The sequence below is a fragment of the Kiloniellales bacterium genome, from assembly GCA_030066685.1.
Classification (GTDB): domain Bacteria; phylum Pseudomonadota; class Alphaproteobacteria; order Kiloniellales; family JAKSBE01; genus JAKSBE01.
In genome coordinates this window covers 1-55643 of sequence record JASJBF010000023.1, presented here as the reverse complement: position 1 = coordinate 55643, position 55643 = coordinate 1, and the positions used below count along the sequence as shown (strand labels likewise).

Genomic DNA, 55643 nt, shown 5'->3' with positions numbered 1-55643 from the left:
CCCGCTCCCGCAGGTCCAAGGAATAGCTCTTGCCCATGATCCACCTCCAACTAGGGTGAATCACACTTCGCCCCAAAAGGAAATCCCTCAACGATTCCCAATTAAGGCGTGGCGCTCTAGATCTCCTGGATCAGAAGTCATAAGGATGCAGCGCTTTATTATCTCCGGATTCGTCTGGACAACATAGATCGGAGAAGAGGCACCACCTAAACTGTCCCACCAGTTGGAAGTCCGCTTGATAGAAGGATTTGGAGAGTATCTAATGAACCGAACATCTCTCTTCAATGGAAACAAAAGGTCCGCTCGGCTAAGGCGATCCATACCAGATGGCCCTTCTCCATCTGAAATAACAGTATGCTTCCAGCATTGTCCATCTTGAATCGGAAATACCCTATTCTGAAACCGAAAGTCGTGAGATTGATTTCTTCTATATCCACCACTCTTAAGTGGGTTTAGCGCAAAAAAAAAGCGCGCGCCCGGATGGCGCTCTTGGAGAAGGGCATAGTTCAAGTGGTAGGATTCACCTTCGCGATTTCCAAGGTCGGAGATTCGGATACGTTCACCGGAGCTGAGCTCAACGAGAGGAAAATCATCGAAGATTTCTTCATCTTCTCTTACGTGAAAAAGGGGTCAGAACTTGAGAAGTCCCGTATCCTTCGGCTGTCTTCCATACCAGAGGATGAAATCATTTACTGAATCAACTGTCCCGCTGATTTGGCTACCTTTTTTCTTCACTACAATCTCAGTGATGAAATTCTCATCGCCAAATACCTCATCCATAACAGCACGCACGCGGTGGACATTCTCATCTCCAATTTGGACAAATACCGATCCACTATCAGTCAATAGATCACGACAGACCGCCAGCCGATCGCGCAGATAGGTGAGGTAGGAGTGAATGCCATCACGCCAGGTGTCGCGGAAGGCTTTCACCTGTTCTGGCTCGCGGGTGATGTGGTCGGCCTTGCCGTCCTTGACGTCGCGGCTGGTTGTGGACCACTGGAAGTTGGAGTTGAACTTGATGCCGTAGGGCGGGTCCAGGTAGATGCACTGGAACTGGCCGCGCAGGCCTTCGCGCTCGGCCAGGGAGGCCATGACCTGCAGGCTGTCGCCGAGGATTATGCGGTTCGACCAGTTGGCGGCGTGCTGGTAGAACTCGGTCGCGGCCTCGGCGTCTGGCAGGCCGTTGAAGTCGGCGAAGAGGTCGGGCATCTCGGGCTCCGCCTGCTCCGCCCGTTCCTTGCTCTGCTTGAGCAGGTCGTCGATCAGGACCTTCGGGTGGAGCTTCTCCTGGATGTAGAGCGGCGGCGCCTGGACCACGAGGTCGGACCAGTCCTGCTCATCCTTGCCGCGCCAGACCAGCTGCGGGTCGAGGTCGCGGTTGCGCCGCTCGTAGGCGATGCGGATCGGGTTCTTCTCCTCCTCCGCCATCACCGACTGGAACTCCGCCGTCGGAATGTTCCACCGCTTCGCCTTTTCGTGACGCAGCGTCTCGACCTCGACCGGCTTCTTCGGTTTTCTCGCCATCCAAGACCTTCGCTATGTGTTGATCGACGAAACCAAGAGCTTCACACGATGCAGCTTGGCGAGGTTCTTGAGATCGCCATCGAGTTCCAGCTCAGTGATCATCAGACAGTCGACACTTGGATCGCGCCGTGCGTCTTGGGCCCTTAGAACCTCTCGATACTTTACGCACTGATAGATTCCACGCCGCAGATCGAACCAGTTCGAGTCTATTGACTTCACCTCAATCGCAAGGGTCATGGAAGGCGTGTAGTAGACAACATCGACCCGGTCCCCAGACAGGAGTTCGACCTCGGTTTCGGCCCGGATCGGCAGAAGCGAGGGCATAACCAGCTCCGGGTTCTCCTTGGTCCAAAGCCGCAAGGCTCGGTGGTTGGGGCCCTCTCCGTGGCGCCCGCGTTTCAGGCCATCTTTCTCTTTGCCATCCTTCCCGAGTCGCCGCTTTATGGAGGCCGGGTCAGGCTGATAGTCCTCCTGATAGATGCGCTCAAAAACGCCTTTCCAGTCTGGATAGGCGTAGACTTCATCTGCCGCTTGCTCAAAGGTCTGTTTCCACAAGTCGGGATACTTCTTTCGGGCGCCTTTTTCCAGAAGCTGCGGCTGATCAAAACGCTCGGCCAGAAAAATGCCTGCACCATCACCAGGCAATCGGTCGCCCTGCTGAACGAGCAACACACTCAGAAGCGGCGCATCGGGCTCGGCCTGACGAATGTTGTCCATGGCAGCACCGGCGGGGTGCCCCATCATGGGCGAGAATATCGTGTCGAAACCATACTCATCCTCTAGCCGGCGCTTTGCTTCACCGTAGGTGATTGTCATCCGCTCCTCTGCTGCCGCAATCAGCCATCGTGTCAGCGGTCTGGCTCCATGCTGGCCTAGGTTCTCGACAGTCGGCTTCATAGGCCTGTTTGGCATAGCTCTTCCATCACGCCAGTTCTGGAGAAAGAACAGACTCGATGAGCTTTCCGAATTCACTCTCGATTTCATAAACCTCCGTGAACTCGGCAAAGGCCCAGCGGCCGAACTTGCCCAGGTTGTTCACGCCGGGCACCCAGTAGGCGCGCATGGTGTTCGCCTTTTCCTTGGCGTCCTCGCCGCGGAAGCCCTTGATCTCGACGATCAAGTTCAGGGGATCGGCTTGCCCATCGTCGACCTGCACAATGAAGTCGGGAAGGTATTTCCTGGGTTTGGCGGCCATGAGGTAAGGCACCTCGAGTCCCAGGTTCTGGTTCTTCACGTAAGCCCGGACGCGGTGATGCGCCTCGGCCACGCGGCAGAACTCCGCCTCCCAATCGCTATCGCAAACGACCCAGTTGACGTGGCACCTGCGCGGGTCCGTTTGCCAGCGGGTTTCCTTCGAGGTGGTGAAGTTGACGAAGCGGGTCGAGCCAATGGGGTTGTAGGCGTCGAGGATCGCCTTCACGGGGCGGTCGCCGGCCAGCGTCTCGGTGATCGCGGTCTTGATGCGCTCGCAGGCCATGTCGGCGATCTCCTGGTAGAGGAGCTGGGCCGGATAGGTGCCGCCCGTGCAGCGCAGGTAGCCGCCGTCGAGCCATTGCCGCGCGATCCGCTTGAGCTGGCCGAAGAGGTGCAGCTTCGGCTCCTCGCCCGGATCGCGGTACTTGGTGTAGAGCAGGTGCTTGGCCAGGTGGAACAGGATCGTCGAGCGGCGCATGTCCTCCAGGTGCTTCACGGTCAGGTCGACGCCCTCTCCGATGATTCCCTGATTCTTGGTGACCGAAGGACCGACCAGATCCGGTGTCAGCTGGAGCAGCGAGTCGGGGCTGAAGTTGGCCGTGAGCTTCTCGTTCTGCAACTCGACGCGGTAACCCTCGACGCGGGGGAAGGTGATCTCCAGAGCGTCCCGATCGGGTATGACCGCGTGGACGCGAATAGTCTCGCGCGGCTTGGCGGGCGGGGCCACGACCGGCTTGGCCGCGAAGTCGAAGGGAATGCCGAGCACGTCGGCATACTCGACGTTGAAGAGGCCTTCCTCGTTCAGGTCGTAGGACTGACGGCGCAGGCCGCGCCCCACTACTTGCTCGCAGAGTAACTGGGTGCCGAAAGCGCGGACTCCAAGGATGTGGGTGACGGTGTTGGCGTCCCAGCCTTCGGTCAGCATAGAGACCGAGACGACGCAGCGGATGGATTCGCCGAGCCGCCCCGCTTTGCCGACCGTATTCATGACCTCGCGCAGCAGCTCTTGATCCGTGATGTTTGCGGCCGCGATTGGGTCATTCAAGCGCGCGGCTCTCTCTCGGCGGAAACGCTCGATCTCGTCCGCCGCCATATCGCGGAAGTTCTTGTCGAGCGCGTCGCCTGACTCCAGCTGCTCGCTGTCGATCAGAAGCGTGCGAGGCTTAGCTAGACGATTCCCGTATTCGTCGTGATTCTGGAACAGTTCCAGACGACCATAGACAAGCGAAGACTTGCCATCCTCGGTCTCACGCTCGAAACCCGAGATAAAGTCGTGGACCAGCTTCGAGGTCGAGGTGTTGTTACAGACCACGATGAAGACCGGGGGAACGCCGATCCCCTCTTCCTGCCAAAGCTCGAACGTCTTCCTGTAGTGGCCGTAGAGCGCTTCCAGGGCGGTCTGAAGTTCGGCAGGAAGGCTGAGCGGGTCGAGTACTTTCCCGGACTTGCCGCGTCCCTTCTTCGGCATCTTCTTGCCGATGTGGTCCCAGAGGTTGCGGAACTTCGGCATCTCGCCGCCGGGGATGTTGTCGGCCACCGGCACCCGCGGCAGCTTGACGATGCCGCATTCGATGGCATCCATCAGCGAGAAGTCGCTGACCGTCCAGGGGAAGAGCGTGCCCTCGGCGTAGCCGGAGCCGCGCAGGAAGAACGGAGTCGCCGAAAGGTCGAAGACCGTGCGGGCGCCGAGCTTGCGCTTCACCGTCTCGATGCCGTTGATCCAGAGCCGCGCGGCCTCGTTGTTCTTCTTCGCCTCGTCCTTCTCGTCGCCCTTCAGCTCGTCGATCTCATGGCTCTGCGGCTTCTCGCGATAGCAGTGGTGGGCCTCGTCGTTCAGAACCAGGACGTTCTTCATACCCATGATCTCGGGCATGACCCGCTGCAGCATCTGGCCTTCCGTCTCCAGCGTGTTGAGCTCGGGACCGCGGCCCTTGAGCAGGGCTCGACCGGTCTTGGAGACCTCCATCCGCTCCCGAAGCTTGAAGGCGTGGTAGTTGGTGATGACGATCTTGGCCCGTTCGAGGTCGCCCAGCATGTCGTTGGGCAGGATCTCGCGGCTTCGGTAGTAGCTGTCCGGATCGTTGGGCTGCAGTACCCGCAGCCGGTCCTTGATCGTGATGCCGGGCACCACCACCAAGAAACCGCGGGTGAAGAGCTTGCTGCCGGGATGGCGGACGGCGTTCACTGTCTGCCAAGCGATCAGCATGGCCATGACCGTGGTCTTGCCCGCGCCGGTCGCCAGCTTCAGGGCGATGCGCAGCAGCGCGGGATTGGCCTGTTCGTTGGCCCCCTTGAGGTGCTCCCAGAACTTATTACCTCGCCGGCCGAGCTTGGGCGCGACCTCCGTCAGCCAGATCGCGGTCTCCACGGCCTCGACCTGGCAGAAGAAGGGGCGAATGTCCTGGAACCGATGATGTCGCCAATGCTGCAAGAGCCGGGCGGTCTCGGGCGTTACTTGCCAGTCGTTCCGGTTCGGCAGCTTGCGCCAGGAGTCGACGTGGCTGCGGATCTCATTGATGATCGGCGTAGGATTGTATTCTTGCTCTTCGGAAGAGAGATCCTCGATCCCCAGCCCCAACTCTTTCTGACCCTTCGCGCGGCGGCGCTTCCTGGGCTTTGGGACCGGTGTAATCAGCTCCGAGCGCCGCCGAACCTCAAGGATCCTGTTCGTCGGCTGGCCGTCCTCATCAAGCTCCCAGTGCCGGGCCGGATACTCGTAGGGCGAGTTGAGGATCGGCCGCTCAAAAAACTGTTCGGTCATTCAGGAGTCTCGGCGTTGGCATTCGGGGTCGACGCGCAGGACAATGCTGTCGTTGCCCTTCGCCATCGCCTTCCCCCGTTGATTCGCGGCGCTACCATACCGAGCAGGATCTATGGCTAGCAATAGCGGGACGTGGCGATACTGCCCATTGTTCGGCTAATTCTGGCATGTCATGTCGGCTTGTTGGGTATACTTTCTTAGTCTCACGGAACGGAAAGAAACGCCGACGTCGAAGTTGGGTAGCATGGTTTGTCGTTGAAACTTCCCAGGGCGTAGCAATTCGCGCCAGGCTCAGTCACCAAAAGGCTTTCGGAGTTCATACCAAGCGATTTGCTCTCGCTTTCGCAGGGTTTCAGTCAGCCCGGTAAGACTTTGCCTAGCAGTGACCGCCCCTTTCACCCGCCCGCCTTCGATGAAACGGTCTCGATAGCTCGAGAGCTCCCGTCTCCGACCGCAGCCTGTCATCTCTGCGGGCAGACGCCGATCATCCTCACGAAGCTGGCCAAGTCCAAGCGTGAAGCTGGCGGACAGGGGATAAACCCGGCGGCCGGTGGGTGTATAATCCTCTCCGGATTCGACCCGATTCGTCGGCGCCGAGCGGCGTGTTGTCACAGCCAGACAAGAAAGGAGCTTAAGGCGGTGTCCTTGATAGATTTGGCCCGGGATCACTCGCCTTTTCCTCATTGGGAGAGATGCATGCCGCCGATGTTTGTCCCGGATGGCTACTGGTGGCTCCCTGAGGCCGTAGAGGACGCTGGAAAGGTACTCTATTCCGAGGACTGGCTTGGTCTGGAACCTACCGCTCGACCTTTGCCCCCATTGCCCGCGAATGAGGACGACGCCCAGCTGCTCTTGGAGCGGGCGGGTCGAGTTGAGCGGCAAGCCCCGCCAACTGGGGTCAATAGCGATTCGGGGATCATTCTGCACGCGATTCCGCGAGATCGCTACGAGCGCGAATCGGCAGCCTTCTTCCGCTTTTGGGACGCATCGGATTGGTTAAGCCAACGCCTCTTCGCACAAGACGTGTCCGCTGATGTGCTGGACGGACGACTATGGCCGATTCCGGCATGGATCTGGAGCGAGGAGCAGTTTTGGACCTCAGCCCTGCGCCCCAGGACCGCTACCGCAAAGGTCCGCATAGGAGCCGCGTTGGAAGGGACCCCAATGTATCGGAACGGGCCGATCCTGGTGAAGGCGAGCGAGATCCAAGAGGCCGCCGCGGGTTACGCGAAGAAGCGGCGTCAAAACACGCCTGAGCAAAGCGCTCCTTCCGCAAACCAAGGTGCCGAAGACTTACCGAAAGGTCACAGCTCTGGGCGTCCCAGGAAATACGACTGGGATGCCTTCTATCGGGAAGTCATCCGCATTGCCAACCTTCCGGACGGGCTGCCAGCTACCCAAGCCGAGCTTGACCGCACTATGGCTGAATGGTTCCAGCGGACCTACGGACAGGAACCTTCGGAGAGCGTTTTGAAGGAGCGGGTCCGCAACATCTATCGGCACTTGAAGGAGGGCGGAAATTAAGGAACAGGCGGTTTCCGCCCCTTTTTCGCTCCATTCCGTCCGACAGAAGGATCCTGTTCGGGTCTGATGCCTCCAGTTGACGGCTTTCGTCCAGACAACCATGGAGGCCCAAATGCGCGACACTACCCTCGCCGCTGATTCAGTCGAAACACCGAGCCGAGAGCCCTTCGTTACCGAACGGCAGGCGGCGGCATTTCTCAAGATCTCCGTCCGGACCCTTCAGCGCTGGCGCGTTGAGCCGCCACCGGGCGGTGCACCGCGGTTCTACAAGCTCGGCGCCAAGCGTGTGGCCTATCGCCTCTCTGATCCGTCGCGCTGGGCCGAGACGCGGGCCTTCTCCTCCACCTCGGAATGGAATCCATCGGCGCCCAGAGGCACTGGGCTCTGAATTGCGGATCTCCGGGATTTTGGGTGTCAACCAATGCCTGCGCACTGGAAGCCCGATGCTACCGGCCGAAGCTCGGGAAAAAGGTCGGGGCGCCGCGGAAAAGCCAATCGCCCGCCCAAGGGAGAACCCTGGGTCTGGCATACCCGTGAATTGTTATCGAGCCCCGCCTGGAGAGCGAGATCTATCAACTGCGCACGCTTGCTGGACTTCCTGGAGATCGAGCACATGAACCACGCAGGAACGGAGAACGGCAATCTGAAGGCCACACATGAACAGCTACGGGCCTACGGCCTCGGATCGAACGGCATTCGCGAGGCGATCGAAGAAGCCGAATTCCTCGGCTTGCTGCGGTTCCAGCGTGGAGGGCGATGGGCCGGAACCAATCAACCCTCAAGGTTTCGGCTGACCTATCTGCCCGACCGTGACCACACCCCGCCCACGAACCAGTGGAAGCGACGGACGGAAGACCAAGTCCAGCAATGGAAGGCCGAGAGAAAGGCGCTGCGTGCAGGGCGTAGGAAACGAAAAGCTACCCAGAAATCTCAGAGTACCGTACTCTCGTTTTGCAGAGTATGACGGTCCCAGCGGCGCCCGCTCTTGACCCTGTAGAAGTGAAATCTCAAGGCGATATTTGAGGTCATCCGTGCTCGCACATTGCGGAGACCTTCTATATCTTGGTGGGAGTACTGCTGTGTGATGCAGACCTCACGAGACCGTGGCCTCTACATAAAGAGCATTTGAAAAAGTAATGGCGTCGACGCGGAAACGGAATGGCTCCACGGCACCCGGCAAGCCGGTTCCCACCGATGGCGCACACTTGAAGCCTCTGACCGGGACGGAAAGCGGCGATTTCTCATTTGCCCTGCTCAACCAAGTCCTCGGCACGCTCTGGTACGGCAGCGAATGCCCTGTGGACCTAAAAGGGCGGCTCGTCCAATTCGGGCTTGGCGCCTTGAGAGAGATTGGACCTCGGGACGGTGTCGAGGGCCTGCTGGCGGCGCAAATGGTCGCGGTGCACTCCGCTGCTCAGGAGTGCTTTTGCCGCGCGGCTATTCCCGAGCAGACCTTCGTCGGCCGCGACATGGCCTTGCGCCATGGAACCCGCCTCGCCCGCCTCTATGTCGACCAAATGGCGGCGCTTCGAAAGTATCGCGGAAAGGGCCAGCAGAAGGTGACCGTCAAGCACGTGCACGTCCATGACGGCGGTCAGGCTATCGTCGGCCAGGTGACCCGGGGGGACAGGGAAGCGTCAAAACCAGAGGAACAACCCCATGCAAAGCCTCTTGCCCATGCACCAGAGCCCACGCTGCGGTGTCCGGACGAGGAAGAAGCGTCCGTGCCGCTCACCAGCGATGTCAAACGGTAGATGCCGGATGCACGGCGGAAAATCGCCCGGGGCGCCCAAGGGCAACCGAAACGCCTGGAAGCACGGATACTGGAGCGCTGCGGCCATTGAGGAGCGAAGAGCCATGAGCACCCTGTTCAGGGTAGCGCGGGAGCAGCTTGATAGCCTTCGCGAAGAAATCTGAACTCGTTGACCGTTAAGAAGCCGGGTTCGGGTTGGGAATTGGTGTGAGCAAGCGAAGGATCGGGGCCAGGATTCTGGACAACAAAGCCCTCAGCCATCTGAGGACCAGGCGAAGGTTGTGGCCGACGGCGGTGAGGACGGCGTTGGCCTGGTCGCCATGGCGGCCTTTGAGGTAGTTGCGTCCGAGATGGCCGTTGGTCTTGAGGTGGCCGATCACCGCCTCGATGGAGGAGCGGCGCCGGAGTTCCTTCTTGATCACGCCGTGGAGGCCACGCTTCTGGCCGGAGCGGTAGACCCGGAAGGGTTTGGGCGCATTGTGGCCACGATAGCCTTTATCGACGTAGACCCGTTCGATCTCGCCGCCGGTCAGTGCCTGGGTCTGCTTGAGGACATCTGCCAGGGTGTGGCCGTCATAGGGGTTGCCGGGCAGGGCCTTGGCGTGGACCACGAACTGACCGCCCGGCGCGCGGGCGTTGGTGGTGGCGATCGAGACCTTGACGCCGAACTCGTAGGGTCGGTGCGCCTTTCCCTTGCCGATGCACTCGACCTCCGGGGCGTGCAGCGAATAGAGCTTCCAGCCGCGCTGGCGCTGCCGCTGGTGGCGCACCTGATCGGCCCGTGACAGCGGGATGGCGAAGAGCTCCTTCAAGGTCTCGTCGCCATGGATCTTGCGGCGGATGTCGCGGATCAGCCGGCCGAGGCGGGTGCGCAGGAAGCGCAGCTCGCGGTGGTGGCGCTTGAACTGCTTGGCGTGGGCATAGCGCCCGGCCATGATCGCGGCCCGCTTGGCGACCCGGACGTAGGACTGGCGCAGCCGCACCCCGTGCTGCCTGGCCAGCCGGCCGAGCATGACCACCGCCTTGTGCATCAGCTTGGCGTCGGTCGGGTGGGTGATGTTCTTCGGCTGCACCGTGGTGTCGACGCTGATCCGGGTGAGGTGCCGGGGCTTCAGCGCGCCGGTCTTGTGCGCCACCCGCAGGCTCTCCTGGAGCAGGATCTCCAGCTTGTCGCCGAGGCGCCGGCGCCAGTGGCTCAGCCCCGAGCGCTCGTGCGGGAAGCGGTGCTGGAAGAACGCCTCGCCGGTGAAGTACTGGAAATACGGGTCGGCGCATACGCGCGGGGCTACGCCCCCCAGCGCTCGCACACCGCCTCGTCGGACAGGTGGTAGATGTGCTTGAGCAGCAGCAGGCCGACCATGAAGCGGGTCTCGGTCCCCGGCCGCCCGGTGTCGCTGAAGCGCCCGGCGACCTGCTCGTCAATCCAGTCCCAGTCGATCGTGCCGGCCAGCCGCACCAGCTCGTGGCCCATGTCGATGATCTGCTCGAGCCGGGCCCGGAACAGATCGCCGGTCTCCTGTGTCTCAGGCTGATTGGGTCGCATCGATGCCCTCCTCGATGCGAACAGGGAATCACGGATCGGCCCGCCAAGGAATCCCCAAACCGCGGGAAAAATCGCAAGGTTCCAGAGGGCAAACACCCAAAATCCTGCAAAACCGACTACTTCGAAATGCCAGAAACTCCAGCCGTATCAATCCACTGCGCTTTGTTCACAGGGAACTAATTCCCTGTTGCTATGGCAATTCGAAGGCCCGAAAGAACCGCTTAGTACTCTGAATTGGCTTCGCTTTCAGCGGCAATTAAAGCCCCAACCTATTGATTACGTCTTTGGTGGTCGTCTCACAGGCATCGCATATGCGAAAGACCCTGGACACTATTGCTTAGTCTTCGGCGCGCTGGTTCAAACGGTGCAGGTTCGGCAGGTTTTTGGCGAGTCCGGCAAAGACTTCCGCGATATGGGGATCTTTGCGCATACCGAACCTGCCATGCTGGTAAATGTCGGCAAGACACTCGAAGGCTGCGGGATCGCGGTTGGAGGCGGCCCACTTTACCCAATGGAGGCCTCCTTCGACATTCTCCTCACCACCGCGTTCGAGCAGGCGTTTCCCGAGCTTCGAGGCCGCGACGGGGCTGCCAGCCTTCGCCGCCTTCAAGAGGCAGAGATCTGCTTGCTCCCTGTCGGCAGTGGTCCCGACCCCGAGGTCGTACATTTTAGAAAGGTCCAGCAGGGCGGGAACGAAGAGGCGGTCGGCCGCCGATTTCATCCACTTGAAAGCGAGCCCAGGCTCGGGCACGGTTGGCGGCCGCCCCTGCCAGTAGCGTCTGGCAAGCGCTTGCTCTGCCGCGGGATACTCGGCGTTTGCGGCTTCGGTCAGCCAGTACACGCCTTGATCAGGATCGCTTTCCTCCAGAAGGCAGGCAAGGGCGAATTGCCCTTGAGCGAACCCCTGCTCGGCGGCCCTCCGGTACCAGCCCTCGGCAAGCTTTGGACCTTTTTGCATTCCAAAGCCATTTTCAGCAAGGTAGCCGGCGAGCACCTGCGCATAGGGATCTCCCCAATCCGCGACGTGGAGCAAGCTGTCGATATCCATGCCTTCCATCTTCTACAATAGCTCTTTGTCGGGGTCAGTCTGCCAACTGCTCCGATTTAACCCGAAACACTCGTTGGGATGAGTCGATCAGCTGACTTGACGAGGCCTCAAATCTCGCCCTCAACGCAATTCCTCTTCACCATCACAGAGCGAAAGGAGAAAAATACTAAGATCGGAATCACGGGAGAGTCCATGGCTTCCCTTATTGTATGCCGTTGCCAACTCCAACAGTGAATAAAATACACCATTCGAAGCAGCAAACTTCAACAGCCTGAGCGCTTCCTTCGGATTCTTATCTTTGTCCTGGTAGATCAGGATCCCAGCCAAGGTATGGCTTGCATCCGCACTACCAAGCTCAGCTGCCTGCCTCAGGTATTCCTTGGCGAGATTAAGATCGGCGGTCGTCCCTTCTCCATCCAGAAGCATCAACGCAATCAGCCGAAGGGAAGGGACATAGCCTTGGTCCGCTGATGCTTTGACCCATTTGTAGGCCGCGCGCAGGTTCCGTGGCCCGCCACGACCCAGAAGGTAAATCGTTGCCAGAGCCGTTTGAGCCAAAGGATACCCACTTTCTGCCGATCGCATAACGGCCTCTCTAGCTGCTTGTTCCCTGCGCTCGAGCTGCATTTCCAACAGGCAGTAGTTCGCGAAATCGCAGCCGCGTCCAGCAGACCGTCCATACCACTCTCCTGCAAGTCGGAGGTCCTTTGCGGTCCCTCCTCCAATCTCATGTAGAAACCCCAGCGCAGCTTCCGCCCAAGGATCTGCGGCATTGCCCATATTCTCAAGCAACTCGATGTCAAGACTCAAGAGCGTCATGCCTCACATACCGAATTCCGGTGGTATCGTCAGTGGCTGCACGTAATACCTTGGCTCAGGACAGCGAACATCATTGTGGAGCATTATGTCACGATTCAGCTCTCTGATCTCGACGGCCAGCATGAACAGCTTTTGGGTTCCGAATGCAGCCGGATTCTCTGCTTGACTGATGAGCTTTGCCGCGGCCGAAAGCTTTCGGCCAACGAGTACGCGGGTTTGTAGCTCGCAGATGTCTTGTTCACAATTCCGCCTTTCGTCGCTCGCATTGGATTGGGTCCCTGCGCCGGTCGTGGGCTTAGCTCTAGATGGAGGTGGGAAGGGCAAGATCTTCCCGCCCTCGTTGCCATCACCATTGTTGCTCGTGGTCGCCTGCTCGACAAGCCGCTCCCCTTGGACGACAGCTAGCACCGCCACGCCTGCCGTTACTGCAACCTCCACGAACACCTTCGCCGCCGCGACGAAAGCCGCCGCCGCTTGCGGAGCGAAAGGCAGCGCAAAGGGCAACCTTCCGCTCGGATCCACACGGTTGATGGGATTGTTTCCGACGTAGCGGAAGAAATTTGCGTCGCCTGTGGCAAGGCCCAAGGGGTCCTTGCTCAGGAATCGGCCGCTCGTTGGGTCATAGTATCGGGCGCGATAGAAATAGAGCCCGGTCTCAACGTCCCGCTCACGGCCGGTGAAGGTAAAGCTGTTCGCAACACCTTCGATCGCCGACTCGACGTTTCCGTAGGAGTCGTAGCTATATGAGTTGACCACGAACCCCGACCCATCCGTGATCCTGCGTACCGAACCTCTATGGTCTGCATGAAAGAAGAAGCTCTGAGTACCCCGTGTCTGCACCAGCGGGCGGTCGCGGCCCGGCCCATAGTCATAGCGTGCCGACAGAACACCAGCATCATCGAATTCAAGAAGAATATTCTCGCCATCGTAGATAAAGGATGTAGTCAGACCATCGACTGTCTTTGTGATCCGACGGCCAATTGCGTCATACTTGTATTCAGCGACCCCTCCTCCAGGCAGATCTACGCGCACTAGCTGGTTTCGTGCATTGTAAGTATAGGTCGTCGTTACCGCACCACTCGTCTTCCTCGTCTTGCTTTCGAGATTCCCGTCAGTGTCATACGTGTAGGTGAAATCTTCGTCCTCCAACAAGCGATTGATGCCGTCGTGCGTATGTGAAATGGATAGGTGTGATGTCGTTCTGTTGCCGAGAAGGTCGTAGGAATAGCTTTCCGTTAGCCCATCCGAACCTCCAGCCGTCAGTCTTTGGAGCGCGTCATATTGAAATGCACGGAACTGAGTTCCCTCATCAATAGAGGTGATATTGCTGATCGCATCGTAGGCATAAGTGAAGGTCGCGAACGGCGTCGACCCTCGCTTGTAGTCAAGCTGCGTCAACCGGCCACGAGTGTCGTAGCCAAACGCCGATACGGTCGTGTTCGGATAGGCAACCTCCTCCAAGCGCCCCGCTGGGTCGTAGGTGAGGTCGATGGCTTGACTCAGGGCGGTGATGAGCCGTGTAAGCCGACCGGCCGCGTCGAAGGCGAACTGTGTCGCGCCCCCTTCGGTATCGGAAAGCGCGACCCTGTTGCCGACCTCATCATACGTATTGGTCAAGGTAACCAGCGGCTGGACGCCCCCCGCTGCCGTGGCCTCGGTGAGGACACGGCCCACTCCATCATAGGTGAAGATCAGGGCACTGTCGTTGTCAGACAGCGTCAGAACGTTCCCTCTGGCGTCATACGACAGATCGATAACGTCGTCCGGCGCCGTAACACGTGTGATTCGGGACAATTCGTCGTAGTCAATTACGAAGCTGTCACCGCTCGGCTCTGTAGTCCTTGTAAGATTGTCGCGGGGATCGTATTCGAAGCTTAGCTGATTGCCGAGATGATCCACCTCTGATTCGAGCCGGTCGAAAAGATCATAGGAGAAAATGGTCTCTTGAAGCAAGCTATTGGTAATCTTGGTCAAATTGCCGTTGGGATCGTAATCGAGCTCCTCGATGCCACCGATTGCGTCCACTGACTTGAAGAGCTGCCCCACAACGTCGTACTCGAACGTGGTCAATCCGCCGCGCGCATCGACCGATTCGATTAGGTTGCCATTGAAGTCGTAGACGAACTCAGTGGCGCCTTCGATCGGGTCGTCAATCTCGATGACCCGTTCCAGCTCATCGTAGGCCCTCCTCAGAACCTCACCGGTCGCAGATATTCTCTCGACCAAATTGCCCGCCGCATCGTATTCGAAAGCCGTTGTTGCGCCCTCTCCATTCGTCGCGGAAAGAACTCGGTTCATCGAATCATAGCTTGCAGTCGCGTCACGCTCTGCGATGCTACCTGCCCCCTCTACAATCCGAACGACATTGCCCGCCGGATCTTTCTCAAAGACTGTCGTGCTGCCTTCGGGGTCGACTACGCTCTCCAGATTGCCGAGGCTATCGTAGGTGAGCGTAAGAACCTTCCCTCGTTCGTCCGTCGTCGACAGAAGCAAGCCCTTGCTGTCATATTCAAAGGTTCTTTCGCCGCCTTTCTGGTCAATCGTCTTCTTGATGTTCCCAGAGGCATCGTATTCGAACCTTTCTTCGTTCCCAGCGAAGTCCACGCGACGGACCAGCCGATTGAATTGGTCTTCGTGCTCAAATCGTCTCTCACGTTGAAGAGAAGTGCCGACCGCATTGCGCTCCAAAATCACGTTGCCACGGTCGTCATATTGGAACTCATCGACACGTCCGTTGCGCGTTGTGATCACTACTGCATTGTTGTTCTGATCTCGCTCAACTTGGGTAGTCCGGCCAAGGGCATCTGAGGTTTCTGTCGTTGATCCGAAGACGTTCACCGAGAATTCCACGGGGTTACCCAGAGCATCCGAGAAGGTTCCAACCGCAGTTTCGGGTCTGACATTCGGTGCAGGATTGGTCTCCGTGCCTTGTCCTAGCGAAGGATCCACCAAGCCAAGTGTGTTTGCAGGGCTCACTGCCACGACAGCGCCATCAGGCAGGCTACTAGAGGTGTTCTGCCCGGCGAAGTTGTAACCGTAGTCGCTTGCAAAGCCGCGCTTGGAGATCTGTGATGTGAGCAGATTGCGCTCGTCGTAGTCGAATCGCCTTGAGGAGCCATCCGGATCTGTGATCCGGATCAGGTTTCCGGCCGAATCCTGCGTGAAGCTCGTTACTCGGTTGGCAGGATCGGTGATACTCGACAGAAGCCCAGCCGCGTAGGTGAATGACGTTGCGAGACCGACGGGGTCGGTTATAGAAAGGAGGCGCCCATCTCCATCATGTGTGTACAAAGTCGTGTTGCCGTTGGGATCGACGATGGAACTCTGCAGGCCTTCAGGGTCGTAGTTGATCTCTGTCCCGTTCCTTAGCCGACGCGTGAAGCTACTGTCTGGATTTCTAACAAGAGCCGAAAAATCTCCGGCCGGTGCTGCGAACTCGAGTGGCGTTGCCGCGGCCCCATTGAGGTGGATGGAAAAAGCCGAGTCTGGATCCGCCGCGCTTGCGCGCGTCGTGAAGAGGTCGACAAGTCCATCGTCATCGACGTCACCAAGCACCCTGGGCTGCCCACCGGCCAAGGCCGTTATCCCGATGCCGGCGGAGAAATCCCCGAGACTGTTGCCAAGATGTACAACTGAGGTCGGTCCACCGACGAAGATGTCGTTCGACCGGTCGCCGTCGAGATCTGCGACATCAACGACGTTCCCGCTGCCCGTGGTGTTCAAAATAGACCTTGGCGCGAAGCCACCCAGGCCATCGCCCAGAAGGATCGAGACGGTCTGTTCGGGGAAACCGTTCCGCAACACGATGTCGATGTTGCTGTCGCCGTTGACGTCACCCGCAGCGATGAGGCGGATGGTGCTGGGCGACTGCGACGACGTGACCGCGCCGACGTCGTTGATTGTCGTCTGGGAGAAATTGGACTGCCCTTCGACATTGAGCGCCACAACAAGCCGGTCCGAATCATGCAACGCGCGAGCGATGTCTGGGAGACCGTCCTTGTTGAAGTCCGCGATCGCCGCCCCGCGGCCTCTGAACCCGATGAGCGCGGTATCGATCGAGAAGGTCTCGGTGACGCTTCCCTTGATCACGTTCATGTCCCAGAGGATGTCATCGATGCCGTCGAGATCGAAATCTGCGGAGGTGACATAGGGAATGGTCGCCGAACTCGTAACGGCGAGGATGCCGTCCGCGAAGAAGCCCGATCCCAGACCCTTGAAATAGTAGAGCTCGTTCTGGAAGGTCGCGGCGGCGATATCCTTGATGCCGTCGCCGTTGAAATCGCCGACGGCCATCTCGCCGGTGACCTGATTGCCCGGCAGCGCTTGCCGGAACGCGAACCTTCCTCGTCCGTCATTGATGTAGACTTCGATGACGTTCTCGACGAGCTTCTCGACCAGAACATCAACCTTGCCGTCACCGTCAATGTCGCCGACGAAGGGAGAGGTGATGAAGTCGCTGTTCGGATCCTCTCCGAAATCCTTGCGGTTCGAAAAGTCCAGCTCCCCCGTGGGAAAGAAACGCAGGATGGCGCCGTTGCCCTCGGTCAGAACCAGGCGGGCACCGTCGGCATGAATGCGGCTGAGGCCTTCCAAGGTCCAGCCGGCGCCGAAAGCGCTGTTCTTCTGGTTATTGATGAGCAAGTCGCCCGTGATTCGAGAGGACAGGCGGGAGCGGGTGTAGTTGCTCGTGACGAAGAGCTGGTAGGGATAAACGCCCGTGGCCACCTGGCTGGCATCGAATTGAACCGCTTGACGGACCGTCTCATCTTGAACGCTCGACAGCCCGGCGGTCGTCGTGAAGACCTCCACGTCCTGGCTTTGGCCCGCGACGCGCAGGCGTGTCGAGAGCAGGGAGGGGAAGGCAGCGAACTTCGAGATTGTCGCATCGGTGAAAAGGATCGGGCGCGGGTCTGCAAGCTTGCTGTTGTATATCAGCCGCAAATCTCGTGCTTGGCTTAAAGACCGGTAACTGACGAGATCGTGGGAGATCGACAGGTTGCCATCGGCCGGGCTGGTCGTGGAGCCCGAGTTGCAGTCAGGACAGTTGTCAGGGTCTTCATTTTTCCCGTTGTTTCCGCTGCTATCCCCCGCCAGAGCGGGCGGAATGGAAAGATGCCAATCGGCCCGCCTTATGCCACCGACGACGGGATCGAGCGTCGCCGAATCGCCGCTGACCTCATTGACCCCGACGATGACGAATTGCCCAATCTCGGGATCCAGGGACCAAACGTCGAAGAGCTCTCCGGGGCTTCCCTGATCGATGTTGGGAAAGGTGATCGGTGCCGGCGGATCAAAGATCACGCCCACGGGCTGGATCGTGATCAGCAGGCCGGGCTCCAGCTCCTCCGGCAGGGCGGCCGGCGCGAGGGCAAGAGGCACCTCCGAGATCGAGACCTGCCCGGTGAAGTCCGTGCCGTCGGTGTTCTTGGCGGAGCCGGGCGGGATCTCCAGGCGGATTCCGAGTCTGGTGTTCTCGACCACGGTCGTGACGGCCGGATCGACCGTCGTCAGGCTGGCGGTCTCGACGCGCGGCAGGAAGAAGGGACGCTCGACGACGTTGGTCACGTTCGGGATCAGCTGCAAGGCCTCGCGGAAGCCCGCGTAGGGCGAGCCGTCCGGCGCGAGGTTCGCGGTCGAGACATCGATATCGAAGACCTGACTGCCGCCAGAAATGCCGGTCAAAGTGAAGTTGCCGTTCGCGTCGCTGGTGGCCGTGACCCCGCTGCCCAGGATCGAGACCGTCGCGCCGACCACCGGCGTCTCGATGCTGTTCACGAAGTCGTTCGTGTCCAGGAGTCGGCCCGCGAGCGCCGTCTGACCGCCGGGCGGCGCAGCCTGGACCGTGATCGTGATCGCCTCGGAGTCGCTCAGGACCCCGTCGGTGACGATGAAGGTGATCTGCAGGTCGCCGACCTGCGTCTCGTCGGGCGCGAAGGTGAACGCGCCGGTGGCGCTGTTGAGGCTGGCGCCGGCGGGCAGCGGAAGCGGCGATGCCGTGAAGGCGAGATCGTCGCCGTCGGGATCGCTCGCCGTCAGGCTCAGCGACAAGGTCGAGCCCAAGGCGACCGTCTGGTTGCCGATCGGGTCGAGGACTGGCGGGTTGTTGGTCGAAGCCACGACGGCGCGAACGGCCACCGTGTCGAGCGAATCGAAGGCGCCGTCCGAGACGGTCAGCTCGGCGACGTAGATGCCGGCCACATCGGCGGTGAAGCTGGGCGTCGCCGTGTCGGCGCCGGCGAGGGTGGCGGTGCTGCCGCCGGGCAGGGTGGTGAAGCGCCAGGAGAGGCTGATCGCCTGGCCGTCCGGATCGAAGGACCCGGAGCCGTCGAGGTTGACCAGCGCGCCGGGCTGGACGCTCTGGTCCGGGCCGGCATCGGCGATCGGCGCCTGGTCGGTCGCTGTGATCGTGACACTGTCGGGCGCCGAGGCGGCGAGGCCGTCGCTGACGACCAGCTCGATCACGTAGTCGCCGGCCAGGTCGGGCGCCAACTGCGGATCGATGGTGTCGGCGCCGACCAGCTCGGCAGTCGAGTTCAGGGGCTTGGTCACCAAGGTCCAACTGAAGCTCAGCGCGTCGCCGTCCGGATCGCTCGAGCCCGAACCGTCGAGCTGAACCAAGATGTTGGTCCGCACGACCCGATCCGGCCCGGCATCGGCGACCGGCGCGGTGTTCGCGACCGTGACCAGGACCGTCACCGGGTCGCTCTCCAGCTGCTCGCCCGCCGCTTCCGCGACGATCAGCTGGGCGACATAGCTGCCGACCAGGTCCGCGGTGAAGGTCGGCCGCGCGACGCCGGGATCGCTGAGTGCCGCCGCGCTGCCCTCCGGCACCTGCAGGAGGGCCCAGCTGAAGGTGACGGCATCGCCGTCGGGGTCGCTCGATCCGCTGCCGTCGAGCGTGACGAGGTCGCCACCGCCAACCGTCTGGTCGTTGCCGGCCTTGGCCAGCGGCCGGCCGTTCTCGGTCGACGCCAGGACGAGGTCCGGGGCGCTGTCCAGGCTGCCGTCATTGACGATCAGCTGCGCGAGATAGCTGCCGTCCAGGTCCGGAAGGAAGCTCGGGTTGGGCAGGCTCGGGTCGTCGAGCTCGGCCAGGCTGAGGCCGCCCCCGCCGCCTCCGAAAAGGAGGCCGTAGGTCGCCAGGATGATCGTCGGGGTCGGCGCCGAGGGGCCGGACCAGCTCATGCTCACGGGCTCGGCCAGCGGCGCCTCTTCGAAGCTGGCCCCGATCGCGCCGTTGAAGCCGGCGCGAAGGTTGATCTCCGTCTCGCCCGCCCCGGGGGTCCAGATTTGGCTGCTGCCGAGGCCCAGGATGCTGATCACGACGGTCTGGTCGCTCAGCGGCGTCAGGGTGGTCGTGGCCGAGGTCGCGGAGCCGAAGAGCGGGGCCGAGCTGATGGTCGAGCGCGCCAGGCGGGTCTGATCGATACCGGTCAGGTAGAAGGCCGTGATTTCGGTCACGATGGGTGTCGAGCCGTTCACCGTGACCGTGATGTCGCCGCTACGGGCGCCGGCGCCGAGATCCGCCTCCACGAGCTGGAACAGCGCCGTCCGGATGGAGAAGCTCGTGGTGTTGACGACCTCCTGCATCGGCGTGCCGTCAAATCGGACGTCGATCGCACTGGTCGCGGTCGTGTTGGTCACCACGCCCACGATCAGGACTCGGTCGTCCTCCGCGCCCAGGGCATAGCCCGGGATCGAGCCCGTGCCGGTCTGAGGGTTAAGCACGGCGAAGCCGCCGCCGCCACCGTCCGAGGGCAGGCCGATGAGGCTCCAGTCGTAGGTGAGGGCATCGCCGTCGGCATCGCCGGAGCCGCTGCCGTCGAGCTGCAGCGTCGTGCCGACGCTGGCCCGCTGGTCGGGCCCCGCCGCAGCGAAGGGCCGCGCGTCGTCGGTCGTGATCACGACCGTGTCGGGCGCGCTCTGCAGCGTGCCGTCGCTGACGATCAACTGGGCGACGTAGGTCCCGGCCAGGTCCGCCGTGAAGCCGGGAGTCACCTCGCCGGGCGCATTCAGAACCGCCGTGCTGCCGGCGGGCGCAGACAGGAGTGCCCAGCTGTACGACAAAGCGTCGCCGTCGCGGTCGGTGGCGCCGGCGCCGTTGAGCACGACGAAGTCGCCCGGCAGAACCGTTTGGTCCGCGCCGGCATCGGCAACGGGCTTGGCGTTTCCGGTCGTGATGACGGCGGTGTCCAACTGGCTGCCGCCGCCCTCCGTTTCGACGCCCAGTTGGACCACGTAGGTCCCGGCCTGATCGAGGGTCAGCGCGGGCAGCGTCCCCGCCGAGAGCCCGCCGTCGCCCTCGGCCGGCGTCAAGGCCGCGGTGCTTGCCGAGGGCTTGGCGATCAGAGCCCAGTTGAAGCGCGTGATCAGGTCGCCGTCGACGTCGAAGCTGCGGTCGAGGCGCATGCGTAGGCTCTGGCCGACCGTGGCCGGCTGCTCCGGTCCGGCGTCCGCTACGGGAAGGCTGTCGGTCGTCGAGACCACGACCTCGGCGGCGGCACTGGTCGCGACGCCGTCGTCGACCGTCAGGCTGGCGACATAGTCGCCACCGAGATCGACCGTGAAGCTCGGCCGAAGGGCCGCGGGATCGGAGAGGACCGCGGCACTGCCGGCCGGGATCTGGGTCAGAGACCAGGTGTAGGTGAGTCGGTCGCCGTCAGCGTCGCTCGACGCTGTCGCGTCCAGGGTTGCGGTGGCGCCCAGCGCGACGGTCTGAGCGGTGCCGGTATCGGCGACCGGCGCGAGATTGTCGGTGCTGACGACAACCGTGTCGGCCGGGCTGTCCTGGGTCCCGTCGTTGACGACCAGCTGCGCGACGTAATCGCCGGCGAGGTCGACCTCGAAGCTCGGCCGGATCGCCGAGGCGTCGGATAGGGCCGCGAGACTGCCCGTGGGCACAGAGGTCAAGGTCCAGCTGTAGGCGAGCTGGTCTCCGTCGGCGTCGTTCGAAGCGCTGCCGTCCAACACGACGACGTTGCCGGGCGCCGCCTTGAGATCTCGACCCGCCTTGGCGACCGGCACCGTGGTGCTTTGTGCGGACGCCGCGCGAATCAACTGGGTATCGACCTCGGGGAAGAGACCCGTCAGCTTCGCTCCCCACCCAGGCACCAGGAGGAGGCAGGCGGCACCGAAAACGCTCGCCGCGCTAACTGATGCAATCTTAAGTTTAATCCTACGCATGACCCCTCCTTTTGGCAGGCGCAGATCGCGCCAAGCCGTGGTGTGTCGCGACCCGGCGCCGAACCCTTGCAAGCGAGGTCGGCGTTTTGTCGGATTGGTCCTTGAAGCGGAGACTAGTCCTCAGGCGGGAACCCAGTGACGGGAGACACGTGCCGCCGCTTGCGCCCCCCGCAGACTGCATCGCCCCAGGAGAAAAGAAAATTAAGATAATAAATTCAGAAACTTGTCGCGAGGTGTCTGCACGACTGTAGTGGGATCCTGCCAAGCCGTCGTGCGTTCCTTGCACGACACTTCCCCCTTCCCTGTCCTTTTGGGCGAGCGTGTGCCTCTTTTCTTGGTTTCCAGGCTGGTTGCCGTCGGAGTCCGGCCTCTTCTCTGGCTGCTCGAATTCGGCAGTGCCATCGCCCGGATTTTGCGAACTATCATAGCGTGTATTTCTAAAAAAAGCAACTCAGAGTGTTACTGGTTAAGACATCTGCAATTCCAGGAGTTTGCTCAAAGAGCGGGCCATCTTTTCCACAAGGCGGATGCGTTGACGAAGTGACTGGAGTCCGATGTCGCGGCTGCGGATTGGAGACTCGCACTCAAAGCCTTTGCCGCTCCTGAGGCAGCGGCCAGACACATCCAGTCTGATCGATGGAGACCGATCGAACTCAGAATCTCACCGCAGAGGTCCTTGCAGGACGTGAGGTTGCGGAGTGTCGCATCTTCTGGGCTTGCGCAGCTTGGGCGAACGCCGAGGCTCGACTTACAAGTTGCTAGCTGGTTGCTAGCAAAGCAAAGTCGAGGTCTGAACTTCTAGAAGTCTCTGAAATCCTGGCGCGCCCGGGAAGATTCGAACTCCCAACCTCCTGATCCGTAGTCAGGTGCTCTATCCAGTTGAGCTACGGGCGCGCTGGCGATGGAGGCTTGGGCCGGGCCGCTGGAGGCCCGGCTCAAGGCGGGCGGAGATTATCGATTGCCCTGTGGCAATGCAAGCCTCCTGCGCGGGCCGGTTCGGCGGGCTTTTTGGCTGCGCCGGCGCCCGACGCAGGTGCCGAAGGCGGCCACTCGCCCACAGCGCAGGTCCCGATCAGACGCACGCGGCTCCGGCCGGGAGCCCTGCGCCAAAACACTGCGAAAAGGGCATTACATCCGGCCGGATGCATCGCGAAGCGATTCCATCAGATCGGATAATGCCCTAGATTGCCGGCAGGCGGGCCGTGCCGATTCGCACAGTCGGGCGCGGCAGGACAGAGGAAACGGAGAGGCTGCGATGGGCGGCTGGTGGCTTCGGGCGTTGGTTCTGGGCGGCTTGGCGGGGGGCCTGGCGGCCTGCCAGTTCGCCGACGAGACGCTCTGGCCCGACAGCCCGCCGGAAGGCATCGAGGCCCGGGGCGCGGCCCCGGCGCCCGAGCCGATTCCGCTGCCCACGGGCGACGTGGCGGCGATCGAGGAGACGGCGCTGGAGCCGCTGATGGTGATCCGCAGCGACCGCCCCGACATCGCCTTCGAGACGCCGCTCGGCGAGACCGTCGAGCAGGTCCTGCGCCTGCGCCCCGAGGCGCGCTTCGACCTGGTCGCGGTGCGGCCCGGCCGCGGCAGCCCGGACGAGCGCAGCCGGGCCGAGACCCTGACCCGGCAGCAGGCCGAGCGGGTCCTGAACTACCTGGCCGGCGACCTGGGCCTGGCGCCCGAGCGGCTCTCGCTCTCCGCGACCACCAACCTGAGCTCGGCGATCGGCGAGGTCCGCATCTACCTGCGCTGAGCCGCCGGGCCGAGGCGCGCGCGACCGGCGCCGGTTCCGCCGCCGCCACCTTAGGCTTTTTAGGCTTTCGCTAAGCCCGGTCTGCGATGCTGGGCGCCTCCCCGCACTTTGTCCCCGGCGCGAAAAGGCGGTCATGGCGATCAAGCCCGCGAAGCTGACCCTGGAGTTGCTCGCCCTCGGCCTGGCCGGCGGCTTCTTCCTCTTCGGCGCGGTCCAGGGCGGCCTGATCGAGACCCTGGGCTTCGAGCGCGACAACAAGACCTTCCACACCTTCGTCAGCACCAGGGGCAACGGCTTCGGCCTGGGCCTGAAGTACTTCTATCTGCGCGAGGGCCAGGTCGCCTTCGTCGACTACGACGCCGAGGTCCGCCAGGGCAGCCTGCGCCTCGGCCTGCACAAGCTGGGCGCGCCGATCGGCCAGGGCCCGCACTTCGTACACAAGGTGGAGCGCTCCGGCAGCGGCCGCGCCGAGTTCGTGATCCCGGAATCCGGCATCTACAAGTTCTACTTCGACGGCTCGGTCCTCGGCGGCGAGCCGACGGGCAGCGCGGTCTACGACGTCAGCTACGAGATCCTCTGGGGCGTCCGCGGCGACCCCAGCGGCACCGCCACCGCCGCCTACCCCAGCGACCAGGGTTGAAGGGCGGTAAAGGCGAAGACGAGAGCCTCCCCTCTCGCCCGTCGACTGCCCGCTCGTGCTGACCTTAGGTCCCTCGGAGAGCCACCCCCTCCCAACCCTCCCCCATCAAGGGGGAGGGCTTTGAAGCCAGCGGCCGCCTACGTCTCCCTCCCCCTTGATGTGGGAGGGCTTAAGTGAGCGGCGGGCTCAGTCTTGCTCCCTCCCCCTTGATGGGGGATGGGGCGCGCAGCGCGGCGCTTCGCGCGGGTGGGGGTGACACAACGGTCTTTGCAAACCGGCGGCGAACCAGCCTTCTCACGGTATTCCTGATCGAACCGCGCCCACCCGCACAGCCTCAGAGCGCCGCGACCGCGCCGTCGCTGCGCGGGTCGCTGGCGCCCTCCAGGAGCCCGTCGTCGTGGCGGACCACCGCGCCGGCGTGGCCCATCAGGTCGGTGATCTCGGCGACCGGCTCGACGTCATGGCCGGCCGCCTCGAGGGCGTCGATCAGCGCCGGCGCGAAGCGGCGCTCCAGCTTCAGGGTCGTGCTCTCGGCGCCCCAGGCCCGGCCGAGCAGCCAGCGCGGCGCGGTCACCGCGGTCTGCAGCTCCTGGCCGAATCCGGCGTAGCGGCTGAAGACCGCCGCCTGGGTCTGGGGCTGGCCCTCGCCGCCCATGCAGCCGTAGGCCAGGACCCGGCCGTCGCCGAAGACCGCGAGCGCCGGGTTCAGGGTGTGGAAGGGCTTGCGGCCCGGCACCGCGGCCCGCGGCAGCGCCGGGTCGAGGGCGAAGCTGCTGCCCCGGTTCTGCAGCAGGATCCCGGTCTCCGCCGAGACCACGCCCGAGCCGAACTCCCAGAAGATGCTCTGGATGTAGCTGACCACCCGGCCCTCGGCGTCGGCCGCGGCCAGCCAGACGGTGTCGCCCGGCCCCGGCGCCGGCTGCGGCCAGGCCAGGGCCCGGCGCCGGTCGATCGCCGCGGCCAGGGCGTCGAGTCGCGCGGCCGCCAGGAAGTCCTGGGCCGGCGCCGCCATGGCTCCGGGATCGGCGACCTCCCGGTCGCGGACCAGGAAGGCCTGCTTGGTCGCCTCGACCAGGCCGTGGATGTGGTCGAAGCCCTCGGCCTCGGCCACGGCCAGGCGGTCGAAGAGGCCGAGGATGATCAGCGAGGCCAGGCCCTGGGTCGGCGGCGGCAGGTTGTAGACCCGAGCCCCGCCGGCCTCGGGCCGGCCGGCCAGCTTCAGGTCGAGGGTGAGCGGTTCGACCTCTTCCGCCGCGCCGGCCTCGAGGTCGGCGGCGGTGAGCGGCGAACCCGCCGCGGCCAGGTCGGCGGCCAGGGCCCGCGCCAGCGCGCCGCGGTAGAAGTCGTCGAGGCCGGCCTCGGCCAGGCGCCGCAGGCTGGCCGCCAGGGCCGGCTGGCGAAAGCGGCTGCCCACCGCCGGCGCGGCGCCGCCGGGCAGGAAGGTCTCGGCGAAACCGGGCAGGGGCGCGAGCTCGCCGCGCTTGGCCGTGGTGGTGTCGAAGAGGCTCCGGGTCACCGGCGCCCCGGCCTCGGCGTAGTGGATCGCCGGCGCCAGCAGGCGCGAAAGCGGCAGGCGGCCGCCCAGGGCGGCGGCCTGCGCCAGCGCGGCGGCCCAGCCGGCGACCGCGCCCGGCACGGTGTTCACCGCCAGGGGACCGCGCGCCGGAATCTCGGCCAGGCCACGGTCGCGGTAGAAGTCCGGGGTCACCGCGGCCCCGGCATGGCCGGCCGCGTCGATCGCCCGCGGCGCGGCGCCGGGGGCTGAGATCAGCCAGAAGCCATCGCCGCCCAGGCTGTTCATGTGCGGGTAGACCACGGCGACGGTCGCCGCGGCGGCGAGCATGGCCTCGACCGCGTTGCCGCCCTCGCTCAGGATTCCCAGGCCGGCCTCGGCGGCGAGGTGGTGCGGGGCGGTCACCATCCCGCCGTAGGCCCGCGGGGTGTTGAGCATGATCCCTCTCCTTCTGCGCGGCGTAGAGATTATCAATAAACGCCGCTGCGCCCGCAGGCCAACCGGCCGAGCCTCACGGTGGGCACGAAGGCGCAAGCTAGCGCAAAACACGGAGGCCTCGCCATGGCGACCAAGATCCTAAGCCTGATTACCGCCCTGTTCCTCGCCCTCGGCGGTACCGCGCTCGCCCAGGAGGCATCGAGCCTCGACGCTGCGGAGCGTGGCGCGATCCGCAAGGTGATCGAAAGCCAGCTCGCCGCCTTCCAGAGGGACGATGCGGCCGGCGCCTTCGCCTTCGCCTCGCCCAAGATTCAGGAGATGTTCGGCGATCCCGCGACCTTCATGACGATGGTGCGCAGCGGCTACCAGCCGGTCTACCGGCCGCGCCGCTTCGAGTTCCAGGACGTCCGGGATGTGCAGGGCCAGCCGGCCCAGGAGGTCTTCTTCGTCGGCCCCGACGGGGGCGAGGTCCTCGGGATCTACATCATGGACCAACAGCCCGACGGCCGCTGGCGGATCGACGGGGTCTACCTGGTCAAGCCCGAGGACACCGGCGCGTGACTCGGCGCAGCGGCGGCGAAGCTTGGCGCTAGGTTCTCTCCCTTCGCGTTGCGGCAGGCCCCGGGCTTCGCTTTAATCGGCGGGCAGCCTCGATCAACTCCGGGATCCTCAAGCATGACCGGCGTCTATCACCGCTCCTTTCCCGTCTCCTGGCAGGAACTGCACCGTGATTCCAAGGCCCTGGCCTGGCGCCTGATCGAGCGCGGCCCCTGGGCCGGTGTCGTCGCGGTGACCCGCGGCGGCCTGGTGCCGGCGGCCATCGTCGCCCGCGAGCTGGAGCTCCGCCTGATCGACACCATCTGCATCGCCACCTACGACGATCGGACCCGCGGCGAGCCGAAGATCCTCAAGGAGGTGCCGGGCGACGGCGAGGGCTGGCTGATCATCGACGACCTGGTCGACACCGGGAAGACCGCCAAGGTGGTCCGCGACATGCTGCCCAAGGCGCACTTTGCCACGGTCTACGCCAAGCCGGCCGGCCGGCCCCTGGTCGACACCTTCATCACCGAGGTCAGCCAGGACACCTGGATCCTCTTTCCCTGGGACACCGAGCCCCAGTCGGTCCCGCCGATCGCCCGCGGCGGCCTGGGAAGGTAGCCGCGGCCGCGGCAATCCGCGCGCACGGAAAGCCCGCTCAGTTAACGCTTGTTAAGGCAGTTCGGCGCTACAACGGCGGTCCTGGAGCATGGTCGTGTCACGCCGCAGCGGCGTGACGCGTGAATCATGCTCTAACCTGTTCAAGTAGATCAAGATTCACGGCACGGATCGATCCAATCTGAGCCGATCTTGATCTAGCGAACTGCCGCGGCGGAGCAGTAAATGCGCGTCCTCTACGTCGAAGACGATCACGCCATGGCCCGCACCGTCGAGCTGATGCTCAAGCAGGCGGGCCATGTCTGCGAGACCACCGATTCGGGCAACCAGGCGATCGACCTGGCCCGGTCCAAGGACTACGACGTCATCCTCTTGGACATCATGCTGCCGGACATCGACGGCTATGAGGTGATCCAGCAGGTCCGGGAGTCCGGGGTCTCCACGCCCTTCCTGATCCAGTCCGGGCTGGTCGACCGCGACCGCCTGCCAGACGGCGTGTCCTTCGGCGCCAACCACTTCCTGGTCAAGCCCTTCAGCAAGGGCGAGCTGGTCAAGAAGATCGACGAGACGATCAAGGACGCCAAGGCGACCGCGGTGCCGGAGTCGCCGGCCTTCAAGCCCCCGGCGGACGCGCCCGAGGAGCCGGAGCTCGACGACACCCCCGCCGAACGCCGGGTGCACCGCCGCTTCCGCACCCTCAAGTCGGCCCGCATCGTCTGCGACGACCCGGTCGACTGCGTGATCGTGAACCTCTCCTACAGCGGCGCCGCGATCAAGGTCCTGCAGGACAAGGAGCTGCCCCGGCAGTTCATCCTGACCCTGAACTCCGGCCCGGTCCGCCGCTGCCGCCTCTGCTGGCGCCACGGCGACAAGATCGGCGTCAAGTTCATCTAGGCGGCTCCGGCCACTCGGTTTTCCTCCCCTGTCATCCCCGGACTTGATCCGGGGATCCACAAGGCCGGTCATTTTGGGGCCCAGTCCGGCGTTCCGTTCCTTCGATGGATCCCCGGATCGAGTCCGGGGATGACATTAAAAGTAGAAACCGCGCCGCCAAGGCACAGCCGCGACTTCCCCGCCCCTAGCCCACCTTGGCCTCGGGGTCGCCGGCGCGGGCCTTGAGGGCGTGGCCGGCGAGGGTTCGGCCCAGGTCCCAGACCCCGCCCAGGCTGTGGGCCTGGCGGAGCACGGCCTCGAAGGCGCCGACGGTCCATTCGATGTCGGCCTCCTCGATCACCAGCGCCGGCAGCAGCTTGATCACCGGCAGCTCGCTGCCGGCGACCTGGGCCAGGATCCGATGGTCCTTCAAGAGCGGGATCAGCAGCAGCTGGCAGAACAGGCCCTTGCGGGCCCGCTCGATCATGGCATAGGCGGCCTTGAGCTTGAGCGAGCGCGGCGCGCCGAGCTCCAGGCCGATCATCAGGCCCTTGCCGCGCACCTCCTTGACGAATTCCATGGTCGCCAGGCGGTCGCGCAGCGCGGCCATGAGCGCCTCGCCCCGGGCTTCGGCCCGCGCGATCAGGCCCTCCTCCTCGAGCACGGTCAGGGCCGCCAGACCCGCCGTCATGGCCATGTCGTTCTTGGAGAAGGTCGAGCCGTGGACCACCGCCCGGTCCATGCGGTCGAAGACCCGGTCGAAGACAGCGCGCCGGCAGGCGACCGCGCCCAGGGGCACGAAGCCGCCCGACAGCGCCTTGGCCAGGGTCACGATGTCGGGCTCGACCCCCCAGTGCTCGCAGGCCAGGAAGCGGCCGCTGCGCCCCAGGCCGCACTGGATCTCGTCGGCGATGAAGAGCGCGCCGTGCTTGCGGCAGAGCCGCGCCGCCTCGGCCAGGTAGTCGCCCCGGGGCAGGTTGACGCCCTTGCCCTGGATCGGCTCGACGATGAAGGCGGCGACCTCGCCCCTGGCCAGCTCCCGCTCCAGGGACACTAGGTCGTTGAAGGGCACCTCGACGCAGTCCGGCAGCAGCGGCTCGAATCCCTCGCGGTAGAGGGCGTCCGCGGTCACCGAGAGCGCGCCGTAGGTGAGGCCGTGATAGCCGTGGCTGCAGTAGACGATGCGCCGCCGGCCGGTCGCGCAGCGGGCGAACTTGAGCGCCGCCTCCACCGCCTCGGCGCCGGAGTTGCAGAAGTAGTACTTGTCCAGCCAGGGCATGAAGCCGTTCAGCCGCTCGCCGAGCAGCCCGGCCAGGGGCGAGACGTCGAGCTGCACCATGCCGGCCAGCTGGCCGTCCAGGACCTGCCTCAGCGCGGCGGCGACGCTCGGATGGTTGCGGCCCATCGCGAAGACGCCGAAGCCGCTGAGGTGGTCGAGGTACTTCCGGCCCTCGCGGTCGTAGAGGTAGGCCCCCTCGCCGCGGACGTAGTCGACGTCGAAGCCGATGGTCTTGAGCACGCGGACCAGCTGGCCGTTGAGATAGCGCTCGAACAGGCCGTACTTCTCGGCCCCGCGCGCCCGGAGCAGCTCGTTCAGGTCCAGCGACACGGAAACGACCCCTTCCCCCCACAGTCGCAACCAGGCCGCAACGGTAACCTGCCGCCGGCCGATGGCAAACCTCGATTTCGGGTAGGGCCCGGCCTCATCCGGCCTTGGTCGGGCGGCGCTCCCGGTGCAGCGGCCAGTAGGTCTCCATGGTCAGATAGGTGAAGGAGGCCGACCAGGTGATCATCAGGAGGCCGGCCAGGGATTCGACGCCGGCCAGAAGGCGCAGGCCCTCCAGCGGGTAGACGTCGCCGATGCCGAGCGTGGTGTAGCTGACCACCGAGAAGTAGACCATGTCGGGCAGGGTCGAGATCGGCTCGCCGCCGAAGCTGCCCAGGCCCAGCCAGTGCAGGCCGAGATGGTAGCCGACGGCCCAGAGCGAGACCTCCAGGGTGTGGGCGGCGAAGATCGCCGCGACCACGAAGAGCAGGCGCGGCCGGGGCGACAGGAAGGAGAGCTTCGGCGCCAGCTCGGAGGTCAGCCGCAAGGCCTCGTAGTGGATGGCGATGGTCATCAGCACCAGCAGGGCCGTGACGGCCATGGCGACGAGCATGGCGGAGCTCCTTCTTCCTGTTTTCGGGCTTCCTGTTTTCGGGGCCGCAGACCGCCGGATCCCCCTTCGGCGACCAGCATGCGCCGCCCGGCCGGCAAGGCAAGGGCCGACGCGGCGCCCTCTCGCCTTGACCCGGCCCCGGCCGGCCGACAGATTGCCCGCGAGATGCTGCAGATGGTCAAAGCCCGCCCCGAGATCCGGCTCAAGCCCGAGGCGCACAAGCGCCTGCTGCAGGGCCATCCCTGGGTCTTCTCCAACGAGATCGTCATGGACCCGGAGGCCAAGGCGCTCAAGCCCGGCGCCGTGGTCCGCCTGGTCTCGGCCGGCGGCGAGGCCCTGGGCACGGCGATCTTCAACCGCCGGCCCCTGATCGCCGCGCGCCTGCTGTCGCGCGACCCGGAGGCGGCGATCGACGAGGCCTTCTTCCGCCGGCGCCTGGAAGCCGCCCTGGCCCTGCGCGCGCGCTTCTTCGAGCAGCCCTTCTACCGCCTGATCCACGCCGAGAGCGACGGTCTTCCGGGCACCATCCTCGACCGCTTCGGCGACTGCGTGGTGCTCCAGGTCAACACCGCGGGCATGGACAGCCTGCTGCCCGAGCTGCTGGCCGCCGTCGACAAGGTCCTGGCGCCCGCCACGGTGGTGCTGCGCAACGACAGCCCGGCGCGCGAGATGGAGGGCCTGCCCAGCGAGTTCCGCATCGAGAAGGGCACCCTCGACGGCCCGGTCGAGGTGATCGAGAACGGCGTGCGCTTCCTCGCCGACCTGCGCGAGGGTCAGAAGACCGGCTGGTTCTTCGACCAGCGCCGCAACCGGGCCCGGGTCGCGGCCCTGGCGAAGGACGCCCGGGTGCTCGACCTCTACTGCTTCTCCGGCGGCTTCTCGGTCCAGGCCGCGGTGGCCGGCGCCGCCGAGGTGACCGGCGTCGACCGCTCCGAGGCCGCCCTCGAGCTGGCCCGCCAGGCCGCCGCGCTGAACGGCGTCGAGGCGCGCTGCCGCTTCGAGAAGCGCGAGGTCCTGGTCCACCTCGGCAAGCTGGCCGAGCGGGGCGAGACCTTCGACATCGTGGTCTGCGACCCGCCCGCCTTCATCAAGTCCAAGAAGGACTACTGGCAGGGCCTCAAGGGCTACCGCAAGCTGACCCGCCTGGCGGCCCGCCTGGTCGCCCCCGGCGGCCTGCTCTTCGTCGCCTCCTGCTCGCACCACGCCGACCTGCCGGCCTTCACCCGGGAGGTCGGCCGCGGCCTGGCCGCCGCCGGCCGCGAGGGCCGGATCCTGGTCACCGCCGGCGCCGCCCCCGACCACCCGGTCCACCCGGCCCTCCCCGAGACCGCCTACCTCAAGGCCCAGCTCCTGGCCCTGGACTGAGACGAGGCTTGCGGCCCGAGGGCCTCGCGGGTAGCGTCCCCGGCCCCACGGAACCCCAGGCAAGGAGATCCGTCATGTCCAGGAAGCGTAAGCACCGCCTCTCCTTTTGAGGCCCCCTCCGCCGAAACCATGAGCAAGCGCCGGCGCGGCTTCCCCTCGGAGGCCCGGGTCAAGCGCGGCCCGCGCGTCGTTCACGGCGACGTCGAGCTGGTCGAGAAGCTCGGCCGCAACGACCTCTGCCCCTGCGGCTCGGGACGGAGGTTTCAAGCGCTGCTGCCTGAAATCCAAGCGCTACGACGGCGCCGAACGCGCCCACTACTTTCAGGGAGCGGTGATCGATCGTCGCCGCTCTCACCTCCAGGCGATCTCGAGCATGCCGTCCGTCGTGAAGCGGTGGTTGGGCACGGCGAGGTTCCTGGGCGCCGGACCGCTGCGGATGCGGCCCGAGGTGTCGTAGACCGAACCGCAGCAGAGGCAGTACCAACCGCCATAGCGACCGCGGTCGAGCTTGCTCGGCCCGGTGATCCCACTCCAGCCCTGCCAGTAGAGAGCGTCGTCACCTTGGCCGGCGAGCGAACAGCTTCGGAAGGTACAAAGCCCCACGAGGACCAGCCAGGCATCCCGCCTGACCCGGTCGCCGTCAGGTTCGGGGTCCTTGAGGCTCGCCCTGTCGCCTGCCTTCGCTGCGGCGATCTCCGCCGTCGTGCGATGGCTGACGAAGACTGGCCCGATACCGCGAACCAGCACAATCCGCCGCTCGCCTTCGGCGAAACCCTTGAGGTCGACGTAATCGGGAACACGCTCGTCGGCTGCCGGGTTGAGGCTGTCGATCAGAGGCCAGGCCGCTGCGGCGAGGCCGGCGGCGCCCAGCACAGCGGCGCTGCGGTAAAGGAAGCTGCGTCGCTCCGGGTCGGCAGCCAGTGACGCGGCCATGGGCTTCTCGGCCATGATCGAAGACCCTCCTGGTCTCAGTCTAGCGGCCGAACCTTAACGCCCCTGCCGGCCCGCCCCCTCACGCCACCTTCTTCTCCCGGCGCAGGGTCCGGCCCTGGCTGAGCGGAAGGACGAGCTGGAAGCAGGTGCCCTCGGCGGTGCTCTCCTTGAGCCTGAGCTCGCCGCCGTGGGCGCGCAGCAGCTCGCGGGCGATGGCCAGGCCGAGGCCGGAGCCGCCCGGGCTGGTCGAGCCCTTGAAGGGCTGGAAGAGGTTCTCGCGGGCCCGCGGCGAGAGCCCCGGGCCGTTGTCGGCGACCTCGATGACCAGGCGGCCGTTCTCCGGCGCCGCGGTGACCTGCACCGTGGTGGCGCCGGCCTGGAGCGCGTTCTGGCCCAGGTTGGCGAAGACCCGGAAGAGCTGGTCCCGGTCGGCCTCCATCTCGATGCCCGGCTCCAGGCGGCAGTCCCAGGCCGCGGCCCCGCCCTCGGCGGCCGGCAGGGCGCCGCCGACGTCGTCCAGCAGGTCCTTGAGGTCGAAGTGCGAGAGCTCGAGGCGGATCGGCCCCTCGCCGGTGAAGTTCAGGGTCTGGGCGCAGAGCTTGACCGCCCGGTCGATGGCCGCGACCAGAGTCGGGGTGACCCGCCGCACCTCCGGGTCGTCGCTGCCCGCCAGGCGGTCCGAGACCAGGCTGGCGGTCGCCAGGATGTTGCGCAGGTCGTGGTTGATCTTGGTCACCGCCGTGCCCAGGGCGGCCAGGCGGGTCTTCTGCTGCAGGGCGCCGCGCAGGCCCTCCTGCATCCGGGCCAGCTCGCGCTCGGCCAGGCCGACCTCGTCGCTGCGCTCCGAGGGCCTGATCACGTTGTGGACGTCTTCCGGGTCGTCGCGGAAGGCGATCATGATCTGGGTGATGCCGCGCATGGGCCGCACCATCAGGCGGTGCAGGCTGAGGTAGACCAGGGCCGCGGTGAACAGCGAGATGACCAGCGACAGCGCCAGGATCCGCTGCGAATAGCCGAACATGGCGGCGCGCAGCGGCGCCTCCTCCAGCACCACCTCGACCTGGACCCGGGGGTTCTTGGGCGAGGCGCCCATGACCCGCAGGACCCGGCCGTCGCCGGCGGCCATGGCCATAAAGGCGTCGCCGATCAGGCTGAAGAAGCCGGCCTCGTTCAGGTCGTAGCTGCTGTCGACCGGGCCCGGGGACTCGGTCATCAGCATCAGCTTCTCGCCCTCGGGCTTCTTCAGGCCGACGGTGGTGGCGCCGACGTGGGTCAGCAGCTCCTGCTCCAGGGACTCCGAGACCATGTTGTCCGGCGTCGCCTCCAGGGCCAGGATCGCCAGGTGGCCGGCGGCCAGGCGCTCCTCCAGGTAGCTCAGCCGGAAGCGGCCGATCGATGGCGCGTAGATCAGCACCTCGGCCAGCATCACGAAGGTGATGGTCAGGATCAGCAGTTGCGCCGAGAGGCTCTTGGCCCAGGGCGGCAGGCTGAGTTTCGGCACCGTCATGGCCGCGACTATACCATGTCCCCGCCGCCCCGACAGGACCGGCGCGGGGCCGGCCGCGGCCAAAAAGTCCGGCGCGATGACGCCCCGCGAAGTCGAGGGAGCGGCTCGCAAGGCGACCATCGCGCCGACCGCTCGGGGTGCGGACGAGGTTCGCTGTGCCGGGTCGGACCGGCGTGCAGGGAGGTGCCGAGGCGCAGAGTTTCGGGTCCGGTCACGGCGCCGCCTGAGCAGTGTTCCGCTGGATCCAGTATGGCCCGCCCCCGCCCCGGCGCCGAATCACGAGGCGCGGCCCGCGCTTCAACTCCGCGTGAAGCCCGCCCGAGACCATCCGGCAGCTGGCTGCCCGCAAGATACGCCGGGTTCCCCACCAGCTGTCATGCCCGGACTTGATCCATGGCTGTCCGGTTTAGATCGGAGCGGGTCGAACCCTACGCCTCCTCCCCCTTGATGGGGGAGGATACAGGAGGGGGTGGCGGCCGACAGGCCGCAGAAATCGGCTCTCAAGGGCTGGGTCCGAGCCGGGATTACCCCCACCCCGGCCCTCCCCCATCAAGGGGGAGGGGGTCCCGCTCCAATCTTGCAGCCGAAGTCCCGATTTGCCTCATCGCCGGCAAACCCGAGTCAAGCAAAGCATCCTCGGCAGTCCTGCTGCGCTAAACCGGACAGCCGTGGACTTGATCCGGGCATCCATCTTGACGCCGCACCATGGATGGCCGGATCAAGTCCGGCCGTGACGGCGAGAGAGCGTGACTGTCCGCGAGAAGGCCGGCCGATTGAGAACCCCGAGGCCGTCTTCGACGCGCCTTGGCATTACCCGAAGACCCTGAGGAAGCGCACCAGGCGGCGGGTGCGGGGGCTGAACAGCGAGGGGGTGTAGAAGCCGCCGGCGGCGCGCTTGCTGACCTCGCTGAAGGTCGGATAGGGCGCGACCGCCTGGGCCAGGGCGCCGATCTTCAGGCCGGCCGAGATCGCCAGGACCCAGGGCAGGATCAGCTCGCCGGCCTGGGCGCCGGCGATCGAGCAGCCCAGGACCTTGCCCCGGGTGCTGGTCACCGCCTTGACCAGGCCCTCGGTCCGACGCTCCGCCTGGGCTCGGTCGTTCTCGGCGAAGGGCCAGCGCAGGATGCGGATCGCGCCGTGGCTTTCCCGGGCCTGGGCCTCGGTCAGTCCGACCTGGGCGAGCTCCGGCTCGGTGTAGGTGACCCAGGGCACCGCCGCGGTATCGGCCCTGGCCGGCAGGCGGAAGAGGATGTTCTTCAGCGCCACCCCGGCGTGGTAGCCGGCGACGTGGGTGAACTGCAGCCCGCCGGCGACGTCGCCGATGGCGTAGACCTTCTTGTTGCTGCTGCGCAGGCGCCGGTCGACGGTGATTCCGCGGCGGTCGTAGGCGACCCCGGCCGCCTCCAGGTTCAGCCCCTCGACGCCGGGCTGCCGGCCCGCGGCGACCAGCAGCCGGTCGCCCTCGACCCGGCCCGCCTCGCCGTCGCGCTCGAAGTGGACGAGAACGCCCTCGCCCTCGCGCTCGACGCGGGTCACTCGGCTGTCCTCGAAGAGCTCGATCCCGTCGCGGCGCAGCGCCCGGCGCAGAACGGCCACGCTCTCGGGCTCGTCCTTGGGCAGGATCGAGGCCATCTCCAGAATCGCGACCTCGCTGCCGAGGTGGCGGAAGGCCTGGCCCAGCTCGCAGCCGATCGCGCCGCCGCCGATCACGACCAGGCGCTTCGGCCGCTCGCTCAGCTCGAAGACGGTCTCGTTGGTCAGGTAGGGCAAGTTCTCCAGGCCCGGGATCGGCGGCACCAGGGGGGTCGAGCCGGTCGCCACTACGAAGCGGCGGGCCCGGATCCGCTGCCCCTCGGTGACCACCTCCTGCGGCGAGGCGAAGCGCGCCTCGGCCTTGATCACCTTGACCCCCAGGCCCTCGAAGCGCTCGACCGAGTCGACGGGGGCGATCCCGGCGATGACGCCGTGGACGTGGTCGTGGACCCGCCGGAAGTCGATCTCCGGCACGGCGAAGTCGACCCCGAAGGGCGGCGCCGCGGCGCCGGCGGCCGCCGCCTTGCCGGCGGCGAGCAGGGCCTTGGAGGGCACGCAGCCGTAGTTCAGGCAGTCGCCGCCCATCTTGCCCTTCTCGATCAGGACCACCTCGGCGCCCATCTGCGCGCCGCCGGCGGCGACCACCAGCCCGGCGGAGCCGGCGCCGATGACGCAGATGTCGGGTTTCAGCAGCTCGGTCATCCCGGTCCCCGGCCCGTCCCGCGCCGCTTCAGTTCCGGCCGGAGTGGTCGGTGACGGCCTTGCGCGCCTTGAGATGGCGGTAGACCACCGGGATCGCCGCCAGCACTGCGAGGCCGATCAGGGGGCCGAGGACGGAAGGAGACCACACGATGCCGAGGTCGGGATCCTCGCCGGCGTCGAGCACCGCCCCCAGGCCGTGCCCGACCCAGGTGTAGACGATGCTGCCCGGGATGATGCCGAAGAAGGTCCCGATCGCGAAGATCCGCAAGGGCACACCGAGCAGCGCCGGGACGAAGTTGACCACGAAGAAGGGGAACAACGGTACCAGGCGCAGGATCAGCATGTAGTTCAGGGCGTCCTCGCGGAAGCCCTCCTCCATCTTGCGCAGCGCCGGCCCGGCCTTTCTGTGGAACACGTCGTAGAAGGCCGTGCGCGCGGCGACGAAGAGGACGATGGCGCCGAGGGTCGCGCCGATCACGCTGCAGGCCGTGCCCCCGACGAGACCGAAGAGGAATCCGCCGGTGATCGTGACCAGCGCCGCCACCGGCAGGGAGAAGGCGACGACCACGACGTAGACCAGGATGTAGACCGCGGCCGTGAGGACGGCGTGCTCGGCGACTTGCCGGGACAGCCAAGCGCGCTGCGCCTTCAGGGTCTCCAGCGTGATGTAGTGGTGCAGGTCGAAGGCAAAGAACAGGATCAGGCCGGTCAGGAGCACGGCGATCGGGATCAGCCGGCCGGGGCTGAAACGGCGGCCCGGACTGTCATTCGGCATGCTGGGCGTCCCGGCGGATGACAATGACCTGGCGGATGAGAATGGCTTACGCTCCCTCTCGCCGAAGCTTTCCGGAGTCAGGACCCGGAGTCCACTCAAATCCGCGCCCGCGGCGGGATTTCCCCTGCCGTGGCGGCCCGCGGCCGAGCTTCGCCCGGGACCGGCCGGTCGGCCGCTGCAAGCGCGGAATTCCGCGGCTTGGGAGCCGTTGACAGGGGCCGGGCCGCCCCGTATACAGCCCCGTCATCCGAAAGAGAAGAACCCGTCGACGGAGTAACCCTCGTGAAGCGCACCTATCAGCCCAGCAAGCTGGTCCGCAAGCGCCGCCATGGCTTCCGCGCCCGCATGGCCACGGTCGGCGGCCGCAAGGTGCTGGCCCGCCGCCGCGCCAAGGGGCGCAAGCGCCTGTCCGCCTGAGTGCCATGGCCGCGACCCTCGGGCGGCTGAAGCGCCGGCCCGACTTTCTGAGGGTTGCCGGCAGCGGTCGCAAGTGGGTCACGCCCGGTCTGATCCTTCAGGTCGCGCGTCGCGGTGGCGCCGGAGGGCCGGCTCCAGGCTCGGACGACCCGGCGCAGGTCCGGGTCGGGTTCACGGTCAGCCGCAAGGTTGGCAACGCGGTCGCCCGTAACCGCGCCAGGCGACGCCTCAAGGCCGCCGCCGAGGAGGTATTGCCGCTTGCCGCGGAGCCCGGCTGCGATTACGTCATTATCGGCCGCAGCGGCACCTTGACCCGGCACTGGCCCGCGCTGAAGCAGGACCTGGAGACGGCGCTGCAGGGTCTGGCCCGACGACGCGGCCCGGACCGGCGGCCCAAGCGGGGAACGCCCCGCGGCGGCGGCCGGCAGGGGGAAAGCGGAAGGAGACGGTAAGGCGATGAACCCGCTGCGCGGCATCCTGCTCGCCCTGGTCGGGCTTTACAGGTACGGGGTCTCGCCCTTCCTGCCGCCCTCCTGCCGCTACTGGCCCAGCTGCTCCTGCTATGCCCAGGAGGCGATCGGCCGCCATGGCGCGGTCAAGGGCGGCTGGCTGACGCTCAAACGTCTGGCCCGCTGCAACCCCTGGGGGGGCTGGGGTTACGACCCGGTGCCGCCGCATTGCGAACATCAAGGACGGCAGTGACCCGTTATGGGATCCGCAGAACAAAAAAACCTGCTCCTGGCGATCGTGCTGTCGATCGCCATCCTCTTCGCCTTCCAGCTGATGGCCCCGCCCCCGCCTCCGCCGGCACCGGAGCAGGCGCAGCCGCAGACCGCCGAGCCCGGGGCACCGGCGATCACCGACCCCGACCTGCCGGGCGTGGCGCCGGCCGTACCCTCGGACACGCCCGGCGGCGCCAGGGTCCAGGATCGCGCGAGCCTGCTGGAACAGACGCCGCGCGTCGCCATCGAAACCCCGGCCCTCTCCGGCTCGATCTCCCTGGTCGGCGGGCGGATTGACGATCTGGTGCTGAAGCGCTACCGGGAAACCCTGGACGAAAACAGTCCTCAGATCGAGCTCCTGCACCCCATCGGCACCGTCAAGTCCTACTTCGCCGACTTCGGCTGGCGCCCCTTGCAGAGCGGTGTTCCGGTGCCGGACGGCGAAACGGTCTGGGAGGCGACCGGCGCGCGGCTCGAACCGGGGCAGCCCTTGATCCTGTCATGGGACAACGGCGAAGGCTTGCGCTTCGAGCGGGTCTTCGAGGTCGACGAGAACTACCTCTTCACCGTCACCCAGCGCGTGGTCAACCAGTCCGGCGAGGACGCCGCCCTCAAGCCCTATGGCCGGATCTCCCGCCGGGGCACGCCGGAGACCCTGGGCTTCTACATCCTTCACGAGGGGCCCCTGGGCGTGCTCGAAGGCACCCTGGAGGAGCTCGACTACAGCGACCTCAAGGACGAGGCTCGGAACGGCCAAGCGATACAGGCCTTCAACAAGTCCAAGAGCGGCTGGCTGGGCATCACCGACAAGTACTGGCTCGTCGCGTTGGTTCCGGACACGCAGCAGGACTTCGAAGGCCGCTTCGTCTACAACGGCACGGCGGGCTTCGACAAATACCAGGCCGACTTCCTCCGCGACGCGCTCACGGTCCCGGCCGGCGGCGAGATCGTTGCGACAACCCATCTCTTTGCCGGCGCCAAGGTCGTGGACCTGATCGACGCCTACGAGCAGCAGCTCGGGATCGACAAGTTCGACCGCGCGGTCGACTTCGGCTGGTTCTACTTCCTGACCAAGCCGCTGTTCTACCTGCTGAACTACTTCTACCACCTGCTCGGCAACTTCGGTCTGGCGATCCTGGCGCTGACCGTGGTGATCAAGCTCGTCTTCTTCCCCCTGGCCAATAAGTCCTATCGGGCCATGGCCAAGATGCGCAACCTGCAGCCCGAGATGGTCAAGCTGCGCGAGCGCTTCAGCGACGACCGGCAGCGCCTGAACCAGGAGATGATGGAGCTCTACAAGCGCGAGAAGGTGAATCCCATGGCCGGCTGCCTGCCGGTCCTGATCCAGATCCCGGTCTTCTTCGCGCTCTACAAGGTGCTCTTCGTCACCATCGAGATGCGCCAGGCGCCCTTCTACGGCTGGGTCCGGGACCTCTCGGCGCCCGACCCGACCTCGATCCTGAACGGCTTCGGCCTCCTGCCCTGGGGCATCCCGGACCTGGGCCTCCTGGCCTTCTTCTCGATCGGCATCTGGCCGATGCTGATGGGCCTGACGATGTTCCTGCAGACCAAGCTGAACCCGCAGCCCGCGGACCCGTTGCAGGCCAAGATCTTCCTCTGGATGCCGATCTTCTTCATGTTCCTGCTGGCGCAGTTTCCGGCCGGCCTGGTCGTCTACTGGACCTGGAACAACGTGCTGTCGATCATCCAGCAGTACGTCATCATGAAGCGCGCCGGCGCCCAGATCGGCGGCAAGGCGCAGCCCCTGCCCACCCTCGGTCCGTCTTCGGACAGCGCCGAGTCCGGAGAGGCGACGGCCGAGGCGAGCGAGGCGGCGGGCGAGGCGGCGAAGGCCGGCAATTCCTCCGAGAAGAAGGCGGGGGCCGCCCCGAAGAAGACCCGCAGCGCCCAGAAGAAGCGCCGCGAGCGCAAGCGCGGCGGCGCGGCCAGAGACCCCAAGGCAGACTCCAAGGGAGACTCCAAGGGGGGCGCCGACCGGGACGCGGGCCGGCGCGGCTGAGCCGATGGACGGACCCGGCCGATGGCGCGCAGCGAATCCCCGGAGGACACGGCCGCGCGCCTGCACGACTTCGGCCGCTGGCTCTTCGCCCAGGACTGCGGTCTGATCGTCTCGGCGGCCCGGGTCGACCAGCTCCCCCCCACTGCGCGGCCCGAGGTCGCCTTCGCCGGCCGCTCCAACGTCGGCAAGTCGAGCCTGGTCAACGCGCTGACCGGCCGCAAGACCCTGGCCCGGACCTCCAACACCCCCGGCCGGACCCGCCTGCTCAACTTCTTCGACCTGGGCGGACGCTTGACCCTGGTCGACCTTCCCGGCTACGGCTATGCCCAGGCCGGCAAGGCCGAGATCCGGCAGTGGACCGGGCTGACCCGCGACTACCTGCGCGGCCGGGTTGAGCTGCGCCGGGTCTGCCTGCTGATCGACGCGCGCCACGGGGTCAAGGACAGCGACCGCTCGGTGATGACGCTGCTGGACGAGGCGGCGGTGCCCTTCCAGGTCGTCTTCACCAAGGCCGACAAGGTGAGGCCGGGTGCCTTGGCCGACCTGCACGAGGCGACCGGCGCGGAGCTGGCCGGCCACCCGGCGGCCTTCCCGGTCCTGCTGGCGACCTCCGCGCTCAAAGGCGCCGGCATCGAGGCGCTGCGCGCCGCCCTGGCGGCGCTGGCCGAGGGCGCCCCGGAGGACTCGGGACAGGACGACCCGAGGCCGGATGATGGCGGGAGCTGAGCAGGAACTCCTAGGCGGCCACACACCCTGCTGTCATTGCCGGGCTTGACCCGGCAATCCAGGGACCGCAGTTTCGCAGCGCGGCAACCCTGGATGCGCGGGTCAAGACCGGGCATGACGGTCTGGGGAAGTTGGGTACGCCTGCTTAGACGGCGGGAGCTGAGGCATGACCTACAAGAACTTCCCCCACGCCAAGCAGTGGCTGCGGACCGCGAAGACCCTGACCGAGGCCCTGCCCTACATGCGCCGCTACACCGGCCACACCTTCGTGGTGAAGTACGGCGGCCACGCCATGGGCGACGAGCGCCTGGCCCAGATCTTCGCCCGCGACGTGGTGCTGATGAAGCAGGTCGGAATCCACCCGGTCGTGGTCCACGGCGGCGGGCCGCAGATCGGCAGCATGCTGCAGCGCCTGGGCGTCGAGAGCGAGTTCGTCGACGGCCTCAGGGTGACCGACGCCAAGACCGTCGAGATCGTCGAGATGGTCCTCTCCGGCTCGATCAACAAGCAGATCGTGACCGCGATCAACGAGGCCGGCGGCACCGCCATCGGGATCTCCGGCAAGGACGGCGGGCTGATTCGGGCGCGCAAGCTGCGTCGGAGCAAGCGCGACCCGGAATCCAACATCGAGAAGATCCTCGACCTCGGCTTCGTTGGCGAGCCCCAGGCGGTCAACCCCCAGGTCCTGACCCCCATGGAGCAGGCCGGCATGATCCCGGTGATCGCGCCGATCGGCGGCGGCCCCCAGGGCGAGAGCTACAACATCAACGCCGACACCGCGGCCGGCGCCATCGCCGCGGCGGTCGGCGCGACCCGGCTGCTGCTCCTGACCGACGTCGCCGGGGTCCTGGACCCCGAGGGCGAGCTGATCTCGGAGCTCGGCTTCGAGGACATCGACCGCCTGGTCGCCGAGGGCCAGGTCACCGGCGGCATGATCCCGAAGCTCGAGACCTGCCGCCAGGCGGTGCGCGGCGGGGTCGAGGCCGCGGTCATCCTCGACGGCCGGGTGCCGCACTCCATGCTGCTTGAGATCTTCACCGAGCGCGGCATCGGCACCCGCATCCGCGAGGAAGCCTCCACCCTCCCCGTCCCCACGGAGGTCACGCCGTAGTGCGCTCGTGCAGACTGCGGAGAGTCACCCCCTCCCCAGCCCTCCCCCATCAAGGGGGAGGGAGCAAGCCGCAGCGGCCAGCCCATTCAGCCCTCCCCCTTGATGGGGGAGGGTTGGGAGGGGGTGATCCCCGAAGGGCCCCAAGCTCGAATCGGGAAAAGACGCCCGGGCAATCGACGCCATGCCCGACTTCCTGACCACCAAGGAGGTCGCCGCGCTGCTCCGGATCAAGGAGCGCAAGGTCTACGAGCTGGTCGCCGAGAACGCGATCCCCGTGAGCCGGGTCACCGGCAAGCTGATCTTCCCGCGCGAGCTGGTCGAGGCCTGGGTCCGCCGCCGGGTCGACTTCGCCGGCGGCACCGAGAGCCTGGCCCAGCGTCCGGCGGTCATCGCCGGCAGCCACGACCCCCTGCTCGACTGGGCCCTGCGCGAGTCCGGCAGCGAGCTCGCGACCTTCTTCGACGGCAGCCTCGACGGCCTGGCCCGGGTCGCCGCCGGCAAGGCGCTGGGCGCAGGCCTCCACGTCTACGAGCCGGACCCCGGAGGCGCGGGCGGCGACTGGAACCTGGGCGAGCTGCGCCGGGCCGCGCCGGGCCTGCCCCTGGTCCTCATCGCCTGGGCCTGGCGCCGCCAGGGCCTGGTCCTGCCGCCCGGCAACCCCAGGGGCATCGCCGGGCTCGAGGACCTGGCCGGCCTGACCCTGGTGCCGCGCCAGCAGGGCGCCGGCAGCACCCTCCTGCTCGGCCACCTGCTGGAGCAGGCCGGGATGGCCCTATCGGCCCTCACCCTGCTGCAGCCGCCGGCCCGCAACGAGGCCGACGTCGCGCTCGCGGTCGCCGCGGGCAAGGCCGACGCCGGCTTCGCCGTCGAGACCGTGGCCCGCCAGCACCGCCTCGATTTCCTGCCCTTGTTCCGCGAGCGCTACGACCTCCTGCTCTGGCGCCGCGACGCCTTCGAGCCCCCGCTCCAGCGCCTCCTCGCCTTCTGCCGCAGCGAGGCCTTCGCCGCCCGCGCCGCCGAGCTCGGCGGCTACGACCTCACCGACCACGGCCAGATCCGCTACAACGGGCCGTGAGGTGGAGCGCAGGCGATCGCGATGGCCAGGGGTCCGGACAGCGGCACCGCGGACGATGCAGCTTCCCCTCGTCCCGGATCCTCCGGAAGCTCCGCTCTCCGCCGTCCTTCACTCCGCCGCCAGGTAGATGTCCGGCGCCTGGTAGACCAATCCCTCACTTGTCGGCGCGAGGGGCGCATGGCGGCAGTCGCCGCCCGCCTGGCCCAGCAGGCCGTCGCCGGTGATGTAGAGCTGGGTCACCAGGGTCGCGTGGCCCGGCGCGGAGATCCGGTAGTGGAAGTGGCGCGGGCGCGGGAAATAGCCGCCCGGCACCAGGGTTCGCACGCTGTAGATCCCGTCTGCGCCGGTGATCACGGTGCCGCGCAGGTCGATCTCGGCGTCGTCATAGTCCGCGACGTCGCCGTCGGCGCGCGGGTGATAGTCGCCCTCGCCGTCGGTCTGCCAGATCTCGACCTGCGCCGCGGCGATCGGCGGCCGCTCACCGGCCGCGGAGCGGATACTCCCGGTCAGCAGCAGGGCCTCGCCCGGCTTGCCGTGCCGGTTCAGGTCGTTGAGCAGCGGCGTGCCCGAGACGTAGAAGGGCCCCAGGGAATCGGCCTCGGTCGGCACGCAGTCCGCGGCCTCGCCGGCGTCGGCCCGCGCACAGCCGGCCAGCGCGAGCAGGAGCGCGAGCGCCGCCGGAGAAATCCTGAGGTGCGTCATGGTCGTCCTCCTGCAGTGAGAGGCCCCATCATCCTACGCCTGGGCCCGGAGATGAAGCGCCCGCGGGCGCCCCTTCCAGATCGCGCGATCGGTTGTCTGCGAAGCGGAGGTCAGCTCCCGCCGCCGTCCCCGGCATTCGGAAAGAACAGCTGCTGACCCTCAAGCTTGTAGGCGGCGATGGCGGCCTGGCCGTCGGGGCCGGTCAGCCAGTCGATGAAGGCCTGGCCGTCGGCCGCCTTGACCCGGGGATGGCGGGCCGGGTTGACCAGGATCACGCCGTAGGGGTTGAAGAGCCGCGCGTCGCCGGCGACCAGGATCCCGAAATTCCCCTTGTTTTTGAACGCGATCCAGGTGCCGCGGTCGGTCAGGGTGTAGGCGCCCATGCCGAGCGCGACATTCAGGGTGGCACCCATGCCCGAGCCGGTCTCGCGGTACCAGGTGCCGCTGGCCGCCACAGGGTCGAGCCCGGCCGCCCGCCAGAGCGCCAGCTCCTTCTTGTGGGTCCCGCTGTCGTCGCCGCGCGAGGCGAAGGGCGCCCTGGCCGCCGCGATGGATTTGAGGGCGGCGGTGGCGTCGCTGAGGCCGGCGATCCCGGCCGGGTCGGCGGGCGGGCCGACGATGACGAAGTCGTTGTACATGACGTCGAAACGTTTGACCCCGTAACCCTCTGAAACGAAGGCCTCTTCGGCCTCCACGGCGTGGACCAGCAGGACGTCGCCGTCGCCGTTGCGGGCGTTCTTCAGGGCCTGGCCGGTGCCGACCGCGACCACCCGGACCTCGATCCCGGTGGCCGCGGTGAAGCCCGGCAGGATGGCGTCGAAAAGCCCGGAATTCTGGGTCGAGGTGGTCGACTGGAGGAGGATGAAGCGCTCCTCCGCCGCGGCCGGTCCTGGGGCGGCGAGGGCGGCCAGGAGGGCCGCGGCGAGAACAGGAATTATACGTCCGGTCACGTTTTCCCTCCTGCACTATAGTTCATCTTTGGGTCCGGAGTCCTAGGGCAGCAGGCGGCCGGCGACGAAGGCGCGGGCCCGCTCCGAGGCCGGCTTCTCGAAGAAGGCCGCGGCGGGGGCGATCTCCTCGACCCGGCCGCGGTCGAGGAAGACCACCTCCTCGGCCAGGCGGCGGGCCTGGGCCAGGTCGTGGGTGACCAGGACGACCTTGGTGCCGGCGTCGCGGGCGGCGCGGATCAGGGTCTCGATGGCCAGGGCCGAGGCCGGGTCGAGGCTGGCGGTGGGCTCGTCGAGCAGCAGCACCTCGGGCTCGCAGGCCAGCGCCCGGGCCAGGGCCAGGCGCTGCTGCTCGCCGCCGGAGAGCAGGCGCGCCGGGCGGCGGGCGAGCGCGGCCAGGCCGGCGCGGGCCAGCCACTGGTCGCTGCGGGCTTGGCGTTCGGGGCCGCGGATGCCGTGGGCGGCCAGGGCGTAGCGCAGGTTGGCGGCGACCGAGCGGCGCAGCAGCACCGGGCGCTGGAAGACCAGGGCCTGGCGCAGGCGCAGGCTCCGGTCCGGCGCCCGGCCGGCCCAGGCGATGCGGCCGGCGGCGGGGGCGATCAGGCCGTGCAGCAGGCGCAGCAGCAGGCTCTTGCCGGCGCCGTTGGGGCCCAGGACCACGGTCAGCGGCCCGGCCGCGAGCCGGAGGTCGAGGCCGTCGATCAGGCGCCGGCCGCCGGCCTCGAAGACCAGGCCCTCGACCGCGAGCGGCAGCAGGCCGGCCGCGCCCTCCCTCGTCCGGGTCTCCGCCACGATCCGGCCCCCGCCCTCAGGCATAGGCGGCGCGCGCCGCGGTGCCGCGCAGGGAGAGGACCGCGGCGTTGACCGCCAGGGCCAGCAGAATCAGCACGATACCCAGGGCGAGCGCCAAGGCGAGGTCGCCCCGGGAGGTCTCGAGCGCGATGGCGGTGGTCATGACCCGGGTCACGTGGTTGATGTTGCCGCCGACGATGATCACCGCGCCGACCTCGGCGATGGCCCGCCCGAAGCCGGCCAGCGCCACGGTCAGGAGGCCGTAGCGGCCGTCCCACAGCAGGGTCGCCAGGGTCGCCAGGCGGCCGACGGCGAAGGAGCGGAGCTGCTCGTCGTACTCGGCGTGGAGCTCTTCCAGGAGCTGGCGGGTCAGGGCCGCGACGATCGGCGCCACCAGGATTGTCTGGGCGACGATCATGGCGGTCGGGGTGTAGAGCAGCTGGAGCACCCCGAGCGGTCCGGCGTTGGACAGCAGCAGGTAGACGCAGAGCCCCACGACCACCGGCGGCAGGCCCATCAGCGCCCCGACCACCACGATCAGCGCCTGGCGGCCGGGGAAGCGGAAGACCGCGAGGGCCGCGCCCAGGGGCAGGCCGAGGGCGCCGGCGATGGCGACCGCGGTCAGGCTGACCCGCAGCGACAGCCCGACGATCTCGGTCAGCGCCGGATCGGCCCCGAGGATCAGCTCGAAGGCCAGGCCGAAGGCGGCGGCGAAGTCCTGCATGGCTCTGTCTCCCGCCGCGGGAGACTACGCGTGGGACTGCGTTCTTGTCCAGGAAGGGCGGGAAAGGGGGTGAGATGCAGGATTTTGCGGGAATTTGCAGTCAAAAGCTGGGCGCTTGTGCGGCTCCGACGGCGTGCCGACCTCGCCCTTCGACAAAGGGCGTAGCCCAGCGCGTACGCGCGGACGAGGTGAAAGAACGCCCTCATGCTGAGCCTGTCGAAGCATGAGGATGCCGAGGCGCGAGGCTGGTGGTTTCCGCTTGCGGGCGGCGGTGTGCCACCCCCACCGCGCGAAGCCGGTGGTGCCCGCTTGCCGGCGCAGGTGTGCCACCCCCACCCCACCCTCCCCCATCAAGGGGGAGGGAGTCAGGGCGCGGGCTCGGCGCCTTCGAGCCCCCTCCTTTTGCGTCGAAGCGGAAGAAAGGGCCGCTTTGAAAAAGCCCTCCCCCTTGATGGGGGAGGGTGGGGTGGGGGTGAAACAGCGACCTTAGCCGAGCAGAGCTCCGCCGCGCGCTCAGCCGGCGGCGAAGATGAGGTCGATGGCGTCGGGGACGATGGCGATCTCGATGGGGAGGCGGCCGATGGTGTCGCCGTCGCCCTGGACCGGGTCGCCGGCGGGGCCCTCGATGGTGATGTGGCGGGCCGGCAGGCGGCGCAGGTCGGGGCGGGCCGGCAGGCGGCCGGTCTGGAGGGCCAGGGCGTAGCGGACGACGGCGAGGGGGCCGCCGCGTTCGAAGAGGCAGACCTGGAAGACCGGGTCCTCGATCGCGGCCTCGGGCGCCAGGAGGTAGCGCCCGGCGTAGTGCTTGCCCTTGGCGACGATGACCGAGGCGGCGGTAAAGGACTCGCCGTCGGCGGTGACGCGGTAGGTCGGAAAGCCGAAGCGGACCGCCTGGCGCAGGGCCTCGAGCACGTAGGCGCCCTTGCCGATGCGGCGCTTGAGGGCGAGGTCGACGTTCTCGACCACCTGGGCGTCGAAGCCGACCCCGGCCATCTGGGTGAAGTAGCGGTCGCCGGCCCGGCCGCAAGCGATGCGCCGCCGCGGCCCTTCGACGATGGCCCGGGCGACCGTCTCGGGCGCAAGGCCGAGGCCGATCTCGGCGGCCAGGACGTTGGCGGTGCCGAGCGGCAGCAGGGCGAGCGGCAGGGGGATCCCGATCAGGCCGTTGATGACCTCGTTGACGGTGCCGTCGCCGCCGGCCGCGACCACGCCGTCGAAGGCGGCCGGATCGGCGGCGCGGGCGAGCGCGCTGGCCTCGCCCGCGGCCGTGGTCTCCCGCAGGGTGACGGCGCAGCCCAGGGCGCGCAGCCGCTCCAGGGTCGCGCGGCAGCGGCCGCGGTGGCGGCGCCCGGCGGTGGGGTTGAGGATGACCAGCAGGCGGCGGCGCGGCCCCTTCTGCCCGGGATGGGCCTCGGCGGAAGGGGCGTCCGGACGCCGGGCGTCGGGCTGGGGGGCGTCTAGACGCGGGGCATCGCGATGCGGGGCGGTCGGGCGGGCCATCGCCGGATCTTGGCCTGAAGGGCTTTCGGAAAGCTTGCGCGCCGCGCCGCCGGGCGGCGAAGCTGCGTCAGGTGACAAGATAGGGAGGAACCCCGATGTCACAACTGCATTTCCACATGGTCGGCACGGCGCCCTTTCCGGTGGCGCCCTACAGCCACGCCGCCGAGGCCGGGGGCTGGGTCTTCGTGACCGGCCAGCTGCCGATCGACGCCGCCGCGCCCGAGGCCCCCCTGCCCGCCGGCATCGAGGCCCAGACCCGCAAGACCATGGAGAACCTGCGCGAGGTCCTGGCCAGCCTGGGCCTGGGCTTCGAACACGTGGCCATGGCCCGGGTCTTTCTGACCCACTTCGAGGCGGACTACGAGGCAATGAACCGGGTCTACGCCGAATACTTCGAGGAGACCCGCCGCCCGGCCCGCACCTGCGTCGGCGTAACGGCGCTGGCGCGGGATGCACGGGTGGAGATCGATCTGGTGGTGTGGAGGGGGTGAATTGAAGCCATCCGTCGAGCTATCGCAAAGGAATGCCGAGTGGATCGATCTCCGAGGCGGATTGTAAGCTCTGGGCCGTGGATCGCTGATTCGAACTTGTCAGCCTGTTGACGCTGTCTGTAAATGCGAAAGGATCACCTTGCAGCAACTAGGCTTTGTCTTTTCGGATGACCATTTCTAGGCGTCGACGAGAGGCGCTGCTGAGCCGCGCTATCCCTAAACAGCGAGCGAATTCTACCGGGTCACTACAGGCGCAAGCACGGCGTATAGCCTTAAGCTCTTCAACGCAGATATACTCCACCTTGCGCATTTCCTCATCGCGGTTCTTATGACGAGCCGGTGCAATCCGGTCCTTGACTGTACCTTTGGGCCAGAAGAAAAGACCGACATTCTCTTTAGTTCGGCCACGCCGGCGCTTCGCTAGCCCCACAATGCTCTCACGAATCTGCCGACCAGAACGTTGAAAGCCGTGATGGCGAGCAATACGGCGCACCAGAACATCTTCATGGATTGGACCCTCTGAATCTATCACATGATCGATCATCGCCGACAAGCGACGTGAATACTCCTGACCATAGAAGGCTCCCGGCTCTGCAACATATTTGCCGCCGTCAAATTGTGTAGCGAGGTAGATATTGGCGTGATCAGTAAAGACATCATCTGAAAAACCAAACTGAAAATTCGGCGAGTTCATATGATGTTGTTGAGAACCCTTCTCTGCCAGCATTCGCAAGTTCCTCTCTTGCGAGTTTGCCTCTAGTTCGGATCCGACGGGAAAATCAGCATCTTCATTAGGGAGCGGATCAATCAACTCCGCTTCAGTTCTCTCGCCATCATCAGCGGCAGCTAAGGCACCAACGGCTGACTCTTCTGCGCTGTTCAATCTCTCGGCTTCAGCCTCGGCCTGCTCCCGACGCATCGTCCGATCAGCTTCCAAGCGCTCTTGTAGTGCGTCGTGCAAAACTTCTAGCGACTTCTCTTTGTTTGTCCACCAATCGGTCGACCAGATGCGAAAAAGGTTCCAGCCAAGCCCCTCAAGGACTGACTGACGAATCTTGTCCCGCTCACGTGCGAATGAAGAGCTGTGGTACATCGCTCCGTCGCATTCGACGCCAGCTAGGTAGGTACCAGGTTCGTCAGGATCTACAACCCCTAGATCGATCCGATAGGCAGACACGCCGATCTGGGGGTGCACTTGCCAGCCCTTATCTCGGAGGGCACTAGCGACTGCTGATTCGAAGGGTGACTCGAAATCGCCAATGGAACCGTAGACCGATGTTCCAAGTGCAGACGGCCCACGTTCTGCATACTCCAGAAAATGCTTCAAATCAGCTACCGCTCGGGCTTGAGTTCGTGATAAATCGATGCGAGCTGGATCGAGCGTAGAGAACACAGTCATTTCAGAGCGGGCTCGTGTCATCGCCACATTAAGCCGCCGCTCCCCACCCTCGCGGTTTAGCGGCCCAAAATTCATGGTCACATGGTTGCTCTGATCTGGACCATAGGTAATGCTAAACAAGATCACATCGCGCTCATCGCCTTGAACAGTCTCCAAGTTCTTGACGAAGACTGGCTCCAGCGTACTCTCACTTGCGAACGCCCATTCGATGTCTGGGTTCCGAGAACGAGCTTCATCCAAAAGGTTTTCGATTAGGGTCTGCTGTTCCGAGTTGAACGTGACCACACCAATGGAGAGGTCACGCACCTCGGAATCATGGTGAGCGAGTCTACGCAGGACTTCGGCGACAATGGCCTTGGCCTCTCCTTCGTTATGGCGCGCTTTTCCGCGAGCGTAGAATCCATCCGGCCGGATGAGCCGCACCCCAAGGTCTGGATTAACAGGCGCAGGAAATGTCACCAAGCTGTTGTCATAGTAGCGACTGTTTGAAAATGCTATCAGACTCTCTCGACGGGAGCGGTAATGGAGATTTAGCGTGTGCTCCGGAACGCTTGCTCCCCGCATTTCATCGAGAATACTCTCAAGATCACCTTCGACATCAACATCACCGTCTGGATCTTCATCGGCTCTAGCAAAGAAATTGGTCGGCGGCATCTGTTTCGGATCACCCGCGACGATAGCTTGCCTTCCGCGTGCAAGTGCGCCAACTGCATCCCAGACAGTGATCTGCGACGCTTCGTCAAAAACCACGACATCGAACAAGGCCTGATTTGCCGGCAAGTATTGCGCAACGGAAAGGGGAGACATCATCAGGCAAGGCGCTAGGCAAGTTAGGACATCCGGGATTTCCTCGATTAGTTGTCGTACTGGCTTATGCTGTCTCTTCTTCTGAAGCTCATGTCGTAAAATTCCCCAGGACGAAGTTCGCCCCACTTGATCGGAGCCTGGAAGCTGTCCCGCTAGCTTTGCGGAAATGTACGCGGCTGTTGTTTCCTGAAATCGGTCATCAAGCTCTCGGAACTTCGAGATATTGGCAACATGTTCCGGCGTAGAGAAAGTGCGCAATACTTCGTCCTCGCCTATCAGAGCGCTCGACCACCAAGTGCAATAGGCGGCTTCAAAGGTATCCTCAATTTCTTCCGTTGGCACACGCCCCTGCTCAATTGCTTCCACCAACGGACCCAACTCTAGGTCAAAAGCCTCTGTTCGTCGCCGACGCCAACCGCACCAATCTCGGAGTTCAGCATGACGACCGGCAATCGTGTCCGCTGTCTGCCTGATTGCATCTAGCGCCTTCTCCGAAGCCGCGAACGTGTTTCGTACAGATTGCCCAGCGATCGCCTCGAACGCTTCACACGCACGCTGGAACCCTTGGATCTTCGCCAAGAATGCTCCGGCTGCCCGTCCGACGATTGCTTCTTGCGCTAGCAGGTCATTGCCGTCATACAGCACAGTACGAATCTTAGCGCGCAGTTCTGTCAATGCTTGAGCATCGTCTGCTAACTTACTAACCGCAATACGCGCCCGCTGCCCTAGAGCTTGGAGAGCGAGGACAGCTTCTGGGTTTGTCGTATGACCTCTCCAGTCTTTGAAGCCCGAAAGGACTTTGTCTAGGCGGTCGATAGCCTCGCCCTCGATCCGCAGGCGCTCCAGCGTTCCCGCATCAGTCGCTGGATCTGGATGTCCATGAGCGCCAGAGGCTTGCATATCCTTGATCACCCGGCGCCGGGCAAAGAAACTCTTTGGCCACCAAGCCCTTTCCGCTTGGTGCCACCGGCGTCGAACTTGGTCACCATCTATCTGACGCCAAGCCATCGGGTCGTAGGCACAACTTAGCTCCGCTTGCGCTTCGGCATAGGACCCTAGTCGCTGCACAGCTTCTTCAAGCGCCTCGATCCGATCCGGCCCGTCTGGGTCGAGCGCGAAGGCAGTCTGTTGCCGATGAGAATCTATCAGGATCTCTGCGAGGTTGCCCAACGCTTCCAATCGCATCATGGTGCGATCAGCGACCACAATTCCAACAGCATTCAGAAGCGCCTCACAAGCCTGGTCTGTCTCCTTGGCTGAAGTGGATAGAAGGCCAGCCTTCTCAACAACCTGGGCTTCCCAATGGGGTGACCAATCGCCCTTTCCCACGAGTAGGAACGGGCTTTCAGAGACATCCCTCACTGCCGCGACCTGCACACGAAGCTTCTCTACAGCATCGCGCATTAAGTCCAACTGAGCCTTGTCGTGCTGATCTGCGCTCGGCCAAGAGAACCTTAGCCGTCCAGCGAACTCCTCATCACGGACTTTAACTCCAATTGCGTGATGGGCCGTCATTCCGTTTCGCCGCACCAAGTGCATACGATCCACGACAAGATTGAGCCGGTTTCGAAGAATAAGGAGCTTCTCCGCCTCCCTTTCCCAGACGTCGACCGTCTTCTCTTGCACAGGCAACCATGCGTTGCGCAGCTGGTTCAAGACGTCCGCCTTGCGAGCTTTGTTGGAATGAAGCTGAAGGCAATGCTGACCTAAGCCAATATCATTAAGGCGTTTATGCACCACCTCTAAAGCAGCGATCTTTTCGGAAACAAACAGAATTGTTTTACCTTTTCCTAGAAAATGCGCAATCAGGTTGCTGATCGTTTGACTCTTTCCAGTTCCTGGCGGGCCAATGACAATGAAGTCCTTACCGCAATCTGCAGTCGCAATAGCAGCCATTTGAGATGCGTCTGCCGGCAATGGCGTCAGGAAATCAGCCGGCCTATATTTCTGATCAATTTCATCATGATGGACGAAAGAGATTTCACTCCGATACGGATCCCGCGGCGTATCAATCAAGTGCTTTACAATTGGGCTCTCGCGAAGCGCATCCGTGCGGTCTACCAAGTCCTTCCACATTAGATACTTCGCGAAAGAGAAGTGGCCAAGAACCACATCATTGACGACTTCAAAGCCTGGTGCGTCTCTTACCGCCCTACGAACGGTATTCCAGACACCGTCAACATCTATCCCACTGTCATCTTGTGGCAGCACGCTGTCCAAGCCCCGAATATCAATCTGAAAATCTCGACGAAGCATCTCAAGAAGTGTAGTATTGAATCGTGGCTCGTCATCGTGCGCCAACATCTTTATGCCACTACGGACAGACTTTCTCTCGAGCGTTACTGGCAGCAGTATCAACGGGGCACGAAATCGCCGCTCGTCCTTTTCATCTCGTTTCCACAGAAGGAAACCTAGCGCCAGATAAAGCGTGTTTGAACCACCCTCCTGAAGTGCTGTTTGAGCTTTCCTGTATATCTCGACCGCGCGACGGGAAAGATCCTCTTTCGATAGGTCAACTAGGACCTGCCTTCTTTCCAATGCGTCCCGGGCATACTCCTCGGAGATTAACTCACCAGTCCGTCGCTGGTGCAATTCCTGATCCTGCCCCTTTGTGGACGGCTCTGGAACCGGCTGAATTGAAATCCTCGTTCCTTCGGCAAGCTTATCTTCTAACAGTCCCGGCTGTGGGCAAATGATCCGAAGGCTTGCCTTAGTCGACCTATGGTTTAGCAAGGGGTTGCGGGCTGTCAGATCCAAGAGCTTGCGTTGCCAACGCTCAATCCGACCTTCTGGTGAATCAACAACTTCTTCATCTTCTGGATCGTTGTCGAAATCAGGAAGCGCCGGAGCTTCCTCAAGCGACATTCGGACAACGTGGTCTTTATTTGCTTGGGCAACACCAGTGGAGTCAGCAATCCTTAAGCCTAAAGGATTGATTTTATGCGCCCTTGCCCTGCGAATGTCGACAGCTGAATTGAAGGTGCTGTCCTTGTCAGGAGTTATAGTCTCAGCCGCGGTTATTACCGCTCTAGAGAACGGCGGTGCGGGATGACTAGTGACAAGGGTCGTTTCGATGAAAACTAACTCCTTAAGCTGGATTCGCTTTCGCAGCGTTTCCGCCTCATCAATAACAATCGTAGCAAGCTCTTCAGGTTGCAACCAAACGCCCACAATCGCGTGCTCGTTGGGCATGGCTACGATTGTGTTCAAGCCAGCTTGTTCCAGCGCTGATGCGAAGAGCATCGTAGTATCGAGGCACGTAGCGACTCGACCATCGAGAACTTGGCCTGGAAGCCTGATTTTCTGTCCGTTCTCTTCGAAGCTAGCTGGCGGCACCGCGTAGCTAATGCCGAGGTTGGCAATTGCCGTGTATATGGCCGACGCAATCTCCCAAACACGCTGTCGGCTGCCTGATCGATAGCCGTCAATCCTATCTGGCTTGCCCGCCCTGCGTAGAACCATGGTGGCGTCGTGCAGAACACGATCCACAGCTGGATCGTTTGGTATTGAGAAGGCAGCGAGCAGTTCCGGCATGTATCCGGCGCCACCCCATTCATTGTATGCGAGCAGTTCAACGGGCTTTGTCTCCTCCGCGATAACTAGCCCGCCTTTCTCTACTGAGATCGTAACCGTCCCGCGTATAGCTTCTGTCAGGTCGAGAAGAAATCCCCCGTTCAGCTTGAGATCGCGGTCCTTGACCGATACTGACCCATTCGGTGCAATCCGATCCAGTCGCCAGGACTTGGGGACCAAGAAGCCTGGATCTGATGTTAGTGTTACCAGAACGTCATCCAAGCGAGCTTCCAAATCGTCGTTCTCGATTCGCAAATCTCGCAAGAACGAGAACGCGCTCTGATGGCAAGCGAAGTTCAGCTTTCCTGCAAGCTCACTATGGATCGTGGATGACGGAATAAACTCCTCTTGCATTGCATTCCGCATAATGTGTTGTTGTTGTCTCGCCTCAGGTATTGAATACAACTAGCCCGAGAAGAGCAAGGACATCAATAGTGTTTTCGGCTTACGAAGAGCTTCAGGACTTCAAATTTTCCGTTGGCTGTTTCTTGTTAGGATCCACTTGGCGAGACCGAGCTTCAACGAGCCTTGGGACTTTTATCCTATCTTGCTCTGTTTCACGCTCCTGCTTCTTGTAAGGACTCGCAGCAGCCTGCGAACTAGGGGGACAGTATGCTTGTTTCCTTAGCTTTGGTTCGCCTTCTTTGACCGGCAGACCCGCGACTTGGCAAGAGTACATTCCAGGACGAAGGAATCCGGACGGCGTCGCCCGCAGTCTAAGGCGGCCAGCTCCGGGACATCAGAAATGGGTGCAGTGTCTCCAGAAAACTGACGGGCTCCTGGCCTACGAAGGGCGGCCGACGTGGCGAGGCCGCTACGAGGCGCTGGCCGCGCGACCTCTCCGCTGTTCGGGTTCCTGGCCGGCAGCCCCCCTCCCCACCCTCCCCCACAAGGGGGAGGGAGATCTCAGCGCCGCCGCTCAGGGGCCGGAGAAGGCCCAGTTGGCGCTCTGGACCAGGAGGTCGAAGAGGGCGCTGCCGGTCGAGGCCTGGGACATGCGGTACCAGCCGAAGTAGACCAGCGGGCGGTCCTTGTGGGCGGCCAGGACCGCGCGGTTGGCCAGGGTCGTGACCAGCACGTCGACGTGGTGATTGTGGGTCGAGGTCGAGTCGAGCCAGACCGCGCTGCCGATGTCGAGCGACCCGGCCGGCACGCCCGCCCCGGCGGTGATGGGATGGACAGCGTCGACGACCTCGAAGTCGTCCTCCGAGACGTGCTCCTGCAACCGCTCGCCCAGGCCGAGGTCGTCGACGTAGCCGATGTTGGCCAGGACCACCGGCCGGCCCGAGCGGATCAGCTCGCGCAGGTTCCAGAAGTCGTAGAAGTTGCAGATCACGACGCCGTCGTAGCGTTCCCAGTCGTGCTCCCGCTTGAAGTCGGCTTCGCTGGGCTCCCGGAAGGCCCACTGGTGGATCAGCTCCGCCGAGTAGCCGTTGGCGTTCAAGGTGTCCCGGAAGACCACCGCGTCCTGGGTCAGGCTCGAGGCGGTGTTGAGGTTGTAGGATACGACCGCGATGTCCTTCGGCATGTCAGCCTCCGAGCGTTGCGTGCCGGGCCGCAGGCGGCGCGCCGCGGCGGCCCGACAGGGGTTGCACCTGCCCGCGCGAAGCGGGAGACGGCTTGCAGTCGGTGGGGCCGCCCTTCGACGGGCGGGGATCTCGGCGGCGAGCCCAGAGGGCGGATCGGCCGCGCTTGGGGAGACGCTAGACCCTAGCCGAGGGTTGTGATGTGCGGAATGACACAATCTGAAGTTTTATCGCGGACGAAGCCCGGGCGCGGCGCCCGGTCGGGTCGCGCCGGGGCAGGCGCGCACGATGGCATCGGCCGCCGGGTCCGGACGATGGCGGGCCCTCCGTCCCGAAGGTCGGGACGGCGCGAGACCCGCTCACTCGATCTTGTCGACCACGAGCTCGTAGGAGATGTCGAAGGTGCCGTCGCCGGCGTC

38 protein-coding genes, 1 tRNA gene and 2 pseudogenes are annotated in these 55643 nt (G+C 65.0%); 19 read left to right on the top strand and 22 right to left on the bottom strand.

From position 1 onward, the window contains the following. Positions 1–630 precede the first annotated feature (630 nt). The 3 genes from QNJ30_14025 to QNJ30_14015 form a co-directional block, all read right to left on the bottom strand. On the bottom strand, positions 631–1527 hold the full coding sequence (locus QNJ30_14025; protein ID MDJ0944578.1) for a DNA methyltransferase: 897 nt from the start codon (positions 1525–1527) through the stop codon (positions 631–633). A 12-nt stretch (positions 1528–1539) separates the two neighbouring features. Beyond that, positions 1540–2343: a hypothetical protein gene (locus QNJ30_14020; GenBank protein ID MDJ0944577.1), complete on the bottom strand. Its 804-nt coding sequence runs from the start codon at positions 2341–2343 to the stop codon at positions 1540–1542. Between the two features lie 106 nt (positions 2344–2449). Beyond that, on the bottom strand, positions 2450–5482 hold the full coding sequence (locus QNJ30_14015; protein ID MDJ0944576.1) for a DEAD/DEAH box helicase family protein: 3033 nt from the start codon (positions 5480–5482) through the stop codon (positions 2450–2452). A gap of 696 nt (positions 5483–6178) precedes the next feature. On the opposite strand from QNJ30_14015, the gene QNJ30_14010 reads away from it, so the two are divergent. From QNJ30_14010 to QNJ30_13990, 5 genes are all read left to right on the top strand, one after another. After that, positions 6179–7006, top strand: a complete 828-nt coding sequence (locus tag QNJ30_14010) for a hypothetical protein (GenBank protein MDJ0944575.1) — start codon at positions 6179–6181, stop codon at positions 7004–7006. Between the two features lie 112 nt (positions 7007–7118). Next, the gene (locus QNJ30_14005) at positions 7119–7394 is read left to right on the top strand and encodes a hypothetical protein (protein ID MDJ0944574.1); all 276 of its coding nucleotides are present in this window, start codon (positions 7119–7121) and stop codon (positions 7392–7394) included. Positions 7395–7619: 225 nt separating this feature from the next. Continuing rightward, positions 7620–7970, top strand: coding sequence for a hypothetical protein (locus QNJ30_14000; GenBank protein ID MDJ0944573.1), 351 nt, complete (start codon positions 7620–7622; stop codon positions 7968–7970). A 241-nt stretch (positions 7971–8211) separates the two neighbouring features. Next, positions 8212–8760 carry a hypothetical protein gene (locus tag QNJ30_13995; protein MDJ0944572.1) on the top strand — a complete coding sequence of 183 codons (549 nt, stop codon included), beginning with the start codon at positions 8212–8214 and terminating at the stop codon, positions 8758–8760. Beyond that, on the top strand, positions 8684–8923 hold the full coding sequence (locus tag QNJ30_13990) for an HGGxSTG domain-containing protein (protein ID MDJ0944571.1): 240 nt from the start codon (positions 8684–8686) through the stop codon (positions 8921–8923). The genes QNJ30_13995 and QNJ30_13990 overlap by 77 nt, the downstream gene beginning before the upstream one ends. Before the next feature lie 12 nt (positions 8924–8935). Here the strand turns inward: QNJ30_13990 and QNJ30_13985 are convergent. From QNJ30_13985 to QNJ30_13965, 5 genes and pseudogenes are all read right to left on the bottom strand, one after another. Next, positions 8936–10302: pseudogene (locus tag QNJ30_13985) on the bottom strand (IS5 family transposase). A gap of 337 nt (positions 10303–10639) precedes the next feature. Next, entirely contained in the window at positions 10640–11350 is a 711-nt protein-coding gene (locus QNJ30_13980) for a tetratricopeptide repeat protein (protein ID MDJ0944570.1), read from the bottom strand. Positions 11351–11470: 120 nt separating this feature from the next. Continuing rightward, positions 11471–12160, bottom strand: a complete 690-nt coding sequence (locus QNJ30_13975) for a tetratricopeptide repeat protein (GenBank protein MDJ0944569.1) — start codon at positions 12158–12160, stop codon at positions 11471–11473. Positions 12161–12172: 12 nt separating this feature from the next. Continuing rightward, positions 12173–21352, bottom strand: coding sequence for a PKD domain-containing protein (locus QNJ30_13970; GenBank protein ID MDJ0944568.1), 9180 nt, complete (start codon positions 21350–21352; stop codon positions 12173–12175). 817 nt (positions 21353–22169) lie between these two features. After that, positions 22170–22246 (bottom strand) — tRNA-Arg (locus QNJ30_13965). A 361-nt stretch (positions 22247–22607) separates the two neighbouring features. On the opposite strand from QNJ30_13965, the gene QNJ30_13960 reads away from it, so the two are divergent. Together QNJ30_13960 and QNJ30_13955 are read left to right on the top strand one after the other, a co-directional pair. Continuing rightward, positions 22608–23099, top strand: a complete 492-nt coding sequence (locus QNJ30_13960; GenBank protein MDJ0944567.1) for a hypothetical protein — start codon at positions 22608–22610, stop codon at positions 23097–23099. A 133-nt stretch (positions 23100–23232) separates the two neighbouring features. After that, positions 23233–23739 (top strand): hypothetical protein, encoded by a 507-nt coding sequence (locus QNJ30_13955; GenBank protein MDJ0944566.1) that lies wholly within the window; start codon positions 23233–23235, stop codon positions 23737–23739. A 334-nt stretch (positions 23740–24073) separates the two neighbouring features. Here QNJ30_13955 and QNJ30_13950 read toward each other — a convergent pair whose 3' ends face one another. Then, the gene (locus tag QNJ30_13950) at positions 24074–25690 is read right to left on the bottom strand and encodes a gamma-glutamyltransferase (GenBank protein MDJ0944565.1); all 1617 of its coding nucleotides are present in this window, start codon (positions 25688–25690) and stop codon (positions 24074–24076) included. Positions 25691–25813: 123 nt separating this feature from the next. Here QNJ30_13950 and QNJ30_13945 point away from each other — a divergent pair, with 123 nt between their 5' ends. The 3 genes from QNJ30_13945 to QNJ30_13935 all read left to right on the top strand — a co-directional run bounded on the left by QNJ30_13945 (position 25814) and on the right by QNJ30_13935 (position 27739). Next, entirely contained in the window at positions 25814–26251 is a 438-nt protein-coding gene (locus QNJ30_13945; GenBank protein ID MDJ0944564.1) for a DUF4864 domain-containing protein, read from the top strand. A gap of 114 nt (positions 26252–26365) precedes the next feature. After that, a complete protein-coding gene (gpt, locus tag QNJ30_13940; GenBank protein ID MDJ0944563.1) occupies positions 26366–26848 on the top strand; it encodes a xanthine phosphoribosyltransferase in 483 nt (160 codons plus the stop codon). A gap of 222 nt (positions 26849–27070) precedes the next feature. Continuing rightward, positions 27071–27739: a response regulator gene (locus QNJ30_13935; protein MDJ0944562.1), complete on the top strand. Its 669-nt coding sequence runs from the start codon at positions 27071–27073 to the stop codon at positions 27737–27739. A 184-nt stretch (positions 27740–27923) separates the two neighbouring features. Here the strand turns inward: QNJ30_13935 and QNJ30_13930 are convergent, their stop codons facing one another. Both QNJ30_13930 and QNJ30_13925 read right to left on the bottom strand, forming a co-directional pair. Continuing rightward, entirely contained in the window at positions 27924–29327 is a 1404-nt protein-coding gene (locus tag QNJ30_13930; GenBank protein ID MDJ0944561.1) for an aspartate aminotransferase family protein, read from the bottom strand. Positions 29328–29421: 94 nt separating this feature from the next. Further along, on the bottom strand, positions 29422–29877 hold the full coding sequence (locus QNJ30_13925) for a potassium channel family protein (protein ID MDJ0944560.1): 456 nt from the start codon (positions 29875–29877) through the stop codon (positions 29422–29424). Positions 29878–30051: 174 nt separating this feature from the next. Between QNJ30_13925 and QNJ30_13920 the strand changes: the two genes are divergently transcribed. Beyond that, the gene (locus QNJ30_13920; protein MDJ0944559.1) at positions 30052–31242 is read left to right on the top strand and encodes a class I SAM-dependent rRNA methyltransferase; all 1191 of its coding nucleotides are present in this window, start codon (positions 30052–30054) and stop codon (positions 31240–31242) included. 351 nt (positions 31243–31593) lie between these two features. Here QNJ30_13920 and petA read toward each other — a convergent pair whose 3' ends face one another. The 4 genes from petA to QNJ30_13900 all read right to left on the bottom strand — a co-directional run bounded on the left by petA (position 31594) and on the right by QNJ30_13900 (position 36692). After that, complete coding sequence (gene petA / locus QNJ30_13915) at positions 31594–32190, bottom strand: ubiquinol-cytochrome c reductase iron-sulfur subunit (GenBank protein ID MDJ0944558.1); 597 nt, start codon at positions 32188–32190, stop codon at positions 31594–31596. Between the two features lie 64 nt (positions 32191–32254). Further along, on the bottom strand, positions 32255–33682 hold the full coding sequence (locus QNJ30_13910; protein ID MDJ0944557.1) for a HAMP domain-containing sensor histidine kinase: 1428 nt from the start codon (positions 33680–33682) through the stop codon (positions 32255–32257). A gap of 810 nt (positions 33683–34492) precedes the next feature. Continuing rightward, complete coding sequence (locus tag QNJ30_13905) at positions 34493–35917, bottom strand: FAD-dependent oxidoreductase (protein MDJ0944556.1); 1425 nt, start codon at positions 35915–35917, stop codon at positions 34493–34495. 28 nt (positions 35918–35945) lie between these two features. After that, positions 35946–36692 (bottom strand): VTT domain-containing protein, encoded by a 747-nt coding sequence (locus QNJ30_13900; GenBank protein ID MDJ0944555.1) that lies wholly within the window; start codon positions 36690–36692, stop codon positions 35946–35948. Positions 36693–36974: 282 nt separating this feature from the next. Here QNJ30_13900 and rpmH point away from each other — a divergent pair, with 282 nt between their 5' ends. The 7 genes and pseudogenes from rpmH to QNJ30_13865 all read left to right on the top strand — a co-directional run bounded on the left by rpmH (position 36975) and on the right by QNJ30_13865 (position 42763). Beyond that, positions 36975–37109: a 50S ribosomal protein L34 gene (rpmH, locus tag QNJ30_13895; protein MDJ0944554.1), complete on the top strand. Its 135-nt coding sequence runs from the start codon at positions 36975–36977 to the stop codon at positions 37107–37109. Between the two features lie 5 nt (positions 37110–37114). Then, positions 37115–37561 carry a ribonuclease P protein component gene (gene rnpA / locus QNJ30_13890; GenBank protein MDJ0944553.1) on the top strand — a complete coding sequence of 149 codons (447 nt, stop codon included), beginning with the start codon at positions 37115–37117 and terminating at the stop codon, positions 37559–37561. A gap of 4 nt (positions 37562–37565) precedes the next feature. Then, positions 37566–37811: a membrane protein insertion efficiency factor YidD gene (gene yidD / locus QNJ30_13885; GenBank protein MDJ0944552.1), complete on the top strand. Its 246-nt coding sequence runs from the start codon at positions 37566–37568 to the stop codon at positions 37809–37811. Between the two features lie 6 nt (positions 37812–37817). Then, positions 37818–39575 (top strand): annotated as a pseudogene (gene yidC / locus QNJ30_13880) (membrane protein insertase YidC). A 297-nt stretch (positions 39576–39872) separates the two neighbouring features. Then, the gene (gene yihA / locus QNJ30_13875; protein MDJ0944551.1) at positions 39873–40577 is read left to right on the top strand and encodes a ribosome biogenesis GTP-binding protein YihA/YsxC; all 705 of its coding nucleotides are present in this window, start codon (positions 39873–39875) and stop codon (positions 40575–40577) included. Positions 40578–40743: 166 nt separating this feature from the next. Beyond that, entirely contained in the window at positions 40744–41688 is a 945-nt protein-coding gene (gene argB, locus QNJ30_13870) for an acetylglutamate kinase (protein MDJ0944550.1), read from the top strand. 181 nt (positions 41689–41869) lie between these two features. After that, positions 41870–42763 (top strand): helix-turn-helix transcriptional regulator, encoded by an 894-nt coding sequence (locus QNJ30_13865; GenBank protein ID MDJ0944549.1) that lies wholly within the window; start codon positions 41870–41872, stop codon positions 42761–42763. 108 nt (positions 42764–42871) lie between these two features. Here the strand turns inward: QNJ30_13865 and QNJ30_13860 are convergent, their stop codons facing one another. From QNJ30_13860 to QNJ30_13840, 5 genes are all read right to left on the bottom strand, one after another. Further along, complete coding sequence (locus QNJ30_13860; GenBank protein ID MDJ0944548.1) at positions 42872–43465, bottom strand: hypothetical protein; 594 nt, start codon at positions 43463–43465, stop codon at positions 42872–42874. Between the two features lie 110 nt (positions 43466–43575). Beyond that, positions 43576–44415 (bottom strand): substrate-binding domain-containing protein, encoded by an 840-nt coding sequence (locus QNJ30_13855; GenBank protein ID MDJ0944547.1) that lies wholly within the window; start codon positions 44413–44415, stop codon positions 43576–43578. Between the two features lie 42 nt (positions 44416–44457). Next, complete coding sequence (locus tag QNJ30_13850) at positions 44458–45228, bottom strand: ATP-binding cassette domain-containing protein (GenBank protein MDJ0944546.1); 771 nt, start codon at positions 45226–45228, stop codon at positions 44458–44460. Continuing rightward, positions 45221–45928, bottom strand: a complete 708-nt coding sequence (locus tag QNJ30_13845; GenBank protein MDJ0944545.1) for an ABC transporter permease — start codon at positions 45926–45928, stop codon at positions 45221–45223. The genes QNJ30_13850 and QNJ30_13845 overlap by 8 nt, the downstream gene beginning before the upstream one ends. A gap of 513 nt (positions 45929–46441) precedes the next feature. Continuing rightward, positions 46442–47428, bottom strand: coding sequence for a YegS/Rv2252/BmrU family lipid kinase (locus QNJ30_13840; protein ID MDJ0944544.1), 987 nt, complete (start codon positions 47426–47428; stop codon positions 46442–46444). Positions 47429–47523: 95 nt separating this feature from the next. On the opposite strand from QNJ30_13840, the gene QNJ30_13835 reads away from it, so the two are divergent. Continuing rightward, on the top strand, positions 47524–47919 hold the full coding sequence (locus QNJ30_13835) for a RidA family protein (GenBank protein MDJ0944543.1): 396 nt from the start codon (positions 47524–47526) through the stop codon (positions 47917–47919). A 148-nt stretch (positions 47920–48067) separates the two neighbouring features. On the opposite strand, the gene QNJ30_13830 is transcribed toward QNJ30_13835, so the two are convergent. Both QNJ30_13830 and QNJ30_13825 read right to left on the bottom strand, forming a co-directional pair. Continuing rightward, the gene (locus QNJ30_13830) at positions 48068–54052 is read right to left on the bottom strand and encodes a DUF3320 domain-containing protein (GenBank protein ID MDJ0944542.1); all 5985 of its coding nucleotides are present in this window, start codon (positions 54050–54052) and stop codon (positions 48068–48070) included. Positions 54053–54617: 565 nt separating this feature from the next. Beyond that, positions 54618–55226, bottom strand: a complete 609-nt coding sequence (locus QNJ30_13825; protein MDJ0944541.1) for a hypothetical protein — start codon at positions 55224–55226, stop codon at positions 54618–54620. Positions 55227–55643: the final 417 nt, after the last annotated feature.

What these genes read in the sequence shown, in the direction of transcription:
- QNJ30_13925 (MDJ0944560.1), bottom strand. Translation starts at nt 29,877, where the DNA reads ATGCTCGTCGCCATGGCCGTCACGGCCCTGCTGGTGCTGATGACCATC.
- QNJ30_14005 (MDJ0944574.1), top strand. Translation starts at nt 7,119, where the DNA reads ATGCGCGACACTACCCTCGCCGCTGATTCAGTCGAAACACCGAGCCGA.
- QNJ30_13935 (MDJ0944562.1), top strand. Translation starts at nt 27,071, where the DNA reads ATGCGCGTCCTCTACGTCGAAGACGATCACGCCATGGCCCGCACCGTC.
- argB (MDJ0944550.1), top strand. Translation starts at nt 40,744, where the DNA reads ATGACCTACAAGAACTTCCCCCACGCCAAGCAGTGGCTGCGGACCGCG.
- QNJ30_13950 (MDJ0944565.1), bottom strand. Translation starts at nt 25,690, where the DNA reads ATGCTCAACACCCCGCGGGCCTACGGCGGGATGGTGACCGCCCCGCAC.
- QNJ30_14015 (MDJ0944576.1), bottom strand. Translation starts at nt 5,482, where the DNA reads ATGACCGAACAGTTTTTTGAGCGGCCGATCCTCAACTCGCCCTACGAG.
- QNJ30_13980 (MDJ0944570.1), bottom strand. Translation starts at nt 11,350, where the DNA reads ATGGATATCGACAGCTTGCTCCACGTCGCGGATTGGGGAGATCCCTAT.
- QNJ30_13860 (MDJ0944548.1), bottom strand. Translation starts at nt 43,465, where the DNA reads ATGACGCACCTCAGGATTTCTCCGGCGGCGCTCGCGCTCCTGCTCGCG.
- rnpA (MDJ0944553.1), top strand. Translation starts at nt 37,115, where the DNA reads ATGGCCGCGACCCTCGGGCGGCTGAAGCGCCGGCCCGACTTTCTGAGG.
- QNJ30_13945 (MDJ0944564.1), top strand. Translation starts at nt 25,814, where the DNA reads ATGGCGACCAAGATCCTAAGCCTGATTACCGCCCTGTTCCTCGCCCTC.
- QNJ30_13845 (MDJ0944545.1), bottom strand. Translation starts at nt 45,928, where the DNA reads ATGCAGGACTTCGCCGCCGCCTTCGGCCTGGCCTTCGAGCTGATCCTC.
- QNJ30_13960 (MDJ0944567.1), top strand. Translation starts at nt 22,608, where the DNA reads ATGGGCGGCTGGTGGCTTCGGGCGTTGGTTCTGGGCGGCTTGGCGGGG.
- QNJ30_13990 (MDJ0944571.1), top strand. Translation starts at nt 8,684, where the DNA reads ATGCACCAGAGCCCACGCTGCGGTGTCCGGACGAGGAAGAAGCGTCCG.
- yidD (MDJ0944552.1), top strand. Translation starts at nt 37,566, where the DNA reads ATGAACCCGCTGCGCGGCATCCTGCTCGCCCTGGTCGGGCTTTACAGG.
- yihA (MDJ0944551.1), top strand. Translation starts at nt 39,873, where the DNA reads ATGGCGCGCAGCGAATCCCCGGAGGACACGGCCGCGCGCCTGCACGAC.
- QNJ30_13825 (MDJ0944541.1), bottom strand. Translation starts at nt 55,226, where the DNA reads ATGCCGAAGGACATCGCGGTCGTATCCTACAACCTCAACACCGCCTCG.
- QNJ30_13910 (MDJ0944557.1), bottom strand. Translation starts at nt 33,682, where the DNA reads ATGACGGTGCCGAAACTCAGCCTGCCGCCCTGGGCCAAGAGCCTCTCG.
- QNJ30_13835 (MDJ0944543.1), top strand. Translation starts at nt 47,524, where the DNA reads ATGTCACAACTGCATTTCCACATGGTCGGCACGGCGCCCTTTCCGGTG.
- petA (MDJ0944558.1), bottom strand. Translation starts at nt 32,190, where the DNA reads ATGGCCGAGAAGCCCATGGCCGCGTCACTGGCTGCCGACCCGGAGCGA.
- QNJ30_13920 (MDJ0944559.1), top strand. Translation starts at nt 30,052, where the DNA reads ATGGTCAAAGCCCGCCCCGAGATCCGGCTCAAGCCCGAGGCGCACAAG.
- QNJ30_13865 (MDJ0944549.1), top strand. Translation starts at nt 41,870, where the DNA reads ATGCCCGACTTCCTGACCACCAAGGAGGTCGCCGCGCTGCTCCGGATC.
- QNJ30_14010 (MDJ0944575.1), top strand. Translation starts at nt 6,179, where the DNA reads ATGCCGCCGATGTTTGTCCCGGATGGCTACTGGTGGCTCCCTGAGGCC.
- gpt (MDJ0944563.1), top strand. Translation starts at nt 26,366, where the DNA reads ATGACCGGCGTCTATCACCGCTCCTTTCCCGTCTCCTGGCAGGAACTG.
- QNJ30_13850 (MDJ0944546.1), bottom strand. Translation starts at nt 45,228, where the DNA reads ATGCCTGAGGGCGGGGGCCGGATCGTGGCGGAGACCCGGACGAGGGAG.
- QNJ30_14020 (MDJ0944577.1), bottom strand. Translation starts at nt 2,343, where the DNA reads ATGACAATCACCTACGGTGAAGCAAAGCGCCGGCTAGAGGATGAGTAT.
- QNJ30_13905 (MDJ0944556.1), bottom strand. Translation starts at nt 35,917, where the DNA reads ATGACCGAGCTGCTGAAACCCGACATCTGCGTCATCGGCGCCGGCTCC.
- QNJ30_14000 (MDJ0944573.1), top strand. Translation starts at nt 7,620, where the DNA reads ATGAACCACGCAGGAACGGAGAACGGCAATCTGAAGGCCACACATGAA.
- QNJ30_13900 (MDJ0944555.1), bottom strand. Translation starts at nt 36,692, where the DNA reads ATGCCGAATGACAGTCCGGGCCGCCGTTTCAGCCCCGGCCGGCTGATC.
- QNJ30_13955 (MDJ0944566.1), top strand. Translation starts at nt 23,233, where the DNA reads ATGGCGATCAAGCCCGCGAAGCTGACCCTGGAGTTGCTCGCCCTCGGC.
- QNJ30_14025 (MDJ0944578.1), bottom strand. Translation starts at nt 1,527, where the DNA reads ATGGCGAGAAAACCGAAGAAGCCGGTCGAGGTCGAGACGCTGCGTCAC.
- QNJ30_13840 (MDJ0944544.1), bottom strand. Translation starts at nt 47,428, where the DNA reads ATGGCCCGCCCGACCGCCCCGCATCGCGATGCCCCGCGTCTAGACGCC.
- QNJ30_13970 (MDJ0944568.1), bottom strand. Translation starts at nt 21,352, where the DNA reads ATGCGTAGGATTAAACTTAAGATTGCATCAGTTAGCGCGGCGAGCGTT.
- QNJ30_13830 (MDJ0944542.1), bottom strand. Translation starts at nt 54,052, where the DNA reads ATGCAAGAGGAGTTTATTCCGTCATCCACGATCCATAGTGAGCTTGCA.